We start from the raw sequence: 56,453 nt of genomic DNA, 5'->3' as shown, positions 1-56,453 counted from the left end.
AAGAAGCTGGGTTCGCGCACCGAGATCATGGAGCGCGTCGCGCACATCGGCGACACGCTGCGCCGCATCTTCGACGAGGCGGAGGCGCGCGGCGTGACGCCGCTCGAGGCCGCTGAGGGTCTCGCCGCCGAGCGGCTGGCCGCCGGTGGGCGCCAGCCGGCGCTCGCCCACTGACGGGGCGGTCTCCACTCATCGGCTCTCGCGCGTCCGGTCGTCCCCTCGGCGGCCGGACGCGCGGTATGGGCGCGACATTTTCGCAAGGTCGCACGCCGTGAGACTGCGTTCCACAGATCGCGGAATCGCGTGCCACATTCGCCGGCCCGGATGGCATGATGGTCGCACGGCGCGCCCCGGGGTTCGCCGTTCTGACCGTATGCCGCCCGATCGAAGGAGATCCGGTGTTCACCAGTTCGCATCCCGATGTCGAGATTCCCGAGCTCAGCATCTACGACTACCTCTTCTCGAGCCTGACGGACGAGGATCTGGGGCGCATCGCGCTCATCGATCCCGCCACCGGTGCCGAGACCACCTACGGCGCGCTGCGCACGCAGGTGAATCTCTTCGCCGGTGCGCTGGCGGCCCGCGGCGTGGGCGTCGACACCGTCGTGGGCCTGCTGTGCCCGAACGTGCCCGCGTTCGCGACGGTGTTCCACGGCATCCTCCGCGCCGGCGCCACCGTCACCACCGTCAACTCGCTGTACACGGCCGGCGAGGTCGAGAAGCAGCTGCGGGATGCCGGGGCTACGTGGCTCGTGACCGTGAGCCCGCTCCTCCCCCAGGCGTCCACCGCTGCCGAGGCCGTCGGCATCCCGCACGAGCGCGTGATCGTGCTCGACGGCGCCGCCGGCCACCCGAACCTGCGCGAACTGCTCACCGAAGGATCCGCGGCGCCGGAGGTCTCGTTCGACCCGGCCACGCACGTGGCGGTGCTCCCCTACTCCTCCGGAACGACCGGCGTGCCCAAGGGCGTCATGCTGTCGCACCGCAACCTCGTGGCGAACGTCGCGCAGTGCCGGGTCGCCCTCGACCTCGCCGAGACGGATCGCGTGCTCGCGGTGCTGCCGTTCTTCCACATCTACGGCATGACCGTGCTGCTCAATCTCGCCCTGCGCCAGCGCGCGAGCCTGGTGACGATGCCGAAGTTCGACCTCGTCGAGTTCCTCACGAACATCCAGAAGTTCCAGTGCACCTACCTGTACATCGCACCGCCGATCGCCGTCGCCCTGGCGAAGCACCCCGTCGTCGACCAGTTCGACATCTCGAGCGTGCACACCGTGTTCTCGGGGGCGGCCCCGCTCGACGGTGAGACCGCCGAGACCGCCGGCCGCCGCATCAATGCGCGCATGATGCAGGGCTACGGCATGAGCGAGCTCAGCCCGGTGTCGCACGCGATGCCGAACGACCGCTACGACATTCCGGTCAGCTCCGTCGGCGTGATGCTGCCCAACAGCCAGAACAAGCTCGTCGACACCGAGACGGGCGAAGAGATCACCGAGGTCGGTCCCGACGGCGTCACGAAGCCGGGCGAGCTGTGGGTCAAGGGCCCGAACGTCATGCTGGGCTACCTCAACCAGCCCGAGGCGACGGCCGAGACGCTCGACGCCGACGGCTTCCTGCACACCGGCGACATCGCGGTGTACCACGAAGGCGGCTACTTCTCGATCGTCGACCGCGTCAAGGAGCTCATCAAGTACAAGGGCTACCAGATCGCGCCTGCCGAGCTGGAGGCGCTGCTCCTCAGTCACCCGAACGTGATGGATGCCGCGGTCATCGGCGTGCTCGACGATGACAGGCAGGAGATTCCGAAGGCCTTCATCGTGCCGGCGCCCGAGTCGGGCCTCACCGAGGACGAGGTGATGTCGTTCGTCGCCGACCAGGTCGCACCGCACAAGAAGGTCCGTCGCGTCGAGTTCATCGAGGCGATCCCGAAGTCCAGCGCCGGGAAGATCCTCCGCAAGGACCTGCGCGCACGCGAGGCCGCGACCGTCTGATCCACGCGAAGGGCGGACGAACGGATGCCGCGGCGAACGCGTTTCGCCGCGGCATCCGTCGTCGCGGCCACTAGTTTGGCGCCATGGAAGGACTCTGGCTCGCGGCGCTGAGCGGTCTGATCGGCGGCGGCACCCTGCTGATCGGGGCGGCGGTCGCGTGGTTCGTCGACATCCCGCAGCGCATCGTCGCCGGCATCATGGCCGTCGGCGCGGGCGTCCTGATCTCGACGCTCGCGTTCGAGCTCGTGGAGGAGGCGGCGGAGGACGGCGGGCTGGTCCCCACGACGATCGGATTCCTCGGCGGCGCGATCCTGTACATCGTGGCCGACCAGCTGATCTCGCGTCGCAGCGCGAAGTCCGGTGCGGGCGGCCCCGCCGGGGCGGGCTCGGCTGCGGCGGGCGGCTCGGCCGCGGCGGGCGGCTCGGCCGCGGCGGGCGGTGCGGTCGGCGCTTCCCCGACGGGCGGCGCGTCGACGACGGAGTTCTCCGACGGCGACGACATCCCCGCGAGCATCGTCGCGCGTCGCGCCGGCGCGCGGGCGGTGAGCGGGGCGGGCCTCGTGATCGCGGTCGGAGCCCTCATCGACGGCATCCCGGAGTCCATCGTGATGGGTCTCTCGGTGCTGCAGGGCGGCATCAGCATCCCGATCGTCGCGGCGATCGCGATCAGCAACTTCCCCGAGGGCCTCGGCTCGACCGCGGCCCTCAAGCGCGGCGGATCGAACGCGGCCTACGTCGCGAAGCTGTGGATCGGCATCGCCCTCATCACGGTCGTGGCCTCGGTGCTCGGGTATGTGGCCTTCCAGTCGGCCCCTCCCAACCTGATCGCGCTCATCACCACGATCGCGGCGGGCGGCCTCCTGGCGATGGTCTGCAACACGATGATCCCCGAGGCGTTCGACGAGCAGCACGCGCTCACCGGGCTCTGGGCGACCGTCGGCTTCCTCGGCGCCTTCCTCCTCCACGAACTCGCCTGAGCGGGCCCCGGGTCCGCGGTCTCGCGGTCTCGCGGTACGCCCGTCCCTTCATGCGTCACAACACGCGGCATCGACCACACGATCCCGCGTGTTGCGCCACCCGAAGCCGCACCGACGCGGCCCGGGGCCGGGCGCCGGGCGGGCGGGGGTCAGGCCGTGGCCCAGAGGCCGTCGTCGTCGGCGTCCGATCCGGGCGCCTCGACCGTGAGACCGTGGAGCAGCTCGAGCGCTGCGCGCGCCTCGTCGATGCGGCCCTCGACCGCCAGCTCCTTGATGCGCACCGAGGGTCGGTGCAGCAGCACGCCGGCCAGGTGCCGCAGGGCCGCCTCGACGTCGTCGCCGGCGCCGCGTGAGCGAGCCCGCGCGATCTCGCTCTCGACGATCTTGAGCACGTCGCCGCGCAGTGCCGTGATGGCGGGGCCCGACTCGCGGTCCGCGTGGAACTCGGTCGCCGCATCGCCCACGATCGCGCGCGCATCGGCGTGCGCGTTGAACTCCTGCAGCGGTGCGTGGAGGCGGATCGTCTCGAGGTCGAGCAGCTCCACCGCTTCGACCGTGCCGACGGCAGGGTCGACGTTGCGGGGCAGGCCTAGGTCGATCACGAGCACGCGGTGCCCGGGAACGAACGCGTCCGCGTGCACGACGGCGTCCGCGGTGCAGGTGATCACGACGTCGGCCTCGGCCGCCGCGGCGGCGAAGTCCGCGACCGGAAGCAGGCCGTGCTGGGCGGCGAACGCCCCCGCACGACCGGACGGCGAGAAGACGTGGATGTCGCCCGCGCCCCGGGCGCGCAGCGCGTCGACGGTGCGGGCGGCGTACCGGCCGGTGCCCACGAGCACGACCCTCGCAGCGGACCAGTCGGCCACGCGGCTGGAGGCCAGTTCGAGCGCCAGGCGGACGAGCGACCGGTGCGCGCCGCGCAGCTGAGTGCGGTTGCGGACGCCGCGGCTGGTGTGGGTCGCCTTCTGGAACAGGCGCTCCAGCTCGCTGCTGGTCAGGCCGTCGGCGCGAGCGGCGTCGAGCGCGCGGCGCACCTGACCCGAGATCTCGTCTTCGCCTACGACCATCGACTCCAGGCCGCTGGTGACCGCGAAGAGGTGGGCTGCGGCATCCGCCCCCTGATGCACCGCGACCGACGCGCGCAGCAGATCCACGGCCACGCCGGATGCGTCCGCCATCGCTTCGACCACGGACTCGACGGCGACCGCTTCGCCGCCGGTGAGCGGCTCATCGATGTCGAGGTACGCCTCGAACCGGTTGCAGGTCGCGAGCACGACAGCACCCGAGACGAAGAACTCGTCCTCGACGAGGGCGCGCGTCGCCGCAGGCGCCCCGACAGAGAGGCGCTCCAGGACGTCGAGGCTCGCGTTCCGATGGTTCGCGGTCAGACAGAGGAGCACGACTCTAATCTTAACGTGTGTCTTTGCATGACTCTCACCCTTCCGTTCTCCAGAGAAACGATCCGCCCGCGCTGATACGCGCGTACCGCGGCGAAAGGCCGTCGCGCACGCCCGTGTGGTTCATGCGGCAGGCGGGCCGCTCGCTGCCGGAGTACCGGGAGTTGCGGGTCGGCACCGACATGCTCGACGCGTGCCTGAACCCCGAGCTGGCCAGCGAGATCACCCTGCAGCCGGTGCGCCGTCACGGGGTCGACGCGGGCATCTTCTTCAGCGACATCGTGATCCCGGTGCGCCTCGCCGGCGTCGACGTGCGCATCGTCGCCGGGCGAGGACCGGTGCTCGAGAACCCCGTGCGGACGGCGGCGGATGTCGCGGCCCTGCCCCCGCTCGACCCCGCATCGCTCGCCCCCATCCGCGAGGCGGTCGCGCTCACGGTGGCGGGCCTCGGCACGACGCCGCTCATCGGCTTCGCCGGCGCGCCCTACACGCTGGCGTCGTACCTCGTCGAGGGCGGCCCGTCGAAGGAGCAGCTCAAGACCCGCGCGCTCATGCACTCCGACCCCGAGACCTGGGCCGCGCTGCTCACCTGGTGCGCCGAGATCACCGGCGCGTTCCTGCGGGCTCAGCTCGAGGCCGGCGCGTCGGCCGGGCAGCTGTTCGACTCGTGGGCGGGCTCCCTCAGCCTCGCCGACTACACCCAGCACGTTGCGCCGTTCTCGACCCGGGCGCTCGACGCCGTGCGCGACCTGGACGTGCCGCTCGTGCACTTCGGCGTCGGCACCGGCGAGCTCCTCGCCGCGATGCGCGACGTCGGCGTCGACACCGTCGGCGTGGATTGGCGTCTCCCCCTCGACGAGGCCGTCCGGCGGCTCGGCCCGGACGTCTCGGTGCAGGGCAACATCGACCCCGCCCTGCTGCGCGCGCCCTGGCCCGTGCTCGAGGCCCACCTCGTCGACGTGCTCGAGCGCGGCCGCGCCGCCCGCGCCCACGTGCTGAACCTCGGCCACGGCGTGCCGCCCGACACCGACCCGACGGTCCTGACCCGCATCGTGGAGTTCGTCCACACGCATGGCTGACTTCTGCGTCGTCGGCGGCGGGGTGGCGGGGCTCGTCATCGCCCGCCGCCTCACCGCGTCGGGCGCCGCGGTGACGCTGTTCGAGGCATCCGACCGCCTGGGCGGCACGGTGGCACGGCATCAGGTCGGCGGGATCGGATTGGATGCCGGTGCCGAGAGCTTCGCCGTCCGCGGCGGCGCCGTCGCGGCCCTGCTCGGCGAGCTGGGCATGCAGGACGACATCGTCGCACCGGCCCCGGGACCGGCCTGGCTGCAGCCGGTGACCGGCGACGCCGTGCCGCTCCCGGCGACGGCGCTCCTCGGCATCCCCGCGGACCCGCTCGCCGACGACGTCGTGCGGGTGGTGGGACGGGTCGCGGCCGAGCGCGCGGCACTCCTCGACGCGCGCCCCGGCGACGAGGTGCCGGCCACCCTCGGAGAGCTGGTGCGCCAGCGGATGGGCGACGACCTGCTCGACCTCCTCGTCGCGCCGGTCGTGCACGGCGTGCACTCGCAGCACCCCGACGAGCTCCCCGTCGCCCGCGCGCATCCCGGGCTCGCCGATGCCGTCGCGACCGCGGGATCGTTGAGCGCAGCGGTCGCCCGGCTCCGCGCGGCGGCACCGCCGGGCGCGGCGGTCGCGGGCATCCGCGGCGGGATCAACCGGCTGGTGCCCGCCCTCGCCGAGGACTTAGAACGGCGTGGCGGCGACCTCCGCCTCGGCGCGCGCGTCGACGACCTCGGCGCGCTCGACGGCACGGTGATCGTGGCCGCTCCAGGCGTGGCCTCCCCCGCTGCACCGGGTCGCCGCATCGACCTCGTGACCCTGGTGGTGGAGCAGGAGGAGTTGGATGCCGCGCCGCGCGGCACCGGACTCCTCGTCGCCGCCGGGGCACCGGTGGGCGCCCGCGCGCTCACCCATGCGACCGCGAAGTGGGAGTGGCTCCGCGATGCTGCCGCCGGGCGCCATGTGGTGCGGCTCTCCTACGACCGGACGCCCGCGGACCCGGTGGCCGCGGCGGTCGCCGACGCCGAGACGCTGCTCGGGGCGCCGTTGCCGGTCGTGGTGGACGCGGCGCACGTGTCCTGGGTGCGGCCGGCCGCGGCATCCGTCCCCTCCGGCCTCGTGGTGGTCGGCGAGACCGTCGCGGGCTCGGGTCTCGCCGGGATCATCGCCCACGCCGAGCGCACCGCCGCCGACCTGCTCGCCCGCTGAGCCGGGGTCGCGACCGCGTCCGGGGCGTTTCGTCTCGCTCGTTCCTCGCTCGCTCAACGGCCGGGGGTCGCGACCGCGTCCGGGGCGTTTCGTCTCGCTCGTTCCTCGCTCGCTCAACGGCCGGGACCCGGCGCCCGCTGACGCATTCCGCTCGCCCGCTGACCCGGGGTCGCGACCGCGTCCGGGGCGTTTCGTCTCGCTCGTTCCTCGCTCGCTCAACGACCGGGCCGGGAGCCCGCTGACGCATTCCGCTCTCTCGCTCAACGGCCGGGACCCGGAGCCCGCTGACGCATTCCGCTCTCTCGCTCAACGGCCGGGACCCGGCGCACCGGCCGTTGAGCGGAGCGCGCTCTGGCGCGCGCAGACGAAACGCCCGAGGTTTCCGACGGTCGGGTCACGGGCTCGAAACGGCGCTCACGGAAACGGCCCACCCAGGGGGTGAAAAGATAGACCTATGACCGACGTCGCGGCGAACTCCCCCACTGAAACCCTCGGCTACACCCTGTGGGCGGTCTTCCGCCGCGACGCTGCCCGCCCCGCCCCCGCCGGCGACCTGACGGCCGCGGTCGCCGAGGTGGAGGCATCCGGTGTCGTCGTCCGCGGGTTCTACGACGTATCGGGTCTTCGCGCGGACGCCGACCTGATGATCTGGCTCACCGGGGTGGGCGTCGCCCCCGAGGCGCTGCAGACGGCGCTGCGCACGCTGCGCCGCGCGGAGCCGCTCGCCTCGCTCACGCCGGTCTGGAACGCGATGGGCGTGCACCGCGACGCGGAGTTCACCGCGAGCCACCTGCCGGCGTTCATGCGCGACAAGGATCCCGAGGCCTGGCTCACGGTCTACCCGTTCGTGCGCTCGTACGACTGGTACATCCTTCCCGACGACGAGCGCCGCCAGATGCTCGCGGACCACGGCCGCAAGGGCGCCGCGCACCGCAGCGTGCTGAGCAACACGGTCGCCTCCTTCGCCCTCGGCGACTACGAGTGGATCCTGGCGCTCGAGGCCCCCGAGCTCGTCGAGCTCGTCGACCTCATGCGCGACCTGCGGCAGACCGAGGCCCGTCGCCACGTGCGCGAAGAGGTGCCGTTCTACACCGGCCGCCGCATCGGCCTCGACGAGATCGCCGAGGTGCTCGCGTGACCACCCTCCGCATCGGCACGCGCGGCAGCACGCTCGCGCTGACGCAGACCGGCATGGTCGCCGACGACCTCGCCGACGCGTACGGCGTGACCACCGAGCTCGTCACGATCACCACCGACGGCGACCGCTCGAACGAGCCGCTGTCGCGCGCCGGCGGCACCGGGCTCTTCACGGGCGCGCTGCGCGACGCCCTGCTCGCCGGGCAGTGCGACGTCATCGTCCACTCCCTCAAAGACCTCCCCACCGCGCCGCACGACCAGCTCGTGGTCGCGGCGATCCCGGCGCGCGAAGACGCGCGCGACGCGCTCATCGCGCGCGACGGACTCACGCTGGACCAGCTTCCGGCGGGGGCCCGCGTCGGCACCGGGTCGCCTCGCCGCATGGCGCAGCTGCGTGCGCGTCGGCCCGAGCTCGAGGTCGTCGACATCCGCGGCAACGTCGACACCCGCATCGGCAAGGTGACGAGCGGAGAGCTCGATGCCGTCATCCTCGCCGCCGCCGGGCTCACGCGCATCGGCCGCACCGACGTCGTCACCGAGTTCCTCGACGCCGACCGCTGGCCGACGGCGCCCGGACAGGGCGCGCTCGCGGTCGAGGTGCGTCGCGGCGAGGAGCACCTCGTCGACCGGCTCGACCACGCCGAGACGCGCGTCGCCGTCGAGGCGGAGCGCGAGGTGCTCGCCCTGCTCGAGGCGGGCTGCTCGGCGCCCGTCGGCGCGCGCGCCGTCGTCGACGCCGGACTCCTCCTGCTCTCTGCGAGCGTCTACAGCCTCGACGGCGCCACGAAGCTCACCTCCTCGCACGCGGGTGTCTGGCCGGACGACGGGGATCCGGCGCGCGAGATCGCGGCAGACGTCGCCCGTGAGCTGATCGATGCCGGCGCGGCCGGCCTGACCGGAGAACGCCCGTGACTCACCGCGCACCCGACCGCCCCCGCCGCCTGCGACAGAGCCCGGCGATGCGCCGGCTCGTCGCCGAGACCCGGCTGCACCCGGCGGAGCTCGTCCTCCCGATGTTCGTCCGCGAGGGCGCGACGGAGCCCGTGCCGATCTCGTCCATGCCGGGCGTCGTGCAGCACTCGACAGACAGCCTCAGGAAGGCGGTGACGGATGCCGCGACCGCCGGCATCGGCGGCATCATGCTGTTCGGCGTGCCCGAGCACAAGGACGCGGTGGGCTCCGGCGCAACCGACCCCGACGGCATCCTGAACGTCGCGACGCGCATCGCCGCGGCCGAGGTCGGCGACGCGCTCGTCGTGCAGACCGACCTGTGCCTCGACGAGTTCACCGACCACGGCCACTGCGGTGTGCTCGACGCGAAGGGCTACGTCGACAACGACGCCACGCTCGAGCGCTACCGCGAGATGGGCGTCGCGCAGGCCGAGGCCGGCTCCCAGCTGCTGGGCCTCAGCGGCATGATGGACGGCCAGGTCGCCGCCGTGCGCGACGCACTCGACGTCGCCGGCTTCGGCAACACCCCGATCCTGGCGTACGCGGCGAAGTACGCGTCGGCCTTCTACGGACCGTTCCGCGAGGCCGTGCAGTCGTCCCTGCAAGGCGACCGTCGCACGTACCAGCAAGACCCGGCGAATCGCCGCGAGGGCGCACGCGAGCTCGACCTCGACCTCGCCGAGGGCGCCGACATCGTGATGGTGAAGCCCGCGATGAGCTACCTCGACGTGCTGGCCGACGCCGCGGCCGCGAGCCCCGTGCCGGTCTGGGCGTACCAGGTGTCGGGCGAGTACGCCATGATCGAGGCCGCTGCGGCCCACGGCTGGATCGACCGACGCCGCGCGATCGAGGAGTCGGTGATCGGCATCCGCCGCGCCGGCGCGGACGCCGTGCTGACCTACTGGGCCCTGGAGCTTGCGGAGTGGATCCGATGACGACGAACGAACAGGAATTCGCCCGCGCCCGCGGCGCCATGCCGGGCGGCGTGAACTCGCCGGTGCGCGCCTTCGGGTCGGTGCACGAGACGCCCCGCTTCTTCGTGTCGGCGTCGGGGCCCTACGTCACCGACGTCGAAGGCCGCGAGTACGTCGACCTCGTCGGCTCGTGGGGCCCCGCGATCCTCGGGCACGCGCACCCTGCCGTCGTGAAGGCGGTGCAGGATGCCGCGGCCCACGGCCTCGGCTTCGGTGCGAGCACGCCGGGCGAGACCGAGCTGGCCGAGCTGATCGCCGCGCGCGTGACGCGCCCGTCGACTTCCTCGCCCGTTGAGCGAGCGAGGAACGAGCGAGACGAAACGCCCCGCGCATCCGAGCACTCGTCGGCTGACAGCGTTTCGTATCGCTTCGCTCGCTCAACGACCGGGGGCGATCACCCCGTGGAGCGCGTGCGCCTCGTCTCGACCGGCACGGAGGCGACGATGACGGCCATCCGTCTTGCGCGCGGCGCGACGGGGCGCGACCTCGTCGTGAAGTTCGCCGGCCACTACCACGGGCACTCCGACGGCCTGCTGGCAGAGGCGGGCTCGGGCGTCGCGACGCTCGCGATGCCGGGTTCGGCCGGCGTCCCCGCGCCCATCGCCGCGCAGACGCTCGTCATCCCCTACAACGACCTCGATGCCGTCCGCGAGGTGTTCGCGGCACGCGGCGACGACATCGCCGCGGTCATCGTCGAGGCCGCGCCCGCGAACATGGGCATCGTGCCGCCCGCGCACGGCTTCAACGCTGCGCTCGCCGACATCGCGCACGGCCACGGTGCGCTGCTGATCCTCGACGAGGTGCTGACCGGCTTCCGCGTCGGGCCCGCCGGCTGGTACGGCATCGACCCGGTGCCCTTCTCCCCCGACCTCGTCACGTTCGGCAAGGTCGTCGGCGGCGGGCTGCCGCTCGCAGCCCTGGGCGGCTCCGCCGCGCTGCTCGAGCTCCTGGCCCCGCTCGGCCCGGTGTATCAGGCGGGCACGCTGAGCGGCAATCCGCTGGCCGTCGCGGCCGGACGCACGACGCTCGACCACCTCGACGCCGCCGCGTACGCCCGCATCGACGCCGCCGCGGCGACGATCGCCGAGGCCGCGGCATCCGCCCTCTCCGAAGCCGGCGTGACCCACGTCGTGCAGCGCGCGGGCAACCTGTTCTCGATCCAGTTCGCCGAGACGCCGCCGGTCGACTACGTCACGGTCAAGGCGCAGGAGGCGTTCCGCTATCCGCCGTTCTTCCGCTCGATGCTCGCCCAGGGCGTGTCGCTGCCGCCGTCGGTGTTCGAGGCCTGGTTCGTCTCGGCGGCGCACGACGACGCCGCTGTCGGCCGCATCGTCGAGGCGCTGCCCGCCGCCGCGCGCGCCGCCGCCGAGGCCACGCCCGACTGACCCCGCGGCGCCGGGCGCCGGGCTCCCGCGTGCCAAGGCAGGATGGTGCCATGACCACGCTCGTCGCCGTGCAGGGCGACATCACCGCACAGACGACCGACGTGATCGTCAACGCCGCCAACAACGCCATGCGGGGCGGTGGGGGCGTCGACGGCGCGATCCATCGCGCCGGCGGGCCGGAGATCCTGCGCGACTGCATCGCCCGCTTCCCGAACGGCCTCGCGACCGGCGACGCCGGCTGGACCACCGGCGGCGCCCTGGCAGCGCGCTGGGTCGTGCACACGGTCGGACCCAACCACGGCGCAGGGCAGCGCGATCGCGGGCTGCTGGAGTCCTGCTACCGGCGCTCGCTCGAGGTCGCCGGCGAACTCGGCGCCCGCAGTGTCGCTTTCCCACTGATCAGCGCCGGCGTGTACGCGTGGCCGCGCGAGGAGGCGATCACCGTCGCCATCGACACGATCGCACGCACGTCCACCCCTGTCGAAGAGGTGCGGCTCGTGGCCCGCGACGACTCCACCCACCGAAAGATCGCGTCCGCGCTGCGGATGTCGACATCCGTGCGCATCCTCCAGGGCGTGCGCGAACTGCACCGCCGCGGGTATCACACGCTGCGCGTCCGGCCGGGCGTCGCGCCGTCCGGCCTCTACTGGCGCGCGGTCCTGATCGACGACGCCCACCCCGACGATCACCCCATCCACTACACGTCGGGCGACGAAGCCCGGTTCGCCGGGGGCACGGTCGACGCGATGTCGACGCCGCACGAGGTGGCCGAGCTGATCAGGGGCGCACTGCCGCACCTCGAGGCGACGAACGACGCCCCCGGCTACGCGGCATGGTTCGCGGGCCTCCTCGCGGCGACGGAGACGGAGCACGATCTGCCGGTGGCGTTCGCGGAGTACTTCGACGACACCGACGGCTGGGAGATCGGCTGGGGAAGCGGCCTGCGCTACCCGAAGCCGCCCCGCTGAGCCGGCCGAGAAACCGAGAAGCCCCCGCGATGCGGGGGCTTCTCTTCGGTGGACCTGAGGGGAATCGAACCCCTGACCTCCTCGATGCGAACGAGGCGCGCTACCAACTGCGCTACAGGCCCGTGAACCTCGAAAACACTATCACGGTTCGACAGTCGCTCCGAATCGCCGGGACCCCGTCGCGGGCGCTATTGACCGGCCGCGCGGCGGGTCAGAAGCTGCCGCACGTGCGCCTCGATCTCGGCGTCGTCGACGTACCCCATGCGGGCGTAATCGCTCTCCGACGCGACCGGACGCGCGGTGCGCGCGGCGTCGATCGACGGCGGCGGCTCGGGGGCCGTGCGGGCCAGCATGGCCTCCTCCAGGGCCGCCTGCCGCAGGGCCGCGCGCGCCGCTTCGGCGTCGAGCACGGCGGCCGCGCGGGAGCCCGCCGAGGCGGTGAGCGGCCGCGGGAGGTCGCGGGGGGCCCACGCGCGCTGCTCGGGCTCGAGGGTGACGTCCTGGACTTCGGCGACACGGCGGGGTGCGGCATCCGTCGCCCGCGACTCGGCCCGTGCGGCCACGCGCGACAGGCGACGGAGAACGACGGCGGATGCCGAGACCATCGCCACGCCGACCCACATGAGCGCCTGCATCCCGGTGGTGACCGTCTCGAAGACCCCCCACGCGGTCAGCCCGAGGCCGAGCACGCCGATCACGGTCGACAGGAGCCGGAAGCGGCGCCGGGCGCGCGCGCGACGCGCCTCCGGAAGGGCGCGGGCGGCGGCGAGGTCGCTGCGGGCAGCGGCCTCGGCTGCGGCCCGCGCGGCGCGGGCGCGCTCGAGATCCACGCGAACGGCCGCCTCGGCGGTGACCCGATCCGTGCGGGCACGCTCGCGTTCGACGCGGGCGGTCGCCTCTGCCACCTCGCGCTCGGTGCGAGCGCGCTCGAGATCGAGACGCGCGCCCTCGAGCGCCGCGTGTTCCCGCTCGGCCAGTGCCCGCTTGGCGAGTCGCTGCTGCGCCGCTGCGGTGCGCGCGTTGAGTTCGAGGCGGACCTCCTCGGGGGTCTCGCTCGTCTCGGCGAGAACGCGCAGTGCCTGGTTCAGGCGGACCGCGTTGCGCTCGGCGGCGTCGAACTGGCGGCGGCTGTGCCACGTCGGCAAGAGGTAGACGAGCCACAAGACCACGGCGACGAGAACGATGACTCCCCCGCCCAGCACCTGCCCGCCCATGCAGACCACGGTAAGGGACCGGATGCCGCGACCCCTGGTATCGGGTCGCGTGTCATGAAAGCCGATCCGGCGCCTGCCGGCCCCTCATCGCCGGCACCAGACGGCGCGGGCCTCCGGCGGCTACGCGTGGAGCCGGTCGGCCGGCGGGACGGTGGCGGCGTCCTGCGGCGCGCGACCGGACACCCACCGCTGCAGCACGCCCTCGGGCACGTCTTCGCGAACCAGCGCAAAGGCGTAGTGGTCGCGCCAGTCGCCGTCGATGTGGATGAACCGGCGGCGCAGGCCCTCGTAGCGGAAGCCCAGCTTCTCGACGACGCGCAGGCTCGCGCGGTTCTCGGGCCGGATGCAGATCTCCATGCGGTGCAGCCGCAGCTCGGAGAAGCAGACGTCGGTGGCGAGCGCGACCGAGGTCGGCGTGATGCCGCGCCCGGCGAATCGCTCGCTGACCCAGTAGCCGATCGTCGCGGAGGCGAGCGACCCGCGGGCGATGCCCCACACGTTGAGCTGGCCGGCCACCTCGCCGTCGTACTCCATCACGAACGGCACGCCGGCGCCGTCACGGTACTGCTGCAGCAGCCGGCGCACACCCACTCGCATGTCGAACGAGACCGGCCCGTCGGGGCTCGTCGCCTCCCACGGGCGCAGCCAGCCGCGATTGGACAGCAGCTCGTTCTGCAGCACCCGCGCATCGCGCTGGCGCACCAGGCGGATGGCCACCGGGCCGTGCCTGCGGGGAGCCGACAGATCCACCGAGACCCCCTCGAACGGGCGGCGTCAGAGGTTCGCCGCGAAATCCTTGAACCAGGGACGCAGAGCGGGACCGAGATCGTCTCGATCGGCCGCGAGCTGCACGATGGCCTTGATGTAGTCCACCCTATCGCCGGTGTCATAGCGACGGCCACGGAACACCACACCGTACACGCCCGGACCGTCGGGGTCGGCGGCGAGTTCCTGCAGCGCGTCGGTGAGCTGGATCTCGCCGCCCTTGCCGGGCTCGGTGCGCTCGAGGATCTCGAAGACGTTGGGCGACAGCACGTAGCGGCCGATGACGGCGAGGTTCGACGGGGCGTCCTCGGCCTGGGGCTTCTCGACGAGGCCGCTCACCTTCACCACGCCGTTGCCGTCGTTCGACTCCACCGAGGCGACGCCGTACAGGTTGATGTGCTCGGGGTCGACCTCCATGAGGGCGATGATCGCCGCTCCGGTGCGCTCGTGCTCGGCGATCATCGTCGTCAGCAGCTCGTCGCGCTCGTCGATCAGGTCGTCGCCGAGCATGACGGCGAAGGACGAGTCGCCGACGTGCGCCTTGGCGCGCAGCACCGCGTGCCCGAGGCCCTTCGGCTCGCCCTGCCGCACGAAGTGGATGTCGGCGAGGTCGCTGGACTCGAGCACGCGCCGCAGACGGTCGGTGTCGCCCTTGTCCTTGAGCTTCTCCTCCAGCTCGGGCACGGAGTCGAAGTGGTTCGAGATCGCGTTCTTGTTGCGCCCGATGATGACGAGGATGTCTTCGATGCCCGCCTGAGCGGCCTCCTCGACGACGTACTGGATCGCCGGCTTGTCGACGACGGGGAGCATCTCCTTCGGCATCGCCTTCGTTGCGGGGAGGAAGCGGGTGCCGAGACCGGCGGCCGGGATCACGGCCTTGATCGGGGTGTGAGGCATTCCCCGAGTCTAAAGGGGACCGCGCCGCCACCCCGCGCGCGGACGCGGTGTGATACACGCCCCGTAGAATCGGCTGCATGTCCGACGCGATCGCCGATGCCAAGCGCGCGCTGCGCGCGGAGCTGCGCGAGCGACGCCAGCTGCTGTCCGAGCAGGCGCGTGAACAGGCCGAGGCCGGCATCCACGCCCAGCTCGACGCGCTCGTCGCCGAGCACGACGCGCGCTCGATCTCGTGCTTCCTGTCGACCACCGCCGAGCCGGGCACCCGTTCCTTCGTGGCGGATGCCGTGCGCCGAGGCATCCGTGTCCTCCTTCCCGTGACGCGCGCGGACGGCCTGCTGGACTGGTCGGTCGCCACGACGGACGGCGACATCGCCGAGGGCATGTACGGACTCCCCGAGCCCGTGGGCGAGCTGCTGGGTCCGATCGCCGTGAACGACGTCGACCTGCTCGTGATCCCCGCCGCCTCCGTCGACCGGAACGGCATGCGGCTCGGCTGGGGCCGCGGGTTCTTCGACAAGACCCTCGGCTCGATGGAGCGCTGCCCGCCCGTCTACGCCGTGGTGTTCGACAGCGAGTTCGTCGACGAGGTGCCCAGCGACGTCCATGACCAGCCCGTCACCGGCGTCGTCACGCCGACGCGCACCATCACCCTCGCGCCGACGCGGCGCTGACAGCCAGAACCGAGAGAGCAATGCCCACCTACGCCTACGCCTGCAAGCAGTGCGGTCACCGCTTCGATGCCGTGCAGTCCTTCGCCGACCCCACCCTGACCGAGTGCCCCGAGTGCGGCGGCGCGCTGCGCAAGGAGTACGGCTCGATCGGCGTGACCTTCAACGGCTCGGGCTTCTACCGCACCGATTCGCGTGCGGGTGCGAAGACCGGCGGCTCGGGATCGAGTGGCGGATCGGATGCCTCGAGTGGCGCCTCTTCGTCGACTTCGACATCATCGAAGTCCGAGGCGAAGGCCTCGCCCGCGTCGTCCGGAACCTGATCAGCCGGAGCCCCCGTCGCGGGAGACACCCAGGGGGGTACTGCACGTGATCAAGGGCTTCAAAGAGTTCATCCTGCGTGGGAACGTCATCGACCTGGCGGTCGCGGTCGTCATCGGCGCCGCGTTCACCACGATCGTCAATGCCATCGTCAACGGCCTGATCAATCCCCTCATCGCGCTGGTCTTCAACGCCAGCAGCCTGGATCAGGTCGGATGGACGATCACCAACTACAACGGCGACGAGGTCTTCTTCGGGTTCGGCATGATCCTCGGCGCGATCATCAACTTCCTCGCGGTCGCCGTGGTCGTGTACTTCGTGTTCGTCTACCCGATGAACCGGCTGAAGGAGCGTGCGGCCGCGAAGGCCGGCATCACGCCCGCCGACGAGGAGCCGAAGCTCCCCACCGAGCAGGAGCTGCTGGTGCAGATCCGCGATCTGCTCGACAGGCAGGGCAACCAGCCGCAGGCGCCCGCGCGCTCCTGACCTCGTCAGTAGTGGGGAGGGACGTCGCGCCGCAGGCGCTCGTCGTTCGGGCCTATCGAGACGGATGCCGCGTCACCCTGGTCGTCGCGACCAGCCGGGGGTGCGGCATCCGTCGTCTCATCCGCGGGGATCGGCTCGGCCGTGGTTCCCGGCGCAGGAGTCAGCTTCGCGCGACGTGAGCCGGTGACGCGCTCGATCCGCTGCCGGTCACTCGACGACATCGATGGGCTGCGTCTCGCTGTCGACGCGCGGGGCGTCGGGCGGCACGCCGAGCATGGCTGCGATGCGCTGCGCCACATCGGCGGGATCGCGGTACAGGTCGAACGAGTGCACGCGCACGTAGTGCCAGCCGAGTCGCCGCAGGATCTGGGGCCGCAGGCGCAGCGACTCCCGGAGCGACTCGCCGATCGTCTCGGGGTCGCTCTCGACGACGACCGCCTTGCCGTCATACTGCGCGACGAGCGGCAGCAGGCCGCGGTAATGGACGTCGACCGACAGGCCGGCGCGCCGCAGCTCGCGCGCGAGCGCGCGGGTGAGCGGGTCGGCGAGGTCTTCGAGACGGGCTTCGCGCGAGCGCGCGGCCAGGCCGCCGAGGATCGACATGAGGGTCGCGGCGCCGTACTCGAGGCGCCCGTCGTCGAAGGCGGACGGGCGGATCGACGACACGATGACCATCGAGCGCCGCGCCCGGGTCATGCCCACCGTGAGCAGTCGCTCGCCGTCCGGCGACGAGAGGTCGCCGAAGTCGCTCAGCACCCGGCCGTGCTTGGTGAGCCCGAACCCGAGCGAGAAGATGACGCGGTCGCGGCTCTCGGCCACCGACTCCTCGAGGGTCAGCACGGAGAACGGCTCGGCGGTGTCGCGCGAGACGAAGTCCGCCACGTCGGAGCGACCCGCGAAGGCGGACTCGACCGCGGCGCGGACCCGCTCGGCGTGCCGGGCGCTGGCAGTGACCACCATGAGCGACTCGCTCCCCCGGTTGACCGCGTGCTCGACCACGAGCGTGACGACCCGCGCCACCTCGGAGTCGGGGCTCTCGACGGCGCCGGTGATGGGATCGGGCGTGCCGTGGCCGCCCTCGACGTAGTCGACGGCGAGACTGCCTCGTCCCAGATACGAGCCGGCCCACGGCAGCGACACCAGCTCACCGCCGTAGAACGCGTCGTTGACGAGGGCAGCGAGGTCCTCGCCCCCCGCCCGGTAGCTGCGCGTCAGCGTCTCGACGGGGAGCAGCTCGGCCAGGCGCTCGAAGACGCTGGTCGAGTCGAACGGCACCTCTTCGTCGGTCTCCGCGCCCGGGGCCGCCGCGCCGTGGCCTGCGGTGCCGTTGCCTGCCGCGCCGTGGGGCGGGGCCGGCGGCGCGGCCGCAGAGACCGGCGATCCGGCGGCCACGAGGAACGGCGTGGGCTTCTGCGTCACGGGGTCGCCGAAGGCGACGACCTGCCCGGCCCTGCGGAGAGCCGGCGAGGCCTCCGCGAGACACAGGGCACCGGCATCCGCCAGCATCACGACGTCGAACGAGACGGACTCGGGGATGCGGGGCACCTCGTAGGGCGACGCCAGCCACACGGGCGACAGGGTGCGCGAGAGCTCCGGAGCGACGGTCGCGAGCTCGGCCGGCGTGATCGCGCCGCGCTTGAGCGCTCTCTTCAGACCCTCGGCCTCGGCCGCGTGGTCGACGATCCCGATGCGCCACTGCGTCGCGAGATGAGCGGCGAGGAGCGGGCCGGATGCCGCCGCATGCGCCTCGTCGACCAGCCGGAAGTCGCGCTCCAGCCGGTCGACCACGGCCGTGTTGGCTCCCAGCACGGCGCGGTCGGTGCGCAGCAGCAGCTCGAGGGCGGACTGCCACCAGGCGAACTCGAGCTCGGCGGCCACCTCGTCCTCGGGCACGTGCCGCACCGACAGCTCGAGCAGCAGCGGCTCGAGGCCCATGGCGGCCAGCTCGCTGCGCAGGGTCGCCCGCTCCTTCAGATTGTCGAAGACGTCGGAGTCGGCGGCGAGCCCGGCGAGCGTCCGCACGAGCTGCTTCACGGGGATGGTGCTCAGGCGATCGGCGTCTCTGCGGCCGAGCACGACGTCGAGCTCGCCGAGCTCGGCGTCCACGCGCTGCCACGCGACCTGCACGTCGGCGAGTCCCAGGGGAACCTCGGGCGTCACGCCCATGTCGACGTAGCGCTGCCATTCGGTGCGCTGCTGCTGCACGCGGAGGAGCGCCTCGTACATGTCGGGCACGTGCACGCCGGGTCGCAGGTACTCGCGCGAGAGCCGGCGCAGCCGGCGGCGGTTGGCGCCGTTCATCTCCGGCGCGTCACGGCGCGGGGCGTGCGCCTGGATGAGTTCGCCCAGAGGGCGCTCGAACACCGTGAGACTGAAGCGGTCGAGCGAATCGCGGATGCCGCGCAGCAGGCGCAGGTACACGCCCAGCTCCGCGATGGTCTGGAACGGCCGCATGCGGGTCTGGGCGATCAGCTCGTAGCCCCGCTCCAGCAGCGTCGGCACGTCGCTGCGGTGCAGCTTGCCTGCCAGGGCGTGCGTGGCGCGCGCCTGCTCGACCGTCGCGAAGGTCACGCCGTACCACGGCGAGTCGTCGGGCCCGAATCGGAACTCGCCGAGCCGCGCGGCGGCGGCGAGCTTCGCGGCCGCATCGTCACGCGTGGTCGCGAGCCGGGCAAGCGCGTCCGCCTCGAAGCGCGCCTCGGTCGCGGGCGTCACGCCGTTCTCGGCGAGAGCTGCGAGTTCGCGGAGGATGTCGAGCACCGACACCCCGAAATCGGGATGGCGGGCGGTGACCGCCGACCGGTAGTCGCGGAGCACGCCGCGCAGGCGCACGAGCGCGTCGTCGATGTCGGCGACCTTCGGGGCCTCGGCCTTCTCGTTGCGTCCGATCGCGCGGATGAGATCGCGCTGCAGCCGCTCGGGCGAGACCGCGAGTCCGGGCAGGCCGATGCCGGCGAGGCGGTGGCGCACGCCGTCGAGTGTGGAGCGGCGTGCGCTCACGACGAGCACGCGCTTGCCGTCGCGCACGAGCGCGCCCACCGCGTTGATGACGGTCTGAGTGCCGCCCGTGCCCGGGAGGGTGTGGATCACCAGCGACTGGCCGTCGGCGATCCGCGCCAGCACGCGCTCCTGCTCGGAGTCGGCGTCGAGCAGCAGGTTGTCGGAGGCGGGCGGGCGCTCGTCGGGGTTCGCCGGCTGGGGCCCGTCGCGGCGGATCGTGAGGGACTCGCGATCGGCCACGTGCCCCGCCAGCGCGTTCAGCACGCGGTGGTCGAGGTCGGCTGCGTCGAGCACCATGTCGCCGCCGACGTCGGCGAAGCTCGAGACCAGCAGCCGCGGCTTCACCAGGAACGTCTCGGTCGACGCCGTGAGAGCCCGCAGGTGGTCGATGACGGGCTGCGGCTTGAAGAGCCCGCCCTCGTACGCCAGCGCGGCGAGGCCATCGGCATCGAGGCGGATGCCGAAGTGGGTGCGGAGTGCGCGGACGAGCTCGGGGTTGACCGAGAAGGTGCCGTGCAGCTTCAGCTCGAAGTCGCCGTGGTGACGTCGGATCGCCAGCGGCCGCAGCAGCACCGGCGCACTCCAGCTCACGCCGCCGATGCGCCAGCCCGCGAGGCCCACCGCCAGTCGTACTGCGTCGAGGCCGCGCGTGGTCCGCAGCTCCTGGTCCTTCGCGGTGATGCGCTCGGCGGCCAGCCGCGCGTTGCGCAGCGCAACCTCGTCCCGGAACAGATTGGACAGCAGAGTGGAGCGTCCGGTGATGAACTGCGGGAGGCTGCCGGGGTGCGCCTTGGTGATCTCGATCGCGGCGTCCTGACCGTCCGCGAAGTGCAGCAGCGTGGACCGCCCGCCCAGCGCGGCGGACTGCGTCCGCAGCCGGTCGCGCTCGGACTGGGCGACGTGCACGACGGTGACGTCGGGTTCCGCGAGACCGAGATCGCCGGGGGTCACGTCATACCCGCGCTCGGCGTCTGCTCGGCCCAGCACGGCGCTCCGTTCTGCTCGCCACACACGTGCCACCCTAAAGGCGCGCGCTGTCCGGTACTTGCAATGGACCTGAGTTTCGCGGTATTGGGCGACGCGGCTGCCGTCCCCTCCTCCCCAGGCGCGTGGGGCGCCGGCGTTCCCACAGTTCGACGACAGCGCCCGCCCGACCGTCGGCGCGACGGACCAGGATGGTCGCATGACCCCCGAGGATCCGCCCCGCTACCGCGTCCACCCGTCGCCGATCGGCGACATCCTGATCGTCACGACCGCCGACGGCATCGTGACACTCCATCCCTTCGACGGTCCCCTGCACAGCGAGCTCGAGCGCATCGCGCTGCGGCTGCGCGTGCTGCCGGTGCCGGACGAGACGGATGATCTCGATCCGCTCGCGGAGCGAGAAGTCGATCCGGCGGCCTCGGCCACCGGCGGTGAGCGCGGGCCGGAGCACGCGGCCTCCGATGACGTCTTCGCCGCAGCGGCGGCGCAGCTCGACGAGTACTTCGCCGGCGATCGGAGGGAGTTCGACCTTCCGCTGGACTGGCGACTGGTGCGCGGCTTCACGCGCGACGCGCTCGGTGCGGTGCGCGACATCCCGTACGGCGAGACAGCGGGCTACGGAGAGGTCGCGATCGCAGCCGGCAGCCCGCGCGCCGCGCGCGCCGTGGGCACCGCGTGCGCCACCACGCCCTTCTCCGTGGTCGTGCCGGTGCATCGCGTGGTGCGGTCCGACGGATCGCTGGGCGAGTACGGCGGGCGGCCCGAGGTCAAGCGGTTCCTCCTCGATCTGGAGCAGGGCCCGCACATCCCCGCCGCCCCGCGTGCGGCGACGATGCAGGCCGCCGAAGCGGCGGGCGTGTAGGCCGCCCGCCCGCAGCGAGGCCCGGGCGGTGGATCCGCCCGGGCCCCGCGATCACCCGATCCGGGTCAGTGGTGCGTGGCCTTCTCGGCGCCGTAGCCGGTGAGCGAGCGCACGTCCATCTCCGCGGCCTTGGTGCGGCTCTCGGCCTTGCGCGAGGTCACCGAGCCGAGCCAGCCGAGGAAGAACCCGAGCGGGATCGACACGATGCCCGGGTTGTTGAGCGGCCAGATCGGCGTGCCGACCTTGAACACGCTCGTCTCACCACCCCAGAACACCGGCGAGAGCACGATCAGGATGACAGCGGCGGCCAGACCGCCGTACATGCTCCAGACCGCGCCGCGCGTGGTGAACCCGCGCCAGAACAGCGAGTACAGGATGGTCGGCAGGTTCGCCGATGCGGCCACCGCGAAGGCGAGCGCGACCAGGAACGCGACGTTCTGCCCCTGGACGGCGATGCCGCCGAGGATCGCGAGGATGCCGATCACGATCACGGTGCGACGAGCGACCTTGACCTCGCCGTCGGGAGGGACGTTCCCCTTCTTCACGACGTTCGCGTAGATGTCGTGCGCGAACGACGCAGCCGCGGTGATCGTCAGTCCCGCGACAACCGCGAGGATCGTCGCGAAGGCGACCGCCGAGATGAAGCCGAGCAGCAGCGGGCCCCCGAGCGCGAGCGCGAGGAGCGGCGCGGCCGAGTTGACGCCACCCGGCGCAGCCTTGATCGCGTCCGGTCCGACCAGGGCGCCGGCGCCGTAGCCGAGGACCAGCGTCAGGAGGTAGAACAGGCCGATCAGCCAGATCGCCCACACCACCGAGCGTCGAGCCTCCTTGGCCGTCGGCACCGTGTAGAAGCGCATGAGCACGTGCGGCAGACCCGCCGTGCCGAGCACCAGCGCGATGGCCAGCGAGATGAAGTCCCACGGGTTGGCGCCGTACTGCAGCCCCGGACCCAGGATCGCGTCCTGCGGGTCGGCGGTCGACTGCGCCACCGCGCTCTCGAGCAGCGTGTTGAGGTTGAATCCGTTGAGCGCGAGCACCCAGATCGTCATGACCAGTGCGCCGCCGATGAGGAGGAAGGCCTTGACGATCTGCACCCACGTGGTGCCCTTCATGCCGCCGACGAGCACGTAGACGATCATGAGGACGCCCACCACCGCGACCACGAGCGAGATGCCCAGCGTGTCGTCGATGCCGAGGAGCAGCGCCACGAGGCCACCGGCTCCGGCCATCTGGGCCAGGAGGTAGAAGAAGCACACCGCCAGCGTCGTGATCGCGGCCGCCATGCGCACCGGTCCCTGCTTGAGACGGAACGACAGCACGTCGGCCATCGTGAACTTGCCGGTGTTGCGCATGAGCTCGGCCACGAGCAGCAGCGCGACGAGCCACGCCACCAGGAAGCCGATCGAGTACAGGAATCCGTCGTACCCGTTGATCGCGATCGCACCGCAGATGCCGAGGAACGATGCGGCCGACAGGTAGTCGCCCGAGATCGCGAACCCGTTCTGCGGTCCGGTGAAGGAGCGTCCGGCGGCGTAGTAGTCCGCCGCCGTCTTGTTGTTGCGGCTGGCCCGGATGACGATGAACAGCGTCACCGCCACGAACGCGCCGAAGATGGTCATGTTCAGGAGCGGGTTGTTCTCGACCGTCTGCACAGCGGCGTGAACCGCGCCGAAGACCTCGTTCATGCCTTCGCCTCCTGCTCTTGCGCCTCGAGCTCGCCGCGGATCTCTTCGGCGATCGGGTCGAGCTTGCGGTTCGCGTACCAGACGTACGTCATCGTGATCGCGAACGTCGTGACGAACTGACCGAGCCCGAACAGCAGACCGACGGTGATGTCACCCCATACGCGCTGCGCCATGAAGTCGCGCGCGAAGGACGACAGCAGGACGTAGACGAAGTACCAGACGAGGAACGCGATCGCCAGCGGGAACACGAACCCGCGATGGCGCTTCTTCAGCTCGACGAATCGCGGGGACTCCTCGACCGCGATGTAGTCGATGCCGCCTGGTGGGGCGGTGTCGGTCGTCGATTCGGACATGTGGCCTCCTTGCCTCATGAACGGGCGCTTCATCGCGCCCTTCGGGGGGTAACCCGGACCACGTTGGGGCCGTGCCTCGGGTGGTATGGTCGACGCTACGAAAGGCGGCGAGGACGCCGTCACCCCCGGAAGTAGGTAGTCGTGGGCGCGTCCCTCCCACATCCCGCACCGTCCCCGGATCGCAGCCGCGTGGGGATCCGCATTCCCGCCGGCCGACTCGACGGAGAAGCCGGCGACGTGCTCGCACTCGACCATGCGGTGGCCGAGCTGGTGCGGCGCACCCGGTTCCCGGTGGCCTTCGGCGGACTCGCCCTCGGCGACGCGATCCACGTCACCTCCATCCACGGGGCGCGCACTCGCGCCCTGCAGGGCCTGGTGGTGCAGGCGTCGCGAGGTCTCGGAGGCAGGGCCCTCGTCGAGAAGCGCCCGCGGCTCGCCCTCGACTACGGGTCGTCGCGCAGCATCACGCACGACTACGACCGCGCTGTGCTCGGCGAGGGCATCGCCACGCTGTTCGCCGTGCCCGTCATGGTCGGCGATCGCGCGCGTGGCGTGATCTACTGCGGCTCGTGGGCCGAGTCCCCGGTCGGCGACGTCGTCGCCCGGCCCGCCTTCGCGGTCGCCGAGGAGCTGTCGAGCGAGCTGCGCATCCGCGACGAGGTGCAGCGCCGCCTCGCCATGACGCCGCCGCGGACCGAACCGGTCGCGATGCCCGCGACCACGCGCGAAGAGCTGCGGGAGACGTACGCCGAGCTTCGCAGCATCGCCGCCGTCATCGACGACCCCGCGCTGCGGGCGCGCCTGGACCGCCTCGAGCGCCGGCTGGCCGCGCTCTCGAACGACGAGTCCGAGCCGCCGCTCGAACTCGACGTGCGGCTGTCGCCGCGTGAGATCGACGTGCTCTCGTGTGCGGCGCTGGGCGCCACGAACGCCGAGATCGCGGCGACCCTCGAACTGAAGGAGGGCACCGTGAAGTCCTACCTGCAGTCGGCGATGGCGAAGCTGGATGCCTCTACGCGTCATGCCGCCGTCGTCACCGCCCGGCGAGCCGGCCTTCTTCCCTGATTCGGCTTTCCGAATACCAACCGGGCAGTCCGCGGCGACGCGGGAGGCGCTTGCCATCGGCGCTCATGCGGAAACGGACACACTAATCCCGGATATCCGATTCATGAACGGCGACAATTGCGCGTATTGTGCCATCCATGGCCCGAAGAATCGTACATCAGCTCGTCGATGACATCGACGGCACCCTTTTGGAAGCCGGTGAAGGCGAGACCGTGCTCTTCTCGCTCGACGGCGTCGCATATGAGATCGACCTCACCGACGAGAATGCCGCCGCATTGCGGGGCGCACTCGAGCGTTATACCAACGCCGCTCGCGCTGTCTCGTCGTCGCGCGCGACGACGAACGCCGCATCAGCAGGCCGCAAGCGTCGACGCAGCGGCCAGCAGGATTACAGCGGCGTACGGGAATGGGCGAAGAAGAACGGCTATCAGGTATCGGAGCGAGGCCGGGTTCCGGCATCCGTCCTCGAAGCCTACGAGGCGGCGCACTGACGCACGCCGCCCCGCTCTTCCGGAATTCACACCCGTGAGAGCTGGAAGAGGATCTCGTCGACTTTCTCTTTCGCGTCGCCGAACAGCATCTGCGCGTTTTCGCGATAGAACAGCGGATTCTGCACGCCCGCATATCCGGACGCCATCGAGCGCTTGAAGACGATGACGTTTCCGGCCTCCCACACGCGGAGCACCGGCATTCCGGCGATCGGACTTGTCGGGTCTTCCGCAGCGGCAGGATTCACGGTGTCGTTCGCCCCGATCACCAGCACGACGTCGACGCTCGAGAGGTCGTCGTTGATCTCGTCCATCTCGAGCACGATGTCGTACGGCACCTTCGCCTCGGCCAGCAGCACGTTCATGTGGCCGGGCAGGCGTCCGGCGACGGGATGGATGCCGAACCGCACGTCGACCCCGCGCTCGCGGAGCTTCTGCACGAGGTCGGCAACGCCGTGCTGCGCCTGGGCGACGGCCATGCCGTAGCCGGGGGTGATGACGACGCGGGAGGCGCCGGCGAGCAGGTCGGCGGCGGCCTCCGCGTCGATCTCGCGGTGTTCGCCGTGCTCTTCGTCGCTCGCGCGCGGCGCCTCGATGCCGAAGCCGCCCGCGATGACAGAGAGGAACGAGCGGTTCATCGCCTTGCACATGATGTAGCTGAGGTAGGCACCCGATGAGCCGACGAGCGCGCCGGTGACGATGAGCAGGTCGTTGTTCAGCAGGAAGCCCGCCGCCGCGGCGGCCCACCCCGAGTAGCTGTTGAGCATCGAGACAACGACCGGCATGTCACCGCCGCCGATCGAGGCGACGAGGTGCCAGCCCAGGGCGAGCGCGAGCGCCGTCACCGCGACCAGCAGCCAGAGCTCCGGCGTGATCACGTACCAGACGGTGAGGGCGAGGAACGCGACCAGCGCCCCGACGTTGAGCGCGTTCTTGCCGGGCAGCATCAGCGGCCGGGACGAGATGCGCGCCGAGAGCTTGAGGAACGCCACGATCGAGCCGGTGAAGGTCACGCCGCCGATGAAGACGCCGATGAACACCTCGGCGTGATGGATGTCAGCGAGCGCCCCCTCGAGGCCGGTGTCGTACAGCGCGCCGTTCCAGCCGACCAGCACCGCGGCCAGACCCACGAAGGAGTGCAGCAGCGCGATGAGCTCCGGCATCCCGGTCATCTCGACGATGCGCGCGCGCCACAGGCCGATCGCGCCGCCGACGAGCACCGCGGCGACCAGCAGCACGAGTCCGAACATCGCCGGGCCGTCGCCCCATGCCCCGGCTGCGGTCACCCACACCGTGGCGATGAGCGCGATGGCCATGCCGACGATGCCGTAGGTGACACCACGGCGGCTGGTCTCGTGCTTGCTGAGCCCCGCGAGGCTCAGGATGAACAGCAGGGCGGCGACGATGTAGGCGGCGCCGGCGGCCGCTCCGGCGACCGCGGTCATCGGGTCTCACCCTTCTGGAACATCGCGAGCATGCGCCGCGTCACGGCGAAGCCGCCGAAGATGTTGATGCTCGCCAGCAGCACCGCCACCGCGGCGAGGATCTGCACGGTGAGATCGGGCGCGGTGATCTGCACCATCGCGCCGACCACGATGATGCCCGAGATCGCGTTGGTCACGCTCATGAGCGGCGTGTGCAGCGCGTGCGCGACGTGGCCGATGACGTAGAAGCCGACGACGATCGCGAGCGTCAGCACGAGGAAGTGCTGCGGCAGCGGTGGCGGCGCGAACGCGCAGACGGCGAAGAGCGCCGCGATGCCCGCGACGATGAGGCCGGTCCGGGCCGCTGCCGACATGGACTTCTTGGGCGCGACAGGGGTCGCCGCGGGCGCGGTGGCCCGTTCGGCGGCGGGCGCCGGTGCGGCCGACACCTGCACCGGGGGCGGCGGCCAGGTGACGTCGCCGTCGCGCACGACGGTCACGGTGCGCTGCACGACGTCGTCGAAGTCGAGCGCGAGGACGCCGTTCCTCGCCGGCGTCAGCAGCTTCAGCAGGTTCACGAGATTGGTGGCGAAGAGCTGCGATGCCTGCTGCGGCAGGCGACCCGGCAGGTCGGTGTAGCCGAGGATCACGACGCCGTTCGCGGTCACGACCCGCTCCCCCGCGACCGATCCCTCGACGTTGCCGCCCTGCGCCGCCGCCATGTCGACGATGACGCTGCCCGGCCGCATCGATGCGACGTCCGCCGCCGTGATGAGGCGCGGCGCCTGGCGGCCCGGAATGAGCGCCGTCGTGATGATGATGTCGACATCGGCGGCCTGCTCGGAGTAGATCTCCGCCGCCCGACGGTCGTACGCCTCGCTCGTCGCCTTCGCGTAGCCGTCCGCCGAGACCTGCTGCGCCTCCTCGGGCACGACGACCGGCAGGTACTCGCCGCCGATCGATGCGACCTGGTCAGCGACCTCGGGCCGCGGGTCGGTCGCGCGCACGATCGCGCCCAGGCTCGAGGCTGCGCCGATCGCGGCGAGGCCGGCGACGCCTGCACCGGCCACGAGCACCTTCGCAGGCGGCACCTTGCCGGCCGCCGTCACCTGCCCGGTGAAGAAGCGTCCGAACTCGTGCGCGGCCTCGACGACCGCACGGTAGCCGGCGATGTTCGCCATCGAGCTCAGCACGTCCATCGACTGTGCGCGCGAGATGCGCGGCACCGCGTCGAGGGCGATCGCCGTGATGCCCCTCGTCGCGAGCGACGCGACCAGGTCGGGGCGCAGCGACGGGCTCAGCGTCGCCACGATCGTCGCGCCGTCGGCGAGGCGGCCGATCTCGGCGGGCGCGGGCGCGTTCACCTTGAGCACGACGGGCGACGACCACGCCGTTGCGGCGTCGACGACGGCCGCCCCGGCCTGGACGTACGCGGCGTCGGGAAACGATGACGCCGCGCCGGCGCCCGCTTCGACGACGACGTCGTACCCGAGGGCGACGAGCTTGGGGACGGTGGTCGGGGTCGCTGCCACCCGGGTCTCTCCGGGCGCCTCAGCGACGATGCCAATGCGGGTCATGCGTTCCTCTTGATGGGTGCGACGGTCCGACGCTGTGGTGTCGGCAGACGGATGCGGGTGCCTTCCTCGGCGCCCGCGACGACGCCTCCACCCTGTCAGACGGCGGTGCCGATCGACCGCGCATTGCGCTCGACACGATGACAAGAATCACAGAATTTGTCTCCAGCGCACCCCCGTCGCTGGAATTTCCTGGTGTGACCGGCGCAGGGAGGGCGCGGGATGCCGTGCAGCAAGCGGCGGCGAACCGCCTGCCGGCGAGCAGTGTCGAACATGGGAGCTTCCTCCGAATGGCGACCGTTGGGCTTGTCGGGGTTGCGGCATGGACACGATCTCGGAATCGTGGCCCGTCCGGAACCGCAACGGAAAGGAAAAGCATGCTCACGCTGACCCAGACCGCCGCCGAGGCCGTCGAAGAACTCGTCGCCCGGGTGCCCCTCGCAGAAGACGGAGGTGTGCGCATCCGCGACACGGGAGGCCCGGCCGGATTCGAGCTGAGCGTCGTGCCGACGCCCGACCCGCAGGACAACGTGGTCGTCGAGGGTGGGGCGCGCGTCTACCTCGACCACACCGCGGCCGCCGCGCTGGATGATCGCGTGCTCGACGCCGAACTCTCGAACGACGGCGCGGTGCGCTTCGCCCTGGGAACCCAGGACTGACGCACAAGCCCGAGGCCCCGGCATCCGTTTCCGGATGTCGGGGCCTCTCTTGTGCTGGTGCGGCCGTCAAGCGGTCGCGAGTTGGACGTTCGGGATTTCGCGGCCGTAGTGCTCGCGCATGCCCGTCTTGCGCTCGAGGTCTTCGATGACGGCGGTCGTGAAGTCCAGCCCGTACAGCGCCGCGCACGATCCGAGGCCACCGGGAGAGAAGACGTTGATCTCCATCAGCTTGTCGCCCGCGATGTCGAGGCCGACGAGGAACATGCCGTCCGCAAGCAGCTTGGGTCGCACAGCATCCACGAGCTGCAGCATCTCGTCGGTGACCTTCACCGCCTCCGCCTTTCCGCCCGCCGACATGTTCGAGCGCACGTCGGTCTCCCCCGGGCGCCGGCGGAATGCGGCGTACACGCCATCGACCTCGAGTGCCCGGCCGTTCATCACGAACATCCGCACGTCGCCGTTCTTGGCGGCCGGCAGGTACTCCTGAGCCACGACATAACCGTCACGAGCGATGGCTTCGATGATCTGCGCGATGTTGGGTTCGCGATCCAGGTCGACCAGGAAAACGCCGGAGCCGCCCGAGCCCTGCAAGGGTTTCAGCACGGCACGCCCTCCGAGCTCGTCGATGAACTCGCGGACCCGCTCCTCGTCCCGCGTGATCAGGGTGCGCGGTCGCACCACCTCGGGGAACTGCTGGAAATACGCTTTCGAGGTCGCGTCCGCGAGGGAGCGCGGATCGTTGACGACGAGGACCCCGGTCTCGGCGACCATCCGGCCGAACGCCAGTCCCGCCGTCGTCGCCCACGCGCTCTCGGCGGATTCAGCCGCGGGGTCGGCGCGCAGCATGAGCACATCGAAGTCGTCGAGCTGCGTCCGCTGCCGGGTGGCGGCCTGCACGTCTTCGAGGTAGCGGTCGAGAGACCGATAGCGCTTGCCGGAGGTCGCGGTGGCCGTGATGGCCGAGAGCGAGCCGTCCGGTTCGTAGCCGAAATCCCGCAGACCCATGAGGCACACGTCATGGCCGCGTCCGGCAGCGCTCATCGCGAGGCGCGTCGTTGAGTAGATGGGCTGCTCCGTGGCGATGTCGTTGACGACGAATCCGATTCTCATCTGGGCTCCTCAAGGGTCTGGGGTAAGGGAACGGTGGAGTCCGGGGCTGGTCGGCCGCGGTGCGCGGCGTCGTCGTGCGGAGTCTACGCATTGACCAGCGAGACCAGGTCGGCGGCGTGCGCGGCCTCCCGGATCCTGTCGGCGGACGCGGGCTCCGCCAGGTAGCGCGGCATGATGCGGGGCTGTGCGAGGAGGCCCCGCTCCGCCAGGTCCTGTACGAGGGGCAGATCTTCGAGCGAGAACTTCCCGAGGAACAGCAGGTCGAGAGAACCATCGTGCGCGACGTGCTCCAGCAGCGCCAGCAGCCCGCGCAGGTAGATCGCGTCTTTGGTGAACCCGCCGGCGCGGTGCACCCGCATGGCCACGCTGTAGGCGCTCCCCGCGGGCAGGCCGTGGCCCGTGAGCACACGGTGTGTCTCGGCGAAGCTCGCACCGCCGACCAGCGCGTGCACGGCGACGACGCGCGCCGCCAACTGACGCAGCCGTGCCGCCGTGAGCCCGCCGCACGCGATCTCGGCGAGGACGGCAAGACCCTCCTGTGTCTCGTCGTAGTGGGCGAGCCCGGCGCCGAGCATGCGGATCGGCTGTGCCGAACCGTTCACATGCGTCACCAGATGCGTGCCCACTTCGTGTTGCAGGAGCGCGTTCACGCGGGGGCCGGCCACCGCCGCGTTCCGCGAGACCAGGAGCGTGTTCCCCTCGACCAGGACTCCCGAGACGTCGTCGCGGATCTCGGCGTGGAGTTCGGCATCCGGTTCGATCGATCGATAGTGGGCGATCTCAGCCTTCGCCGCCGCAAGGAACTCCTCCGCCCCGACGGAGTCCCGCTCCAGCTTTCCGTGCGGAAGGCGGCCGAGCAGATCTTCGGCGGTGTCCACGAGCGCCGGCAGCACCGGACCGTACTGCGCGATCGACAGCTGCAGGAACTCGGGGGTGTTCCGGGCGCGCAGCATCTCCACGCGCAGCGTCATCTCTCGCTGGCGGTTCTTCAGCAGAGCGGCGAGGGTGGCGTCGGTGACGGCGTCCAGGGGCAACGCGGCCACCTGCGCGTCGAGCACATCGGGGTCGACGTCCAGGCGGCGATACTCGAACACCGGGTCGAGGGCCGGGTCGGCGAGGAACGTCGCGCGGGCCTCGTCCGCGTTCACCGGCGTCATCTCGAGGAGGAAGCGGACGCTCCCCGCCAGCGCGGCCATCGCATGGTCGGCGGCGAGGTCGGCCGCTGAGAACCCGCCCGCCTCGATGGCGTCGGTCTCCGGCCCGACGGCGTCACCCGACGCAGTGTTCACGCCATCGCCATCCGGCGAAGCGCCTCTTCGAGCGGCGGCACCGTCGCCGCCACCCCGCGTGCGAGTTCGGCGATGCGGGCGTCATCCGCTTCGCCGGTCCACTCGTCCATGAAGGTCTTCTTGAACTCGAGCGCGAGCACCACGGCCCGGTCGGGGTAACGCCCATGGATCCAGGCGGCGAGCTGCCGGCCACGGAACCGGATGTTCTCGCGCACGTCGAGCGGACCCGCTGAGGTGCCGGTCGCGGTCAGTGATTCCACGAAGGCGTCCACCACCGGGCCGAACCGCTCCCGGTCCAGCGAGCCGGTGCCGACGTTCACCTCGGGATTGTCCTCCCCCGGCGCCTCGAGGGCGTCTGCGCCGTCGCGGCGATGGTTGTACGAGTGGATGTCGAACACGACGAACGGGCCGCGCTCCGCCACAGGGTCCAGGCGGCGTCCGAGTTGGGCATAGAAGTCGTCGTACACCGCGAGCGAACGAGCCACGACGGCGTCGGCGAGCGGAGGATTCCGCACGATCTCCAGTCCCCAGGCGTCCTCCGGCGACCGGTACACGGCCGCTTCGCGTTCGCGGTTCAGGTCGACCTCGAAACGCGACCGATGCACGACCACGCGGGCGGGGATCCCGAGGCCGATCTCGTCGGTGTGCGGGTCCTCCTCGCGTCGACGGTCTTCCTCCGGGAGGACGACTTCGGCCTCGACCTCCGGGCGCAGGTCATGGCCATTGTGAATGGCGGTGGCGACGAACTGTCCGCTCCAATCGCCGAGGAATTCGAACGGGGCACTCTCCGTCGTGGACATCGGGCCATTCTCGCCGGGCCCGTCACGGGCCTTCAAGGGGTTGCACGTCCGCTGCTCGACTGGCATGGCGCCGCGCGTGCGCCCGGCGGCCGACGCGGGGCGATGGCCCGCACCGCATAGACTTGGTGGGCCAGCCTCTGTAGCTCAATGGAAGAGCAGTTCCGTCCTAAGGAAACGGTTGGGGGTTCGAGTCCCTCCAGGGGCACTGCGATATTTTCTATCCCCGACCAGGCATTTTCTTCGGCCCGACTTGACCAGCCGCGCCGGCCCGGAGTCTCAGCGCCCGCAGTGGTCGCCCGGGCACACCTCGATCAGCCGGTCACGGCGGCGAGCCGCCGCACCGCCTCCGTGATCGTGGCGGGCGAACAGGCGATATTCATCCGCGCGTAGCCCGCGCCCTGTCGGCCGAACGAGGGTCCGCTCGACAGCGCCACGCGAGCCTTCTGTTCAGCGACGAGTGCAGGATCCTCTCCCCAGCCCAACGCGGACATGTCGATCCACGCGAGGTAGCTCGCGGCGGGGCGGCGGAGCCGCACCGTGGGCAGATGCGCATCGAGTTCGGCCTGCAGATGGTCGACGTTGCTCTGCAGCGTCGCGATCGTGCCGTCGAGCCAGTCTCGTCCGTGGGCGAAGCCCTCCCGCGTCGCAATCAGCCCGAATTGGCCGGCCCGGAAGGCGATCTCCTGCGGCAGTGAGCGGATGAGCTCGGTCATGCGGTCCGATTCGGACACGAACAGCGCGGTCTTGAGCCCCGCCAGATTGAACGCCTTGCTTCCGGACTCGGCGGCGATGCCGTGCTCTCGCGCCTCGTCGGACACGGTGAGGTAGGGAGTGAACTCCACACCGTGATAGGTGAGCGGCGCGTGGATCTCGTCCGCGATGACGAAGCCGTCGTGGCGGGCGACGATTCGCGAGAGCTCTTCGAGTGTCGCCCGGTCGTGGACCAGCCCGACGGGGTTGTGAGGGCTGCACAGCAGCACGCCTTTCGCACCCGCCGCCAGAGCGCGGTCGATGCCTTCGAGATCCAGCGCGTACGCGGCTCCGTCGTCGTGCAGAGGCACCTGGACGGCGACGCCCCCTCCCTCCGGGACGAGCTCGTAGAACGGAGGGTAGATCGGGGGTGTGATGACGACGCCGTCACCGGGCTGTATCAGCCGGCGCAGCGACTCGACGATGACGACACTGACGTCGGTGGTGATCCCCATCCGCTCCACCTCTGGTTCCCACCCCCACTTCGCTGCGGCGTAGTCGCGGAAGGCGTTCCTGGTGCCGGGGTCGAGCGGGTTGACGTACCCGGTGTCACCGAGGTCGATCGCGTCATGGAGCGCCCGCTTGATGGCCGGCGCGAGCGGGAAGTCCATCTCGGCAACGAACATCGGCAGCACGTCGTCGGGATAGACGCCCCACTTCTCGCTCGTCCGCCGTCGCAGCACCTGCATCGGATCGGCCGGCGTGGGAATGATGGGCATCGTCGCTCCTTGTCAGTCGCGATTGCGTGGGATTTCCAGGCCGTAGGTTACGCGGCGCCGCGAACGCGCACGAGCGACGCACCGTGATGCCGGCGCATCGCGCGACGGAGGCGATCAACCGACGCCGCGACACGTCGACTCCGATGTAGACCCGATCGCCTCGGGTCGCAGTCACAGCCGCGCCGGAGCAGCGGCGGTCGACATCAGTCTTCGCCGGCCTCTCGTGCAAACAGCATCAGCTCGGGAAGGCTGGTGGCGAAGTAGTCCGTCTCGCCGGTGTCGTGCCGGGCGACCGGAGGCACGTAACGCGAGCGGGCTTCGCCGAGCGTCGCGGGCGGATCGGTCTGCGTGAGGCCGCGGGCCGCGAGCACCGCGTCCCACGCGGCGATCGCCTTACCCTCGCCGCCTTCCCACGGGTGGAAGGGCCGGGTGATGAGGATCTCGTACGCGCGCTCGGCCTCACCGGCCTCGACGAGCAGCGTGACGTACTCGATCGTGAAGTCATCGCGCGTGAGCACGAGCCCTTCCATCGGCTGCAGCCGCTCGAAACGCTCCGAGGCGGAGTGAGCGAGCCGGGTGGCCAGCTGATCCTGCTCGTACCGCAGTCGCGCGTCGTCGGGTGACACCGCGATGGCTCGCTCGTACAGCTCCCACGCTCGCGCGTCGTCGTGACCGATGTTGTAGGCGGCGAGCGCGGCGTTGCGGAAGAGGACGGCCTCCACCCGACCCAGTTCGATGGCCCGCTCCCAGTGGCCGCGCGCCGAGGCGCGGCGACCGTGCGCGTACAGGAGCATGCCGATCAGGGAGTGAGCCACCGCGTCGTCAGGATCCGCCGCGAGCGCCGCCTCGAGAGCGTCGAGCGCGTCGAGACCGAAGGGGAAAGCCCGCGTGAGGTCGCCGGCTCGCGCCCGCTCCCGCTCCTCCCGCGCGCGGGAGGAGTCACCCACGCTGTCGTGCACGCTTGCGGCGATGTAGTGCGCGATCGGCCGAACGTTCCCCGCTGCCGTGACGGGTGCGGCGAGCACCTGCTCGAGAACCTGGATCGCCTCGGCGAGTGCTCCGGAATGGCGCAGATCCAGTGCCACGTCGAGCAACAGCCCGGCGTCGGCGGCGAGAGGTCGGCCGGCAAGCGCCCTCAGCGTGGCGTCGAGCGGATCGACCTCGAGCGCTCGCCGTACGAGAGCTTCGGCATCCGCGTCCGCTCCGAATCTGCGGAGCAGGATCGCGCGAAGGGCCACCCGGCGCGTGTCGTGCCCCACGACCCCGTCGAGCGTGTCGAGGACGCGGAGTGCTGCACGGTTCTGACCCCGGCAGGCGAGCGACTGGGCGAGCGCGAAGCCCGCAGCCGACGCCCAGGTGCCGTCCCAGCCGGCCTTGCCGAAGGCCCGCTCGGCCTCGGCGGCGCGGCCGAGGCGACGCAGCACGAGACCGTGCAGGTAGAACGCTTCCGCGTCGACCGGGTTGGCGTTGCGGCGCGTGAGCCGTGCAAGCGCGCGTTCGACGTGCGCGAGGGCCCGGGCGTAGCGTCCGGCGCGATAGTGCCGGTCGGCGAGCGCCAGGTTGATCCGCACGTCGCCGGGATCGCGCTCGAGTCCTGCGTTCCAGTACGTCAGCGGGGAGCGGGTCGGATGGCGGTACTGGCTGAGGTGAAGACCGGTGAGGTACAGCTCCTCCACCGAGTCGATCGCCGCCGCGACCGGCGGTTCGTCGGCAACCCAGGGCTCCTCGTCGCCGACGACGGTCGGGCTCCAGCGGACGAGAACCTGGCCGGCCGGCGTCAGAAGTTCGGCCACGATCGGCTCGTCGGCGTCGAATCGAGTCTCCGTCTCCAGGCGGAGCGGCGCGCCGGGGTCGAGGTCGACGGTCTGTGATGCGAGCACTTCATCGCCGCGGACGATGCGCGCCACTGCTCCGCGTTGCGGCCGGGTCACGGCGAAGGATGCGGCGAGCGTCCCATCGCGGTCGACGTGCACCGCCGCATCGGGGGTCGCCTGGTGCGCCGGTCCCATCGCGGGGATCGGGTACCAATACTGCGTGAAGACCTTGGTCTCGCCGGGGAGGAGCCAGCTGAAGTCGGGCTGGTTGTCGGTGTACACGCCAGCCATGAGCTCGATGTACGGCCCGTCGCCATCGGTGAGCTGGGCATCCCAGGCGTGCCCGAAGGGTGCGTCGCCCCACGTCCACTGCTTCTTCCCGGGTGAGACCCGACGCTCGGCCCAGTGCACGAAGCCCGCGCCGGCGGCGTGGTCGTAGCCGCCGAAGAAGTCCTGGCCCGAGTCCACGATCATGTACGACGTGGGCACGGGAATGTTCTTGTACCAGTCGATGCGGCTCGCGCCCGGGTCGGTCTTCGCAAGCTCCGGATAGTCGACGCCGTAGTACGGCCGGTCCGCCTCCGGGAAGGCGGTGAGCGCACGTCGGGCATGGTCCGCGACGTAGCGGACGTCCTCCGGGAAGAACGACTGATAGTCGTCGTGGACGAGGGCGGCGACATTCGCCCACCACAGGAACGTCTGGCGCTCGTCGGTGCGGTTGTGCAGCCGCACCGCCAGCTCGACGACCGAGCTGCCGGCGCGAAGGCGCACGCCGTGCTGCGCCGACATCCGGGCGAACGGGTCGTGGTCGTGGCACCAGACGGTGACCGTGCCGTCATCGCCGTGCTCGATCGACGCCTCGACCGGAAGGTACGTCGCGGGGCGGTGGTGCTGCGGCCAGTTGAACTCGACCCCGCCGCTGATCCACGGACCGGCCAGGCCCACGAGGGCCGGCTTGATGACGTTGTTGCGGTAGAAGAAGTCGTAGCCGGTCGTCTTGTCGTAGCCGATGTGGATGCGGCCGCCCAGCTCGGGCAGCACGACGACCCGCACGTACTCGTTCTCGAGGTGGATCGCGTCCCAGTCGCGAAGCGTCGGCTCGTCGGACACGCTCTCGGTGAACGGCAGCGGATAGATCTTCCCGCTCGATCCCTGGTACACCCGATGGTCGAGGAACATCGGGTATCTGCTCGGCTCGCCCGCCTCGTACGTACGGATGGTCAGCGGCTCACGCCACGCGACGGCCTCCCCGCGTCGGAGCGCGGCCCGGAGATCCGCCGGAGCGTCGGGAAGCTCGATCTTCGCGTGGGGATCATGCGACGCGTCGCGGACGGTGAGTTCGTCGACGGCATCGAGGTTCGTCGGTTCAGCGGTCATCGCTGACCTCCTGGGGAGACGGCGGCGGCGGGCCGGGAATACATGACATGCGCGCAAGACGATGCGGGCACGTCCCACGCTATGAGCAGCGAGCAGCATCGGGTATGGTGAGAACGAGGGATCTCATGGACGAAACGCTGATCTCGGGTCCGCCCTTCTACCGCAAGACGGGCTTCCACAACGAACGTCTCTGCGTCGTTCCCCGCCCGCAGGTGGAGGCGGCGCTCGAGCGTGCCGGAACACGGCGGATGACGGTCACCGACGCCGGCTACTTTCCCGCTGCATCGGGTCACCGCAGAGTGCGTGCGAAAGGCGCACCCGAGACGATCGTGATCCTGTGCGTGGCAGGTGCGGGGGTTGTGCGCATCGCCGACGAATCGTACGCGCTGACCCCGGGCGCCTGCATCACCATCCCCGCTCACCAGCCCCACGACTATCAGGCCTCCTACGACGATCCATGGACGATCTGGTGGATGCACGTACGCGGCACCGACGTCGCCGAGCTCACCGGGCCGATGCTCGGCATCCCCCACCCGCTCACGCGGCTGCGCGCCGTCGAGGGGGTCGCCGCCCTGTTCGACGAGCTCGTCGGCCTGCTCGAACGGCGCCACTCCCCTGCCCAGCTGCTTGCGGCCTCAGGAGTCGCCTGGCAGCTGCTGACGCGCATCGTCGCCGACAGCATCCTTCCGGCCGAGGGCTCCCCGCTGGAACGCGCCATGCACTTCCTCGAAGCGCGCGTCGACAGCAACATCCAGGTCGGCGAACTCGCCGCGATGGTCGGGCTGTCGCCCTCGCACCTCAGCGCACTCTTCCGGCGGGCCACCGGCGGCGGTCCCGGCGCCTTCCACACGTCGGTCAAGATGGCGCGTGCCCGGCAGCTCCTCGACACCACGACCGCGAGCGTCGCAGAAGTCGCCGCTGCGGTGGGCTACGCCGATCCGCTGTACTTCTCCCGCCACTTCCGGCGGGTGCACGGCGTGAATCCCACGCAGTACAGGGCGCAGCACAAGGGGTGACCCCGCCCGCGCCCTGACCGGGTCGTGCCGGGCTAGCGGAACGAAGCGGTGCGCAGTGGCCGCACCGTCGCGGAGCGGATCTCGAGCGTGGGCTCGTCAGCGGGCGGACGCACGCGCGGATCGACATACACACCGGATGCCGGCGACCACGCGAATGCCTTCAGAGTCAAGGGCTGCGATGCCAGGGCCTCGCTGTGCGGCGCCAGGTCGATCTCGAGCGGGCGCCCGTACCAGTACTGGTCCGCGATGAGCAGATCGCCGACGTAGGCGCGGATGACGTCGCCCGTCCAGTCGAGGGTCAGGATCGACTGCTCCCCCTCGCGCGCGCGTTCGGGGATGTCGACCTGGACGACGGCCGCGTCGTCGAAGTCGGCGTCGGTCGGTGCGGAGAGGCGGTCCGACGACCCGCCGCGACGCACCGGAGCGATGGGCGTGCTGCCGAAGGGCGGAACGTCGAGGGTGACGGATGCCGCGGCCTCCGGCACTGCGTAGCGCGTGAACAGCGACCCGGCGCCGGGCACTTCGCTGAGTGCGTCGCCCTGCAGCGCGGGCAGAGCGTCGAGGACGGCATCCGATCTCTCCAGCACCGTCTGGAACGCCCCGTCGAACCACCCCTGCCCGCGCCAGAGCACGATCGTGTCTCGACCGGCGACGTCACCTCGCCACACGGACTCGGCCGTCTCGCGGTCGAGGAACACCAGCGTCGTGCTCCCCACCTTGACCTCGCAACCGAGTCCGGGAGTAACTCGTGGCCTCGCGACGATGTGCCCCGCGCCGGCCTCGACGACTGCGCCCCTGATGTCGGCGGCGGCCACACCTTCGACCTGCAGCTCGACGTCGATGCCGTCGATCGCGGCGAAGAGCACCACGGTCTCACCCGTGTCCAGCGTGAACTCGGTGATCGGCTGCGCGGTCGCCGTCAGCGCCGGCACGCCGCCGTACTGCTGACGAAGCGGCCACACGAAGTACGACCCGCTCTCCAGCGTGGTCGGCGCGGACGGCACGGTCACCGTCTGGTCATCGAAGTCGATCTCGAACTGAACGTCCTCCAGTGTCGGCAGTGAGGCGACAGCGGGCTGGTGGTTGTTCGCGAAGAGGAATCCGCGCTCACCGTCTCCTCTGACAGCCCAGCGAGGACCGTCGGTCGAGGCGGGAATCGTCGATGGCGTGACGACCAGGTCGCCGCCGAACGCGTCGACGAAGAGGTGCTGCAGCCGCAGCTTGTGGAAGTGCGGCCGCTGCGTGCCGACGGCCCCGAGTGGGGCGAAGAAGTCGTAGTCGCGCACCGGAACGTCGTTGGGGTAGCCGGTCGCCTGCGACTCCTGGGTGGTCGAAAGCGTTCCGAGCACCTGCAGCCCGCCGTGGTACATGTAGTAGCCCTGCCACGCAGAGCCGCTTCCCACCTTGGTCAGCGCCAGCGCCGCGACATCGTCGGGATCGACCAGCGGGCGCCGGTGGTAGGCGACGGCCATCCCGCCCCCGAGCTCGCACGTGACGAACGGCCACGGGTCGTCAGTGCCGAGCGTGGCCGTCCCGTCCATGTCGACCGGGGCGTCCCGGAGATCCGCCCCGACGGTGAGATCGTCGCGGACGGTGCTGTACATGAAGTGCATGGCGCCGAAGGCCGGCCAGCCGGTGGTCGATTCCTCCCAGAAGCCGTCGGAGTACCCCGCGTAGACCGGGAGCACGCGCCCGCGCGGCAGCTCGGCCCCGCCCCATCCGGTCGCAGTCCACAGGCTGGCGAGCATGCCGACGGACTCGGCGATCTCGCGCAGCGTCGCGAGATGCGGAGCGTTGTCGTAGAGCTCGTTGTCGACCTGGATCCCGATGATCGGCCCTTGGGGGTTCGTGGCCGTGTGGAACAGACCGCGAACCTGCTCCTCGATCGCCGAGTACCAGCCCCGCACGAGTTCGAGGTACGCCGGGTCGTCGGAACGGTGACGGATGGGCAGCGCCTGCAGCCAGTCTGGAAAGCCGCCGTTGCGTGCTTCACCGTGAGCCCACGGGCCGATCCGCAGCATGACCTTCAGGCCGACCTCAGCGGCGAGTTCGATGAAGCGGCGGATGTCGCGATGGCCATCCCAGCGGACCTGGCCCTGCTCCTCTTCGTGCGCGATCCACAGCATGTACGTGGCGAGCACGTTGATGCCGCCGGCCTTCATCTTGCGGAGCTCGCGCTCCCAGCGCTCCGGCAGGTCGCGACTGAAGTGGTACTCGCCCATGACCGGAATCCACGGCTTGCCGTCGACGGTCACCGAGCGAGTCGTCAGCTGCACGCGCTGGGTGGTCGCGTCCGCGTCGCCCATTTCGAGAGGTGCAGGCGCAACCGGCGCGGGGGTCGTCACCCGAAGTCGGTGGGGCGCGCGAACGGTGGGCTGCGGAAGCTGTCCGGCGTCGAGCGGATTGATCACCCGTCGAACCTATGACTTCCGCGCATGAGACGACATGACGATCCGACGGGATGCCTGGACGAATCACCGGAGCCGACGAGATCCACCTCCATCGACGATCGAGCATCGGCAACGGTTCGACGGCACCTCAGGCGCGCCCCTGTCACCCCACGCGCGACCCGGAAGAAGGACGGACGTCCTGCGGGCAAGCTCACCCATGCAGTGGTCCGGGCTGTGACACCGGCGACCGATGAGGCGGTGATCCTTCGCCGATGTCACAACCGCGCACGCCGCGCGGTCCTCCTCTGCAAGGCCGTCGATTCCGACCGCCGCACCACGGACAGAGGGGCAAGGCACATGACCGAACACATCCTGCAACCGGAAGCGCGCGCGTTCGCGGAAGCCGCCGCCGCTCCGCCCACGCTCGTCGAGCGCGGCGTCGACGGGGCCCGAAAGCTCCTCGACGACGTCCAGGGCGGGCCCATCGACCTCCCCGACGTCGAGGACGAGTGGATCACGGTGCCCGCCGCCGTCGGCGACGTCAAGGTCCGCATCGTGAAGCCCGTCGGCACGACCAGCCCACTCCCGGTCGTGCTCTACGTCCACGGCGGAGGCTGGGTGCTCGGCAACGCGGGCACCCACGACCGCCTCGTGCGCGAGTTCGCCACGGGGATCGAGGCCGCGGTCGTGTTCGTCGAGTACACCCGCTCGCCCGAGGCGCGGCATCCCGTCGCCATCGAGCAGGCTTACGCGACGGCCAGATGGATCACCGAGAACGGTGCCGACAAGGGACTGGATGCGTCACGTTTGGCCGTCGCCGGCGATTCGGTCGGCGGCAACATGGCGGCCGTGCTCGCGATCCTCGCGAAGAAGCGCGGCGACGTTGCGTTCATCCACCAGTCGCTGTACTACCCCGTCACCGATGTGCGTCAGGACACCGCCAGCTACCGCGAGTTCGCTGAGGGCTACCATCTGCGCGCCGACGCGATGGCGTGGTTCTGGGACAACTACCTGCCCGACGTGCACAAGCGCAGCGACGTCACCGCGTCACCACTGCAAGCGCCGATCGATGAGCTCAGGGGGCTCCCTGAGACGCTGCTCATCGTCGACGAGAACGACGTGCTCCGCGACGAGGGCGAGGCCTACGGCCGCAACCTCATCTCCGCCGGCGTGCCGACCACGCTGGTGCGGTACGACGCCACCATCCACGACTTCATGATGCTCAACCCGCTGCGCTCGTCGGCCGCGACCACCGCCGCCATCGAGCAGGCGATCCACACCCTCCGCAAGACCTTCGGTCGCGACTGACCACATCGAAAGGAACAGAACGAAATGAACACGCAGAAGCCCACCATCGTCCTCGTCCACGGGGCGTTCGCCGAGTCCTCATCATGGAACGGCGTCATCTCCCGGCTGAGCGAGCACGGCGTGACCGCCGTCGCGGCGGCCAACCCGCTGCGCAGCCTCTCCGGCGACGCGGCGTACGTGCGCGACGTGATCGCCTCGATCGCCGGACCGGTCGTGCTGGTCGGCCACTCGTACGGCGGCCTCGTCATCACCGAGGCGGCGGCCCAGAACGACGCGGTCGTCGGACTCGTCTACGTCGCCGCCTTCGTCCCCGAGACCGGTCAGAGCGCGTTCGCCCTGTCGGCGAGCGAGCCCGGTTCGACGCTGGGCGAGGCGCTGGCGGCCTACCCGGTGGCATCCGGAGGCAACGAGTTCGTCATCCGTCAAGATGTCTTCCGCCACCAGTTCGCGGCAGACGTGCCGGAGGCGGACGCCGCGCTGATGGCCGCGACCCAGCGTCCGGTGACGGAAGCCGCGCTCACCGAACCGCTGCCGACGTCCAGCCCCGCGTGGAAGGACATCCCGTCCTGGCACGTGTTCGGCGACCAGGACCTGAACATCCCGGTGGCCGTGCACCGCGCGGGAGCGATCCGCGCGGCGTCGCGCGAGACGTGGGAGGTTGCCGGAGGCTCGCACGCCATCTCGGTCTCGCACCCCGAGGTCGTCGTCCAGGCCATCGCGGCCGCCGGAAAGGCCTACCTCGCCGGCGCCGAGGCGGAAGCCGCCGCCTGACCCCCGCTCGGAGTCCCGGTCGTGGCCGCCCGCGGCCGGGGCTCCGACCCGTCTCTTCCGAGGAGTCCTGATGATGTATCCCAGCCTGCAGCTCCGCCACGTCAGCGCCGGCGTCCTCGACGTCGGCTACTACGAACTCGGCCCCGCCGGGGCCGAGCCCGTGGTGCTGCTGCACGGGTTTCCGTACGACGTCCACAGTTACGCCGAAGTCGCTCCGCTCCTCGTCGACGCAGGCTTCCGCGTCATCGTGCCCTACCTTCGCGGGCACGGCCCGACCCGATTCCTCGCCGACGACACGCCCAGGAGCGGTCAGCAGGGCGCGCTCGGAGCCGACCTGCTCGCCTTCCTCGACGCGCTCGACCTCCACGAGCCGATCCTCGCCGGCTACGACTGGGGTGGACGCGCCGCGTGCGTGGTGGCCGCCCTGCACCCGGACCGGATCGGCGGGCTCGTCTCGGTCAACGGCTATCTCATTCAAGACATCGCCTCCGCGGCGACGCCCATCGACCCCGATCGCGAAGCCGGATTCTGGTACTTCTGGTACTTCGCGACCGACCGCGGGCGCGCGGGCCTGGACCATAACCGGCGAGAGATCGCCCGCGTGATCTGGCGGCGGAACTCGCCCGCCTGGGCCTTCAGCGAAGGCCAGTTGGTGCGCGCCGCGCGCGCATTCGACAACCCCGACTTCGTCGACGTCGTCATCCACTCGTACCGGCATCGCCTCGGCCTCGCCGCCGGCGCCGACGCGTATGCCGACGTCGAGGCGCGACTGGCTTCGCTCCCTCCGATCAGCGTGCCGACGATCACGCTCGACGGCGGCGCGGACGGCAACTTCCCCGCGACCGACGGCAGTCACGACGCCCACCTGTTCACCGGATGGCGCGAGCACCGCAAGGTGCCGAACGCCGGCCATCACCTTCCTGCCGAGGCACCCCGGGCCTTCGCCGACGCGATCCTCGACGTCGCGGAAACGCCCGGCGACGGCGCCGGCACCCCCTGAGGCCTCGACGCGCGCAGTCCGCCACGAACGACGGTGCGGGGTCACCGTGCGAATGCGATGAAGATGACGGATGCCGGGGGCCGCGGCATCCGTCATCGCCTCGGTCTTGTCGGCCACAGCTCGGGGCCGCTTGTCAACAGGCGGCAGCGGCCACCGGGCGCTTCGTAGCATGAGCCCATGGTGCTCACCGAAGACGATCCCGCGACGATGCTGAAGCGCACCGAGGGTGCGGTGAGGCTCGCGACGCGGCGCGTCGATATCGGCGGGCTCGCATTCCGGGTGCTGTCGTCGGTGTCGCCGGCCACCGACGCACCGGCGATCGTGCTGGTGCACGGGATCGGGGTCTCGCACCGCTACCTCTCTCGGCTGCACGCCGAGCTCGCCGCCCATCGCACGGTGGTCTCGGTCGACCTGCCGGGATTCGGCGGCCTCCCCAAACCCGGCCACGACATCGACGTGCCGACGATGGGCCGCGCACTGGGACAGGTGCTCGAGCAGCTGGCGCTCGGTCCCGTCGTGCTGCTCGGCCACTCGATGGGCTCGCAGTGGGTCGTCGAGACCGCCCGGCAGCGACCGGAACTGCTGACGTCGGTCGTCGTGATGGGTCCCGTCGCCGACGACCGGAACCGGACCGTCCTCCGGCAGACCCGCGCCCTCACGGTCGACACTCTCCTCGAGCCGCCGACGGTGAACGCGATCGTCCTCACCGACTACCTGCGCTGCGGCGTCCCCTGGTACCTGACCCAGCTGCGCCACATGCTCGCCTACCGGCTGGAGGACAGCGTCGCCTCCCTGGCGGTGCCGCTGCTGATCATCCGGGGCGGCGCCGACCCGATCGCCGGGCGGGAGTGGTGCCGGCGACTCCGCGACGCCGCGCCGCACGCGCAGCTGGTCGAGATCCCGCGGCATCACCACGTGGCCCAGCACTCCGCGCCGAAGGCGGTCGCGTCCGCGATCCTCACCCTCGCCCTCTAGCCGCAGGCTCCCCCGCAGCGTCATCGCAGTGTCTGCGGAGCAGGGCGCGGGCAGGGCGGTCCGTCAGCGGCGGTTCCAATGGCCCAGCTTGGACGGGTTCGCCACCACCCATGCCCTGACGATGCGCGAATTCGCGAACGAGAAGAGGGCGACGGCGACGACGTCATCACCGTCGCGGAGGACGACGCCCGGCGACCCGTTGATGCGGCGCTCCTCCAGCAGCGTTGCGCCGGTCGTCTCGCTCACGTCGGCGAGCGCGGCGGCCACGCGGGCAGCTCCCTGGACTTCGTGCGTCGGCACCGGCAGGTGCCCTCCCCCGTCCACGAGCAGAGTCGCGTCGGTGATGAGGAAGCTCGCCATCCCGACACGGTCATCGGCCCGCCAGCGGTCGAGGAATCCGCTCAGCATCGTCGGGCGACGCGGACCCTCGTCCGATGAGGGGGAATCGTTCGGCTGCATATGGTGTGACCTGAGTGTCGATCTCGCCGACGTGGCGGCCGAGCGGGGACGACGTGCCGGCGCGGGCCGCCGACCACCTCTCGTCCAGGGCAACAGCGTTCGCGCTGCCGCCGCCCCGCAATGTTGACCGCGTACGCCACCGTGTTGTGACAGTCGGAGCGATCGCCGCGCCGAATCGCTGCACCGAGGCCGTCTGCTCGTCGGTCGTGGTCGACGACCACCGGCGAGTCGGGGCGGAATACGCCAAGATCGGTCTTGGTCGTCGAGGAGTGTCACAAACCCGATCGCTGCGTGGTCACACATTCGTAGGACGAGCCGCGCCGTCTCTCCGGGCGCACGTGAGAAGGAGTGCAAGATGCGAGTCACCGTCGTCGGTGGGACCGGTCTCATCGGAACACGAGTCGTCAGGATGCTGCGGGATGCGGGCCACGAGGTGGTCGCAGCCGCTCGCGAGACCGGGGTCAACTCGTACACCGGCGAAGGGCTCGAGGACGCGCTGGCGGATGCAGAGACCGTCGTCGACGTCTCCAATTCGTCCTACACCGACGCAGCCGCGGCGCGGGAATTATTCTACGCCTCGACGCTGAACCTCCTCAGCTACGGCGCCGCCGCCGGAGTGCGCAACCATGTCGCGCTGTCGGTCGTCGGCACGGATCGACTGGCCGCGGCGCAGGGCGGATACTTCATCGCCAAGCAGCAGCAGGAGTCGCTCATCACCGCTTCGGGACAGCCCTACTCGATCGTGCACGCGACGCAGTTCTTCGAGTTCGTCCGGAGCATCGCCGAGCAGGCGCTGCGAGGCCGGGCCTACTATCTGCCCGACGTGCGCATACAGCCGATGGCGGCCGACGATGTGGCACGCGCGGTGGCAGAGGCCGCGCTCGCGGAGCCGACCGGACTCATCACGGAGCACGCCGGGCCGGAGATCTTCGGACTGCGCGACCTGGCCCAGCTGGACCTGAGATACCGGCAGGACGATCGCGAGGTCCTCCCCGACCCCCTGGGCACCTACTTCGGTGCGCGTCTCGACGGCGACGACCTGCTTCCCGCCGCGAGCGCGCACCTCGCATCCACCCGCTATCACGAGTGGCGGGTCGCATCGCAGCCGAGCGATGCAGAGCCGGGAGCCCTCGTCGTCGAATGAGCCTCGCACCGCACGAGCCCGCCTCGCCGGCCTGGGAGATCGAGACGTTCCAGGCCGCTCGACGACGCCTCTTCGGCATCGCGTACCGGATGCTGGGAAGCGTCGCCGACGCGGAGGACGTTCTGCAGGAGGCGTGGATGCGCTGGCACGGCGCCGACAAGAGCGAGATCAGGGAGCCTGAGGCGTTTCTGACCACGGTCACCACGCGCCTCTGCATCAATGTGCTGCAGTCCGCTCGCGTCCGCCGCGAGACCTACATCGGCCCGTGGCTTCCCGAGCCGATCAACACCGAGGCCGATCCCATGGTGGGCGCGGAGCGCCAGGAGGGCATCGAGTTCGCCGTCCTCATCCTGCTCGAGAAGCTCTCGCCGCCTGAGCGCGCGGCGTATGTGCTGCGCGAGGCGCTCGACTACCCCTACGAGGAGATCGCGCGTGTTCTCGGGTCGACCCCCGCGGCGTGCCGGCAGCTGGTCAGTCGGGCTCGCAGGCATCTGACCGCCGAGCGCCGCAGACCAGCCACAACGGAAGACCATCGACGGTTCCTCACCGCGTTCCTCTCCGCCGCGCAACGAGGAGACACCGCCGATCTCGAAGCGCTCTTCGCCTCTGAGATCACGAGCCTGAGCGATGGCAACGGCGTGAAGCTCGCCGCACGGATCCCGGTGATCGGAGTGCAGCGAGTCGCGAAGTTCGTCGCCGCCTTCTCCGGGCATTTCTGGACCGGCAAGTCCCTCGCCTGGGTGGAGCTCAACGGACAGCCGGCGGTGACCCTGTCGGAGAACGGCGTGGTGACGACCGCGCTGGCGCTGACGCTGTCCGACACGGGAATCACCCGGCTGCTGTGGGTCATGAGCCCCGAGAAGCTCAGCCGCGTGGCGGTGTGAGTGCCGGGCCCCCTCGGCTCAGCAAGGCTGATCGGGCGCGCACGGCATCGCGGCCGATGTGACCGCGGCTGTCACGAATGAGGTCGACGCCCGGTCAAACCTTGTGTCGGGCAGCGGAGGCGCCCGCGCAGACGGAAGGGACAGTCATGAACATCGTCGTCATCGGAGGCACGGGCCTCATCGGATCCAGAGTGGTCCAGCTCATGAACGGGCACGGGCACTTCGCCGTCGCCGCATCTCCGAACTCCGGGGTGAACACGATCACCGGCGAAGGACTGGCGGAGGCCTTCGACGGCGCCGATGTCGTCGTGGACGTCTCGAACTCGCCGTCGTTCGCCGATGACGACGTGATGGACTTCTTCACGACGTCCACGCGCAACCAGCTCGACGCGGAGAAGGCGGCCGGGGTGGGGCACCACGTCGCGCTGTCGATCGTCGGCGCGGATCGCCTGCCGCACTCCGGCTATCTCCGGGCGAAAGTGGCCCAGGAGGAACTCATCCGCGCCTCGGGGCAGGCATTCACGATCATCCGGGCCACGCAGTTCTTCGAGTTCGCGCCGCGGATCGGTGACGAGGCCACGGTGAACGGGGTCGCGACGCTGAGCACCGCTCTCATGCAGCCGATGGCGGCGGCCGACGTCTCGCACGCGGTCGCCCGCGCCGCGGGCAGCGCGCCGGCCGGCGGCATCCGCGACATCGGTGGCCCCGAGCAGATCCCGCAGGACGAGTTCGTGCGTCGTGCCTTCGCCGCCGAGGATGACCCGCGCACCGTGGTCGGCGACCCGCAGGCGCTGTACTTCGGCACGCTGCTCACCGGCGGCGAGCTGACGCCGGCAGACGGTGCCGAGCTGTCGTCCACCACGTTCGACCAGTGGCTCGCCGGGCAGCGCTGGATCGCGGCTCGCTCGCGGATCGAGGCGACGACGAGGTAGGTCGTGCGGGTCGTCGCCGGCCGCGGCATCCTGTCCCGGCCGGCGGCGCCGCCGAACTGCGTTCCGCCCAGGGGCGGTCAGGCGTCGCGCGACCGCCAGAGAAGCCAGACGAAGTACGGCGCGCCGATGAGCGCGACCACGAGGCCGGCGGGCAGCTGGGCGGGGGCGATCACGGTGCGGCCGAGCGCATCCGCGGTGCCCACGAGCACCGCCCCGAGCACGACCGCGACGGGAATCACGCGGCTGTGCCGCGCCCCGACGAGAGCGCGGGCAGCATGCGGCGCGACGAGCCCGACGAACCCGATGACGCCCACCGCCACCACGCTGAGGGCGGCCAGCACGGCGGCCGAGACGAGCAGTGCGAGACGCGTGCGCTCGAGCCGGATGCCCACCAGGCGCGGGGTGTCCTCGTCCATCGCGAGGATGTCGAGGTCGCGTCGATGCGCGAACGCGAACGGCAGCACCACCAGGAGCACGATCGCGAGCGGGATCACCTGCTCCCAGATGCGGCCGTACGTCGTCCCCGACAGCCACGTGTAGATCTTCGGCGTGTCCCACGGGTTCGCGCGCAGCAGCACGAACGTCGTGAGCGCGACGGCGCCGTACGAGACGCCGATGCCGATCAGGATGAACCGGTCGGCGCTGAGGCCGCCCCGCCATGCCAGCCCGTACACCAGCGCGAAGGCGAGCAGCCCGCCGAGCACCGCGGCCACCAGCATGCCGAAGGTCGAGGCGGTGGCGCTGGTCACCACGAGCACCGCGCCCAGGCCCGCGCCGCCGGTGATGCCGAGCAGGCTGGGATCGGCGAGCGGATTGCGGCTCACGGCCTGGGTGAGACTGCCCGCGAGTCCGAGAGCGGCGCCGGCCGTGACGGCGGCGATGACCCGCGGGGCGCGTTCGTCCAGGGCGAAGGCGATGCGGGCGGGTGCAGCATCCGTCAGCCACAGCAGGATGTCGCCGGTCAGCAGCTGGGTGCTCCCCACCAGCATCCCGACGAGCACGACGGCACCGAGCGCGACCGACGCGCCGACGAGCACGATCACGAACCGGCGCTCGCTGCGCACGCCGATGCGGATGCCCGGTGGGCGCCGCGTCGGACCCGCGTCCCGCAGGCGGCGGGCCATCACGACGAGCACGATCGCGCCGAACACGGTCGTCGCCACCCCGGTGGGCACCGCGATGGCACCCTCAGGTCCGATGAGCGCGCGCAGCAGCGCGTCGGCGAGGATCACGACGATCGCGCCGAGAAGTCCCGACAGCGGGATCAGCAGGATGTGGCGGCCGAGCGCCGGCACGACCCGCGCGAGCAGCCGCGCCAGCACCGGCGCGCAGAGTCCGACGAAGCCGATGGGGCCGGCGAGCGTCACCGCGGTGGCGGTGAGAAGGACCGAGAGCAGGATGCCGTAGACCCGTGTCGAGCGGATCGGCACACCGAGCGACGACGCGGTGTCGTCGCCGAGCGCGAGCACGTCGAAGCGGCGGGCGAGCACGAGCGCGAGCACCAGGGCGACCACCACCACCGGAGTCGCGCGGAGGAAGCTCTCGAGGCCGAGCTGCGACAGGCTGCCGCTGCCCCAGGCGATGAGGCCCTTCGTCTCTTCGGAGAACAGCACGAGCAGGGCGGAGGTCGCGGCCTGGAACGCGAGCGCGAGCGCCGAACCCGCGAGCACGAGGCGCGTCGTGGACGTCCCCGCTCCCCCGGCGAGGCCGAGGACGAGGGCAGCGGCGATCATGCCGCCCGCGAACGCGACGAAGCCCGATGCCCAGATCGGGACGGCGATCCCGAACGCCGCCACCGCCGTGACCGCGAGATACGAGCCCGCGGTCACGCCGAGGGTGTCGGGGGACGCGAGGGCGTTGCGCGACAGCGACTGCATCAGCAGGCCCGCGCAGCCGAGCGCGATTCCGACGGCGACGCCGGCGGCCAGGCGAGGGACGCGCGAACCCCAGAACACGTCGGCGTCGGCGAAGACCGCGCCGCTCGTGCCCTGGGTCAGGTGCCAGCCCGCGGCCAGCACCAGGAGCACGAGCAGCGCCGCCAGCACGCCGAGCGCAGCGCCGGTCGTCGAGCGAGCGCCGCGGGCTGGTGTGCCGCCCGCCGACGCGAGACCCGCGAGGTCGCCGCCGGCGCCCGCCTCGCTCGGCGAGTCAGGCGCGACCTGCTCGCTCGACGACCGCGAGCTCACTGGGTGATCGCGGCGACGTACGCGTCGACGATCTGCTGCGCCGAACGGGGTCCGCCGAAGGTCCAGATGCCGCCGGGGAACGCCGTGAGCCGACCTTCCTCCACGGCAGGGATCGATGCCCACGCCGGGTTCTCCGCTGCCGCGTCGACGAAGCTCTCCGAGTCGGGGTCGACCGTGCCGGTGTAGAACAGGCTCGCGTCGCCGATGGTCGTCATGCCCTCGATGTCGGTCTGCCCGAGACCGTAGGCCGGGTCGACCTCCCCGCTCCACGCGTTGGTGAGCCCGAGCTCCTCGCCGATCTCGCCGACGAGCGAGCCCTGACCGAACGGGCGCAGCGACACGTTGCCGCCGTCGACCCAGCCGTCGAAGTACACGAAGTCGGTGACCTCGGGCTGGGCGTCGGCGACCTCCGCCTTCGCGTCGGCGAGGTGCTGCGCGAACTCGTCCTTCACGACCTCGGCCCGCTCGGTGCGGCCGGTCGCCTCGGCGATGAGGTCGAAGGTCTCGAGCATCTGCGCGATCGGATCCTCGGCGTTCGCGCCGATGGTCGCGAGCACCGGGATGCCGTACTCCTCGAGCTGCCCGATGATCGCGTCGTCGCGCGTGTACGCCTCGACGATCACCAGGTCGGGCTCCGTCGCGAACAGGGCGTCGAGGTTCGGCTCCTGGCGCGTTCCCACGCTCTCGACACTGTCGGGCAGCACCTCGGCGGTGTCCCACGTGCGGTAGCCGTCGGCATCCGCCACCGCCACCGGCGTGAGGCACAGCGACAGCACGTCTTCGATCTGCTGCCACTCCAGCACGGCGACCTTCTGGGCCGGCTCGTCGAGGGTGACCGTACGGCCGAACGCGTCGGTGAGCTCCACCGCGTCGGTGGAGGTCGTCGTGCTGTCGTCGGCGCAGCCCGCGCTGGCCGAGGTCGTCGTGGCTTCGGCGTCGGTGTCGGTCGACGCCGCCACCTGGGTGGTGCCGCAGCCGGCGAGCGCGAGGGCGAGGGCGCCGAGCACGGCGAGGGCGGGAAGACGCTTGGTCATCGAAGGGCTCCAGAGGATCGGGGGCGGAGGGGCAGGGCGGAGGGGCAGGGCAGGGTGGTCGGGGACGCGGAGCCCGGCGGGCCGCGCGGAGTGGCGCCGTTCGGGGCGGCCGCGGGATCAGGCGGGCACGGCCTCGCGGAGGCGGAGGCGCTCGTGATGACGTCCGCGAGGAATCACCCGCACGCGGCCGGTGTCGGGGTCTACCGCGGTGTCGATGCGGAAGCCGTAGACGTCGGTCAGGTGGTCGGCGGTGAGCACATCGGCCGGCGTGCCTGCCGCGTGGACGCGTCCGCGGTGCATCAGCACCACCTCGTCGGCGACGGATGCCGCGTGGTCGAGGTCGTGCAGCACCACGCCGACGGCGGTGCCGTGGTCGGCGAGGTCGCACACGAGATCGAGCGTCTCGATCTGGTAGCGCAGATCGAGGTGGTTGGTGGGCTCGTCGAGCAGGAGGATGCCGGTGCTCTGGGCGAGCGCCGTGGCCAGCCAGACGCGCTGCAGCTCGCCGCCCGACAGTTCGTCGACGGGCCGATGGCCCATCGCGGCGAGACCCGTGAGTTCGAGCGCCCGGTCGATCGCGGCGCGGTCGTCATCGCGCAGCCCGGCGAAGCGCCCGCGGTGCGGGTGGCGGCCGTACGCGACGACGTCGCGGACCTCGAGCCCGGATGGGTGCGGACGCGACTGCGACAGCATCGCGACGGTGCGGGCGAACTCCTTGGCGGAGAGGGATGCCGCGTCTCGACGGTCTTCCCCGCGGTCGACGTGAACCGAGCCGGCGTCGATCCGGTGGAGACGCGCGAGGGCGCGGAGCGCTGTCGACTTGCCGCTGCCGTTGGGTCCGATGAGCGCCGTGACCACACCGGGCCTCAGATGGAGCGAGACATCGTGGACCACGCGCGTGCGACCGTAGCTGAGCGCCAGCGTCTCGCCGCGCAACTCGTCGGTGGGCCGTGCCGGGTTGCCGTCGGGGATCACGTTAGGGGAGCCTAACCTATCCGCGGGCAGCCCTCAAACCGCCCTCGTAACGAGCGCTGCTCCGGGCGATCGGGTGGAAGGCGGGACTCCCTCAGTCGGATGGCGGCTCGGTCGCCGCCTCCACGCCCGGCATGGCCGGCTCGGGGACGAGGTACAAGCCGGTCGACGAGTTCGCCGTGTACGCCAGCGCATCGATCCAGGCCGGATTGAGCTGTGGTTTGCGACTGCCGTAGAACTTGTAGACGAGCATCGACTGCGGGTGGATCCAGATGGACGTGCGCCCGCCGCCGATGCTGACGTCGTCCCGCCAGGTGAAGTGCAACGGCTCGCCACGCCGCAGCTTCGAGCCGATGACGAGCTGCAGGTGCGCGAGCGTCCGGTCGTCGAAATCGATCTTGATCGCGTTCTCGTAGGTCAGTTTGCCCATGAGCCGCCCCTTCGGGGTCGCAGCCCCGCGGCCATGCGACACGATTCGGCGGAAGGGATCTCTGACACGCTCTGCCCGGACTTCCTGCGTCGTGCGACGCGATCTGCAGGGGCGAGCCTGCGTTCGACGAGCCGATGCGGCTCCCTTCGAACGCTACGGCGGCCGTTGCTCATCGCGCTGTCGAATGTCCCGTTTGCGAAAGCACAGTGCGCTGGTGCGGACAGATCCCGGGTCTCCGCCGGGCGTGACAGGCTTGATTCATGGCAGGTCCGATCGAGCAGCTCAGTCGTCTGGCGCAGGAACGCGGTCTCACGGTCTCGGTAGCCGAGTCGCTCACCTCCGGCCTTCTCGCGAGCGAGGTGGGCAAGGGCGAGGGCGCCGCGGACTGGTTCTCGGGCGGCGTCGTGGCCTATCGGATGCCCGTCAAGACGCAGGTGCTGGGAGTGCCGGAGGGCGTCGACCCCTGCTCCGCCGAGTGCGCCACGACGCTCGCCGCCGGCGTGCGCTCGCTGCTGAAGACGGACATCGCCGTCGCGACCACCGGAGTGGGCGGACCGGATCCCGAGGACGGACACGCCCCCGGCACGGTGTATCTCGGGTGGGCGACGGCCGCGGGCACGGGCTCCGAGCACTTCCGGCTCGAGGGCGAGCCCGCAGAGGTGCTCGATGGGACGGTCGAGCGAGCGCTCCGGCTTCTGGTGACGCTGGCGAGCGACGGCGACGCGGCCCGCTGAGCACGGCCGGGCTCGTCGCGCGCTCGCCTTGGGTCCCAGGGGCGTTGTCTACCCCGTTCGCGGTTGTCCTGCAACCCCAAGGGCGAAAGCGCACCACCCGGGTAGACAAGAGCACGTGAAGAGGGTGACCTACGCGGGAAGCGATTTCGTGACCGGGGACGACATCGCCGCGTCCCTGATGCAGGCGAGCAAGGCGCTCGCGGAAGTGGGCATCGCCGAAACGGTGTCGGTGCCCACTCGGGAGCAGGACGGCTCCATCGGGAACGTGATGGTGCTCATCGGACCGGCGAGCCAGATCGTGGCCCGCGACATCCGCGCCGACGGTGAGGAGCTCGTCGACGCCACCGCCGTGGCCCGGCTGAACGCCATCCAGCGTCGACTTCGCCCGGTCGCCGCCGTCGACGCCGAGGCACCGGATTTGACCGACTGGGACAGCGAGCTCTGACGCCCGGATCGGGCCGGGCAGAGGAGGAGATATGGACGGCAGCACCGAACCCGTGGTGACACGGTCCAATCGCGGGCAGTGGGAGAACCACGTGGAGGGACATCCGGAACTGTCCCTCAGCTTCTCCAGCAAGGAGGAGGCGGCGGATGCCGGACGCGGCGTCGCCGACGAACTCGGGGTGGATCACGTGGTCGAGGACGCGGACCCCACCGGGGCCATCACCGACGAGCAGGAGTGACGCCCGCCGCGGGCCCGCCGCGGCGGGGCGGACATCTGTGACGCCCTCCGCCTGTGCCGCGCGCCACGCCGTTCGCCCGGCGCGGGGCGGCCGGCTCGGTCGGGGCGGTCGGGGCGTGGGGGGCGGTCGGGGCGGCGCGGGGCGGTCGGGGCATCCGTCATCGGAAATCCCTCGCGCGATGCTGCACGCCGACCCGCAGGTCTTCGAACCCGTCGGCGATGAGGTTCGTCACCCCCTCTGCCGAGCGCTCCAGGATGCCGCGGGCGATGAGCGCCGGCGAGTCGCGGACGACCCGCCGGTACCTGTTCCAGACGCCGAGCGAGCACACGACGTTCACGAGGCCGTGCTCGTCCTCGAGGTTGATGAAGGTGATCCCGGATGCCGTGGCCGGCCGTTGCCGGTGGGTGACCAGTCCGGCCACCTCGACGCGGCGGCCGACCTCGTGGCTGCGGAGCCCGCGGGACGTCACCACTCCCCGCGCGTCCAAGCCGGAGCGGTAGTGCGTCAGCGGGTGGTCGTCGGTCGAGATGCCGGTGGCCCACAGGTCGGCCGCCAGCCGCTCGTAGCTGGTCGGGTCGGCGAACAGCGGCGGCTGCACTGCGATGAGCGAGTTCGGCAGGAACTCCGGGCGGTCCTGCGCGGCCGACCCGGCGAGCCAGATCGCCTCGCGGCGGCTGAGTCCGAGGCACTCGAAAGCGCCCGCCGTGGCGAGCGCCTCGACCTGCGCGGCCGTGATGCTCGTGCGCCGCACCACGTCGCGGAGGTCGCGGAACGGGCCGCCTTCCTCGCGCGCGGCGACCAGGCGCTCGGCGACCGTCGCGCCGATCCCCTTGACGCCCGCGAGTCCGAGCCGCACCGCGAATCGTCCGTCGCGACGATGCGCCGCAGACTCGTCCGGGGCGTCGAGGTCGAAGAGCCCCACCGGCGGCTGGTTCCTCTCGAGGCAGGAGTCCAGGCCGGTCGGCCACGATGAGGATTCTGCTCCGGGTTCGGAGCGTTTCGTCTCGCTCGTTCCTCGCTCGCTCAACGACCCGGAGGAAGGTTCGAGCACGGCCTCGACTCCGGACAGGTGCAGGTCGGGGCGGCGCACCTCGACGCCGTGATGGCGTGCGTCGCTCACCAGGGTGGCGGGTGAGTAGAAGCCCATGGGCTGGGCGCGCAGCAGGCCGGCCAGGAACGCCGCCGGGTAGTGCAGCTTGATCCACGAGCTCGCATAGACCAGCAGCCCGAACGACAGCGAGTGCGACTCGGCGAACCCGAAGTTCGCGAACGCCTGGATCTTGGCGTAGATCGCGTCGGCCTCCTCCCCCACCAGGTCGTTCGCGGCCATGCCGGCGTACAGCTTCTCCTTGAGCGAATCGATGCGCTCGATCCCGCGCTTGGAGCCCATCGCCCGCCGGAGCAGATCGGCGTCCTCGCCGGTGAGCCCGCCGACCGCCATGCCCATCTGCATGAGCTGCTCCTGGAACACCGGCACGCCGAGCGTGCGCTCGAGCACCGGCTGGAGCTTGGGATGGGCGTAGGTGATCTCCTCCTGCCCCAGCTTGCGCTTGACGAACGGGTGCACGGCGCCGCCCTGGATCGGCCCCGGACGGATGAGCGCGATCTCGATCACGAGGTCGTAGAACCGCCGCGGCTGCAGGCGCGGGAGAAGGCCCATCTGCGCGCGAGACTCGACCTGGAACACCCCGATCGAGTCCGCCCGGCACAGCATGTCGTAGACCGCCTTCTCCTCCTTCGGGATCGTCGACAGCTCCCACTGCTCCCCCGTCGAGGCGCGGATCATGTCGAAGCAGTACTGCAGGGCGGCGAGCATTCCGAGGCCCAGCAGGTCGAACTTCACCAGCCCCATCCAGGCGGCGTCGTCCTTGTCCCACTGGATCACCGTGCGGTTCTCCATCCGCGCGTGCTCGATCGGCACGACCTCCCCCACCGGCCGGTCGGTGAGCACCATGCCGCCGGAGTGGATGCCGAGATGCCGGGGTGCCTTGAGCAGCTCGCCCGCGAACTCCAGGACCTGATCGGGGATGTCATGGCCCGCGCCGGTCTCGAGGAGCGCCCCCCAGCCCTCGATCTGCTTCGACCAGGCGTCCTGCTGCCCGGGCGAATGTCCCAGCGCCTTGGCCATGTCGCGCACGGCGTTCTTCGGCCGGTACTGGATGACGTTCGCGACCTGCGCCGCGCGATCGCGCCCGTACTCCCGGTAGACCCACTGGATGATCTCTTCGCGGCGGTCGGAGTCGAAGTCGACGTCGATGTCGGGCTCCTCTTCGCGCAGGCTCGACAGGAACCGTTCGAACGGCAGGTCGTAGCCGATCGCGTCGACGGCCGTGATGTCGAGCAGGTAGCAGATCGCACTGTTGGCCGCGGACCCGCGGCCCTGGCACAGGATGCCGCGGCGCCGGGCCTCTTGCACGATGCCGTGGACGATGAGGAAGTATCCCGGGAAGTCCTTCAGCTCGATGACCGCGAGCTCTTTCTCGATGCGCGCCCGGTTCGCCTCCGAGAGGTCGGGGTACTTGCGCGGCACCGCCTCCCACACCAGGTGCCGCAGCCACGACATGGGCGTGTGCCCCTCGGGCACCTTCTGCTTCGGCAGGGCCGGCTTCGCCCTGCGCAGCGGGAAGGCGAGCTCGTCGGCGAGGGTCACGGTGCGGGCGACGGCATCCGGGAACCGCACGAACCGCTCCGCCATCTCGGCGCCCGAGCGCAGGTGCGCGCCGGCATGCGCGGGCAGCCAGCCGTCGAGCTCGTCGAGCCCGCGGTTGGCCCGCACCGCCGCCACCGCCGCGGCGAGCAGCTGCCGCTGCGGGACGGCGTAGTGCACGTTGTTCGTCGCGAGGAGCGGCAGGCCGCGCTCCCGCGCGAGCCCGGCCAGCACGTCGTTGTCGCGGGTGTCGAGCGGGTTGCCGTGATCGATGAGCTCGACGTGCACGGCGTCGCGTCCGAACAGCGTCACGAGACGGTCGAGCTCGCGGGCGGCGGCATCGGCTCCCGCGGTGCCCGGCGCCGAGGCGAGCGCGCGGCGCACGGCGCCCTTGCGGCACCCGGTGAGCACCGCCCACTCCCCTGCGGCCTGCGCTGCGAGCTCGTCGAGGTCGTAGACCGGGCGTCCCTTCTCCGCCCCCTGCAGCTGCGCGTGCGTGATCGCGCCGGCCAACCGGTGATACCCCT

50 protein-coding genes and 2 tRNA genes (2 of these 52 cut by a window edge) are annotated in these 56,453 nt (G+C 71.0%); 29 read left to right on the top strand and 23 right to left on the bottom strand.

All coding sequences use genetic code 11. The features are described from left to right. The 3 genes from IM770_RS10960 to IM770_RS10950 all read left to right on the top strand — a co-directional run. Positions 1–174: the final stretch of a Glu/Leu/Phe/Val dehydrogenase family protein gene (locus tag IM770_RS10960; RefSeq protein ID WP_203581176.1), read on the top strand. Its footprint begins 912 nt before the window's first position; the window shows 174 of its 1,086 coding nt (coding positions 913–1,086); its start codon lies beyond the left edge, outside the window; the stop codon is at positions 172–174. A 224-nt stretch (positions 175–398) separates the two neighbouring features. Further along, positions 399–1,991, top strand: coding sequence for an AMP-binding protein (locus IM770_RS10955; protein ID WP_203581175.1), 1,593 nt, complete (start codon positions 399–401; stop codon positions 1,989–1,991). Between the two features lie 83 nt (positions 1,992–2,074). Then, positions 2,075–2,968 carry a ZIP family metal transporter gene (locus IM770_RS10950; RefSeq protein ID WP_203581174.1) on the top strand — a complete coding sequence of 298 codons (894 nt, stop codon included), beginning with the start codon at positions 2,075–2,077 and terminating at the stop codon, positions 2,966–2,968. Between the two features lie 149 nt (positions 2,969–3,117). On the opposite strand, the gene IM770_RS10945 is transcribed toward IM770_RS10950, so the two are convergent. Further along, complete coding sequence (locus IM770_RS10945; protein WP_203581173.1) at positions 3,118–4,368, bottom strand: glutamyl-tRNA reductase; 1,251 nt, start codon at positions 4,366–4,368, stop codon at positions 3,118–3,120. 17 nt (positions 4,369–4,385) lie between these two features. On the opposite strand from IM770_RS10945, the gene hemE reads away from it, so the two are divergent. From hemE to IM770_RS10910, 7 genes are all read left to right on the top strand, one after another. Continuing rightward, positions 4,386–5,444: a uroporphyrinogen decarboxylase gene (hemE, locus tag IM770_RS10940; RefSeq protein WP_203581172.1), complete on the top strand. Its 1,059-nt coding sequence runs from the start codon at positions 4,386–4,388 to the stop codon at positions 5,442–5,444. After that, on the top strand, positions 5,437–6,639 hold the full coding sequence (locus IM770_RS10935; RefSeq protein ID WP_203581171.1) for a protoporphyrinogen/coproporphyrinogen oxidase: 1,203 nt from the start codon (positions 5,437–5,439) through the stop codon (positions 6,637–6,639). The genes hemE and IM770_RS10935 overlap by 8 nt, the downstream gene beginning before the upstream one ends. 454 nt (positions 6,640–7,093) lie before the next feature. After that, entirely contained in the window at positions 7,094–7,777 is a 684-nt protein-coding gene (hemQ, locus tag IM770_RS10930; protein ID WP_203581170.1) for a hydrogen peroxide-dependent heme synthase, read from the top strand. Continuing rightward, positions 7,774–8,688 (top strand): hydroxymethylbilane synthase, encoded by a 915-nt coding sequence (hemC, locus tag IM770_RS10925; protein ID WP_203581169.1) that lies wholly within the window; start codon positions 7,774–7,776, stop codon positions 8,686–8,688. Before hemQ ends, hemC begins: the two co-directional genes overlap by 4 nt. Beyond that, positions 8,685–9,662 (top strand): porphobilinogen synthase, encoded by a 978-nt coding sequence (gene hemB / locus IM770_RS10920; protein WP_203581168.1) that lies wholly within the window; start codon positions 8,685–8,687, stop codon positions 9,660–9,662. The genes hemC and hemB overlap by 4 nt, the downstream gene beginning before the upstream one ends. After that, on the top strand, positions 9,659–11,086 hold the full coding sequence (locus tag IM770_RS10915) for a glutamate-1-semialdehyde 2,1-aminomutase (protein ID WP_203581167.1): 1,428 nt from the start codon (positions 9,659–9,661) through the stop codon (positions 11,084–11,086). Before hemB ends, IM770_RS10915 begins: the two co-directional genes overlap by 4 nt. Positions 11,087–11,136: 50 nt before the next feature. Next, positions 11,137–12,054 (top strand): macro domain-containing protein, encoded by a 918-nt coding sequence (locus IM770_RS10910; RefSeq protein WP_203581166.1) that lies wholly within the window; start codon positions 11,137–11,139, stop codon positions 12,052–12,054. A gap of 49 nt (positions 12,055–12,103) precedes the next feature. On the opposite strand, the gene IM770_RS10905 is transcribed toward IM770_RS10910, so the two are convergent. The 4 genes from IM770_RS10905 to galU all read right to left on the bottom strand — a co-directional run bounded on the left by IM770_RS10905 (position 12,104) and on the right by galU (position 14,930). Continuing rightward, positions 12,104–12,176: transfer RNA gene (locus IM770_RS10905), tRNA-Ala, on the bottom strand. A gap of 66 nt (positions 12,177–12,242) precedes the next feature. Beyond that, complete coding sequence (locus tag IM770_RS10900; RefSeq protein ID WP_203581165.1) at positions 12,243–13,268, bottom strand: large exoprotein; 1,026 nt, start codon at positions 13,266–13,268, stop codon at positions 12,243–12,245. A 120-nt stretch (positions 13,269–13,388) separates the two neighbouring features. Beyond that, positions 13,389–14,018 (bottom strand): GNAT family N-acetyltransferase, encoded by a 630-nt coding sequence (locus tag IM770_RS10895; protein ID WP_203581164.1) that lies wholly within the window; start codon positions 14,016–14,018, stop codon positions 13,389–13,391. Positions 14,019–14,042: 24 nt separating this feature from the next. Then, positions 14,043–14,930 (bottom strand): UTP--glucose-1-phosphate uridylyltransferase GalU, encoded by an 888-nt coding sequence (galU, locus tag IM770_RS10890; protein ID WP_203581163.1) that lies wholly within the window; start codon positions 14,928–14,930, stop codon positions 14,043–14,045. Positions 14,931–15,007: 77 nt separating this feature from the next. Here galU and IM770_RS10885 point away from each other — a divergent pair, with 77 nt between their 5' ends. From IM770_RS10885 to mscL, 3 genes are read left to right on the top strand one after another with little or no spacing between them, the layout of a single operon-like run. Next, on the top strand, positions 15,008–15,604 hold the full coding sequence (locus tag IM770_RS10885; protein ID WP_203581162.1) for a 5-formyltetrahydrofolate cyclo-ligase: 597 nt from the start codon (positions 15,008–15,010) through the stop codon (positions 15,602–15,604). A 20-nt stretch (positions 15,605–15,624) separates the two neighbouring features. Then, positions 15,625–15,924, top strand: coding sequence for an FmdB family zinc ribbon protein (locus IM770_RS10880; RefSeq protein WP_203581161.1), 300 nt, complete (start codon positions 15,625–15,627; stop codon positions 15,922–15,924). A gap of 46 nt (positions 15,925–15,970) precedes the next feature. Then, complete coding sequence (mscL, locus tag IM770_RS10875; protein ID WP_203581160.1) at positions 15,971–16,408, top strand: large conductance mechanosensitive channel protein MscL; 438 nt, start codon at positions 15,971–15,973, stop codon at positions 16,406–16,408. A 5-nt stretch (positions 16,409–16,413) separates the two neighbouring features. On the opposite strand, the gene IM770_RS10870 is transcribed toward mscL, so the two are convergent. Both IM770_RS10870 and IM770_RS10865 read right to left on the bottom strand, forming a co-directional pair. Continuing rightward, on the bottom strand, positions 16,414–16,629 hold the full coding sequence (locus tag IM770_RS10870) for a hypothetical protein (RefSeq protein ID WP_203581159.1): 216 nt from the start codon (positions 16,627–16,629) through the stop codon (positions 16,414–16,416). After that, the gene (locus IM770_RS10865; protein ID WP_239066104.1) at positions 16,616–20,392 is read right to left on the bottom strand and encodes an AAA family ATPase; all 3,777 of its coding nucleotides are present in this window, start codon (positions 20,390–20,392) and stop codon (positions 16,616–16,618) included. Before IM770_RS10865 ends, IM770_RS10870 begins: the two co-directional genes overlap by 14 nt. A gap of 199 nt (positions 20,393–20,591) precedes the next feature. On the opposite strand from IM770_RS10865, the gene IM770_RS10860 reads away from it, so the two are divergent. Beyond that, positions 20,592–21,254: a methylated-DNA--[protein]-cysteine S-methyltransferase gene (locus IM770_RS10860; protein WP_203581157.1), complete on the top strand. Its 663-nt coding sequence runs from the start codon at positions 20,592–20,594 to the stop codon at positions 21,252–21,254. A gap of 65 nt (positions 21,255–21,319) precedes the next feature. On the opposite strand, the gene IM770_RS10855 is transcribed toward IM770_RS10860, so the two are convergent. Together IM770_RS10855 and IM770_RS10850 are read right to left on the bottom strand one after the other, a co-directional pair. After that, on the bottom strand, positions 21,320–22,939 hold the full coding sequence (locus IM770_RS10855) for a monocarboxylic acid transporter (RefSeq protein WP_203581156.1): 1,620 nt from the start codon (positions 22,937–22,939) through the stop codon (positions 21,320–21,322). Beyond that, entirely contained in the window at positions 22,936–23,292 is a 357-nt protein-coding gene (locus IM770_RS10850; protein ID WP_203581155.1) for a DUF485 domain-containing protein, read from the bottom strand. Before IM770_RS10850 ends, IM770_RS10855 begins: the two co-directional genes overlap by 4 nt. Before the next feature lie 237 nt (positions 23,293–23,529). On the opposite strand from IM770_RS10850, the gene IM770_RS10845 reads away from it, so the two are divergent. Both IM770_RS10845 and IM770_RS10840 read left to right on the top strand, forming a co-directional pair. Beyond that, positions 23,530–24,357 carry a LuxR C-terminal-related transcriptional regulator gene (locus IM770_RS10845; protein ID WP_307785438.1) on the top strand — a complete coding sequence of 276 codons (828 nt, stop codon included), beginning with the start codon at positions 23,530–23,532 and terminating at the stop codon, positions 24,355–24,357. A gap of 137 nt (positions 24,358–24,494) precedes the next feature. Further along, positions 24,495–24,848, top strand: a complete 354-nt coding sequence (locus tag IM770_RS10840) for a histone-like nucleoid-structuring protein Lsr2 (RefSeq protein ID WP_203581380.1) — start codon at positions 24,495–24,497, stop codon at positions 24,846–24,848. 26 nt (positions 24,849–24,874) lie between these two features. On the opposite strand, the gene pntB is transcribed toward IM770_RS10840, so the two are convergent. Next, positions 24,875–26,290, bottom strand: coding sequence for a Re/Si-specific NAD(P)(+) transhydrogenase subunit beta (gene pntB / locus IM770_RS10835; protein WP_203581153.1), 1,416 nt, complete (start codon positions 26,288–26,290; stop codon positions 24,875–24,877). Beyond that, on the bottom strand, positions 26,287–27,846 hold the full coding sequence (locus IM770_RS10830) for a Re/Si-specific NAD(P)(+) transhydrogenase subunit alpha (RefSeq protein ID WP_203581152.1): 1,560 nt from the start codon (positions 27,844–27,846) through the stop codon (positions 26,287–26,289). Before IM770_RS10830 ends, pntB begins: the two co-directional genes overlap by 4 nt. Positions 27,847–28,220: 374 nt before the next feature. Between IM770_RS10830 and IM770_RS10825 the strand changes: the two genes are divergently transcribed. Beyond that, positions 28,221–28,502, top strand: coding sequence for a Fe-S cluster assembly protein HesB (locus IM770_RS10825; RefSeq protein ID WP_203581151.1), 282 nt, complete (start codon positions 28,221–28,223; stop codon positions 28,500–28,502). 66 nt (positions 28,503–28,568) lie between these two features. On the opposite strand, the gene IM770_RS10820 is transcribed toward IM770_RS10825, so the two are convergent. The 3 genes from IM770_RS10820 to IM770_RS10810 all read right to left on the bottom strand — a co-directional run bounded on the left by IM770_RS10820 (position 28,569) and on the right by IM770_RS10810 (position 31,701). After that, the gene (locus IM770_RS10820; protein WP_203581150.1) at positions 28,569–29,612 is read right to left on the bottom strand and encodes a glutathione synthetase; all 1,044 of its coding nucleotides are present in this window, start codon (positions 29,610–29,612) and stop codon (positions 28,569–28,571) included. 83 nt (positions 29,613–29,695) lie between these two features. Beyond that, entirely contained in the window at positions 29,696–30,901 is a 1,206-nt protein-coding gene (locus IM770_RS10815) for a tyrosine/phenylalanine carboxypeptidase domain-containing protein (protein WP_307785437.1), read from the bottom strand. Continuing rightward, a complete protein-coding gene (locus tag IM770_RS10810; protein ID WP_203581149.1) occupies positions 30,898–31,701 on the bottom strand; it encodes an N-formylglutamate amidohydrolase in 804 nt (267 codons plus the stop codon). The genes IM770_RS10815 and IM770_RS10810 overlap by 4 nt, the downstream gene beginning before the upstream one ends. Positions 31,702–31,834: 133 nt before the next feature. On the opposite strand from IM770_RS10810, the gene IM770_RS10805 reads away from it, so the two are divergent. Next, a tRNA-Arg gene (locus tag IM770_RS10805) sits at positions 31,835–31,906 on the top strand. A 106-nt stretch (positions 31,907–32,012) separates the two neighbouring features. Here the strand turns inward: IM770_RS10805 and IM770_RS10800 are convergent. Both IM770_RS10800 and IM770_RS10795 read right to left on the bottom strand, forming a co-directional pair. Next, positions 32,013–33,170, bottom strand: a complete 1,158-nt coding sequence (locus tag IM770_RS10800; RefSeq protein WP_203581148.1) for a MalY/PatB family protein — start codon at positions 33,168–33,170, stop codon at positions 32,013–32,015. Positions 33,171–33,373: 203 nt separating this feature from the next. Further along, the gene (locus IM770_RS10795) at positions 33,374–36,361 is read right to left on the bottom strand and encodes a DUF5107 domain-containing protein (RefSeq protein WP_203581147.1); all 2,988 of its coding nucleotides are present in this window, start codon (positions 36,359–36,361) and stop codon (positions 33,374–33,376) included. Between the two features lie 125 nt (positions 36,362–36,486). On the opposite strand from IM770_RS10795, the gene IM770_RS10790 reads away from it, so the two are divergent. Further along, positions 36,487–37,377, top strand: coding sequence for an AraC family transcriptional regulator (locus tag IM770_RS10790; RefSeq protein ID WP_203581146.1), 891 nt, complete (start codon positions 36,487–36,489; stop codon positions 37,375–37,377). A 32-nt stretch (positions 37,378–37,409) separates the two neighbouring features. Here the strand turns inward: IM770_RS10790 and IM770_RS10785 are convergent, their stop codons facing one another. Next, entirely contained in the window at positions 37,410–39,683 is a 2,274-nt protein-coding gene (locus tag IM770_RS10785; RefSeq protein ID WP_203581145.1) for a beta-galactosidase, read from the bottom strand. A 441-nt stretch (positions 39,684–40,124) separates the two neighbouring features. Here IM770_RS10785 and IM770_RS10780 point away from each other — a divergent pair, with 441 nt between their 5' ends. The 4 genes from IM770_RS10780 (at position 40,125) to IM770_RS10765 (ending at position 43,821) form a co-directional block, all read left to right on the top strand. After that, positions 40,125–41,075: an alpha/beta hydrolase gene (locus tag IM770_RS10780; protein ID WP_203581144.1), complete on the top strand. Its 951-nt coding sequence runs from the start codon at positions 40,125–40,127 to the stop codon at positions 41,073–41,075. Between the two features lie 24 nt (positions 41,076–41,099). Continuing rightward, on the top strand, positions 41,100–41,846 hold the full coding sequence (locus IM770_RS10775; protein ID WP_203581143.1) for an alpha/beta fold hydrolase: 747 nt from the start codon (positions 41,100–41,102) through the stop codon (positions 41,844–41,846). A 70-nt stretch (positions 41,847–41,916) separates the two neighbouring features. Beyond that, positions 41,917–42,846, top strand: coding sequence for an alpha/beta fold hydrolase (locus tag IM770_RS10770; RefSeq protein WP_203581142.1), 930 nt, complete (start codon positions 41,917–41,919; stop codon positions 42,844–42,846). Between the two features lie 177 nt (positions 42,847–43,023). Beyond that, the gene (locus IM770_RS10765; RefSeq protein WP_239066078.1) at positions 43,024–43,821 is read left to right on the top strand and encodes an alpha/beta fold hydrolase; all 798 of its coding nucleotides are present in this window, start codon (positions 43,024–43,026) and stop codon (positions 43,819–43,821) included. 63 nt (positions 43,822–43,884) lie between these two features. Here IM770_RS10765 and IM770_RS10760 read toward each other — a convergent pair whose 3' ends face one another. Next, positions 43,885–44,280 (bottom strand): sigma-70 family RNA polymerase sigma factor family protein, encoded by a 396-nt coding sequence (locus tag IM770_RS10760; protein WP_203581141.1) that lies wholly within the window; start codon positions 44,278–44,280, stop codon positions 43,885–43,887. 355 nt (positions 44,281–44,635) lie between these two features. Here IM770_RS10760 and IM770_RS10755 point away from each other — a divergent pair, with 355 nt between their 5' ends. The 3 genes from IM770_RS10755 (at position 44,636) to IM770_RS10745 (ending at position 47,240) form a co-directional block, all read left to right on the top strand. Then, a complete protein-coding gene (locus tag IM770_RS10755; protein ID WP_203581140.1) occupies positions 44,636–45,424 on the top strand; it encodes an SDR family oxidoreductase in 789 nt (262 codons plus the stop codon). Continuing rightward, positions 45,421–46,308: an RNA polymerase sigma-70 factor gene (locus IM770_RS10750; protein WP_203581139.1), complete on the top strand. Its 888-nt coding sequence runs from the start codon at positions 45,421–45,423 to the stop codon at positions 46,306–46,308. The genes IM770_RS10755 and IM770_RS10750 overlap by 4 nt, the downstream gene beginning before the upstream one ends. A 146-nt stretch (positions 46,309–46,454) precedes the next feature. After that, the gene (locus IM770_RS10745; RefSeq protein WP_203581138.1) at positions 46,455–47,240 is read left to right on the top strand and encodes an SDR family oxidoreductase; all 786 of its coding nucleotides are present in this window, start codon (positions 46,455–46,457) and stop codon (positions 47,238–47,240) included. 77 nt (positions 47,241–47,317) lie between these two features. Here the strand turns inward: IM770_RS10745 and IM770_RS10740 are convergent, their stop codons facing one another. The 4 genes from IM770_RS10740 to IM770_RS10725 form a co-directional block, all read right to left on the bottom strand. Further along, positions 47,318–49,426, bottom strand: coding sequence for an iron ABC transporter permease (locus IM770_RS10740; RefSeq protein ID WP_203581137.1), 2,109 nt, complete (start codon positions 49,424–49,426; stop codon positions 47,318–47,320). Then, entirely contained in the window at positions 49,423–50,460 is a 1,038-nt protein-coding gene (locus tag IM770_RS10735; protein WP_203581136.1) for an ABC transporter substrate-binding protein, read from the bottom strand. Before IM770_RS10735 ends, IM770_RS10740 begins: the two co-directional genes overlap by 4 nt. A 117-nt stretch (positions 50,461–50,577) precedes the next feature. Next, entirely contained in the window at positions 50,578–51,435 is an 858-nt protein-coding gene (locus IM770_RS10730) for an ABC transporter ATP-binding protein (protein WP_307785436.1), read from the bottom strand. A gap of 91 nt (positions 51,436–51,526) precedes the next feature. Next, a complete protein-coding gene (locus tag IM770_RS10725) occupies positions 51,527–51,862 on the bottom strand; it encodes a DUF7882 family protein (protein ID WP_203581135.1) in 336 nt (111 codons plus the stop codon). Between the two features lie 260 nt (positions 51,863–52,122). On the opposite strand from IM770_RS10725, the gene IM770_RS10720 reads away from it, so the two are divergent. From IM770_RS10720 to IM770_RS10710, 3 genes are all read left to right on the top strand, one after another. Then, positions 52,123–52,596, top strand: coding sequence for a CinA family protein (locus tag IM770_RS10720; protein ID WP_203581134.1), 474 nt, complete (start codon positions 52,123–52,125; stop codon positions 52,594–52,596). A 115-nt stretch (positions 52,597–52,711) separates the two neighbouring features. Continuing rightward, a complete protein-coding gene (locus IM770_RS10715) occupies positions 52,712–53,041 on the top strand; it encodes a hypothetical protein (protein ID WP_203581133.1) in 330 nt (109 codons plus the stop codon). Between the two features lie 31 nt (positions 53,042–53,072). Further along, positions 53,073–53,279, top strand: a complete 207-nt coding sequence (locus IM770_RS10710; protein WP_203581132.1) for a DUF2188 domain-containing protein — start codon at positions 53,073–53,075, stop codon at positions 53,277–53,279. Positions 53,280–53,436: 157 nt separating this feature from the next. Here the strand turns inward: IM770_RS10710 and IM770_RS10705 are convergent, their stop codons facing one another. Beyond that, positions 53,437–56,453: the 3' portion of an error-prone DNA polymerase gene (locus IM770_RS10705; protein ID WP_203581131.1), read on the bottom strand. 448 nt of this gene lie beyond the right edge of the window; the window shows 3,017 of its 3,465 coding nt (coding positions 449–3,465); its start codon lies off the right edge, out of view; the stop codon is at positions 53,437–53,439.

The organism is Microbacterium hibisci, assembly GCF_015278255.1.
Classification (GTDB): Bacteria; Actinomycetota; Actinomycetes; order Actinomycetales; family Microbacteriaceae; genus Microbacterium; species Microbacterium hibisci.
The sequence above is the reverse complement of the archived record's forward strand: the minus strand, read 5'-3'. Positions and strand labels throughout refer to the sequence as shown.

Coding starts and splice junctions, on each gene's coding strand:
- IM770_RS10855 (WP_203581156.1), bottom strand. CDS start 22,939: ATGAACGAGGTCTTCGGCGCGGTTCACGCCGCTGTGCAGACGGTCGAG.
- galU (WP_203581163.1), bottom strand. CDS start 14,930: ATGCCTCACACCCCGATCAAGGCCGTGATCCCGGCCGCCGGTCTCGGC.
- IM770_RS10810 (WP_203581149.1), bottom strand. CDS start 31,701: ATGTCCACGACGGAGAGTGCCCCGTTCGAATTCCTCGGCGATTGGAGC.
- hemQ (WP_203581170.1), top strand. CDS start 7,094: ATGACCGACGTCGCGGCGAACTCCCCCACTGAAACCCTCGGCTACACC.
- IM770_RS10780 (WP_203581144.1), top strand. CDS start 40,125: ATGACCGAACACATCCTGCAACCGGAAGCGCGCGCGTTCGCGGAAGCC.
- IM770_RS10830 (WP_203581152.1), bottom strand. CDS start 27,846: ATGACCCGCATTGGCATCGTCGCTGAGGCGCCCGGAGAGACCCGGGTG.
- IM770_RS10880 (WP_203581161.1), top strand. CDS start 15,625: ATGCCCACCTACGCCTACGCCTGCAAGCAGTGCGGTCACCGCTTCGAT.
- IM770_RS10755 (WP_203581140.1), top strand. CDS start 44,636: ATGCGAGTCACCGTCGTCGGTGGGACCGGTCTCATCGGAACACGAGTC.
- IM770_RS10915 (WP_203581167.1), top strand. CDS start 9,659: ATGACGACGAACGAACAGGAATTCGCCCGCGCCCGCGGCGCCATGCCG.
- IM770_RS10950 (WP_203581174.1), top strand. CDS start 2,075: ATGGAAGGACTCTGGCTCGCGGCGCTGAGCGGTCTGATCGGCGGCGGC.
- IM770_RS10820 (WP_203581150.1), bottom strand. CDS start 29,612: ATGAGAATCGGATTCGTCGTCAACGACATCGCCACGGAGCAGCCCATC.
- IM770_RS10735 (WP_203581136.1), bottom strand. CDS start 50,460: ATGACCAAGCGTCTTCCCGCCCTCGCCGTGCTCGGCGCCCTCGCCCTC.
- IM770_RS10765 (WP_239066078.1), top strand. CDS start 43,024: ATGGTGCTCACCGAAGACGATCCCGCGACGATGCTGAAGCGCACCGAG.
- IM770_RS10850 (WP_203581155.1), bottom strand. CDS start 23,292: ATGTCCGAATCGACGACCGACACCGCCCCACCAGGCGGCATCGACTAC.
- IM770_RS10760 (WP_203581141.1), bottom strand. CDS start 44,280: ATGCAGCCGAACGATTCCCCCTCATCGGACGAGGGTCCGCGTCGCCCG.
- IM770_RS10800 (WP_203581148.1), bottom strand. CDS start 33,170: ATGCCCATCATTCCCACGCCGGCCGATCCGATGCAGGTGCTGCGACGG.
- IM770_RS10885 (WP_203581162.1), top strand. CDS start 15,008: ATGTCCGACGCGATCGCCGATGCCAAGCGCGCGCTGCGCGCGGAGCTG.
- IM770_RS10825 (WP_203581151.1), top strand. CDS start 28,221: ATGCTCACGCTGACCCAGACCGCCGCCGAGGCCGTCGAAGAACTCGTC.
- IM770_RS10790 (WP_203581146.1), top strand. CDS start 36,487: ATGGACGAAACGCTGATCTCGGGTCCGCCCTTCTACCGCAAGACGGGC.
- pntB (WP_203581153.1), bottom strand. CDS start 26,290: ATGACCGCGGTCGCCGGAGCGGCCGCCGGCGCCGCCTACATCGTCGCC.
- IM770_RS10910 (WP_203581166.1), top strand. CDS start 11,137: ATGACCACGCTCGTCGCCGTGCAGGGCGACATCACCGCACAGACGACC.
- IM770_RS10745 (WP_203581138.1), top strand. CDS start 46,455: ATGAACATCGTCGTCATCGGAGGCACGGGCCTCATCGGATCCAGAGTG.
- IM770_RS10770 (WP_203581142.1), top strand. CDS start 41,917: ATGATGTATCCCAGCCTGCAGCTCCGCCACGTCAGCGCCGGCGTCCTC.
- IM770_RS10710 (WP_203581132.1), top strand. CDS start 53,073: ATGGACGGCAGCACCGAACCCGTGGTGACACGGTCCAATCGCGGGCAG.
- IM770_RS10725 (WP_203581135.1), bottom strand. CDS start 51,862: ATGGGCAAACTGACCTACGAGAACGCGATCAAGATCGATTTCGACGAC.
- IM770_RS10935 (WP_203581171.1), top strand. CDS start 5,437: ATGGCTGACTTCTGCGTCGTCGGCGGCGGGGTGGCGGGGCTCGTCATC.
- IM770_RS10860 (WP_203581157.1), top strand. CDS start 20,592: ATGACCCCCGAGGATCCGCCCCGCTACCGCGTCCACCCGTCGCCGATC.
- IM770_RS10775 (WP_203581143.1), top strand. CDS start 41,100: ATGAACACGCAGAAGCCCACCATCGTCCTCGTCCACGGGGCGTTCGCC.
- IM770_RS10750 (WP_203581139.1), top strand. CDS start 45,421: ATGAGCCTCGCACCGCACGAGCCCGCCTCGCCGGCCTGGGAGATCGAG.
- IM770_RS10870 (WP_203581159.1), bottom strand. CDS start 16,629: ATGTCGTCGAGTGACCGGCAGCGGATCGAGCGCGTCACCGGCTCACGT.
- IM770_RS10840 (WP_203581380.1), top strand. CDS start 24,495: ATGGCCCGAAGAATCGTACATCAGCTCGTCGATGACATCGACGGCACC.
- IM770_RS10900 (WP_203581165.1), bottom strand. CDS start 13,268: ATGGGCGGGCAGGTGCTGGGCGGGGGAGTCATCGTTCTCGTCGCCGTG.
- IM770_RS10720 (WP_203581134.1), top strand. CDS start 52,123: ATGGCAGGTCCGATCGAGCAGCTCAGTCGTCTGGCGCAGGAACGCGGT.
- IM770_RS10785 (WP_203581145.1), bottom strand. CDS start 39,683: ATGGGCGACGCGGACGCGACCACCCAGCGCGTGCAGCTGACGACTCGC.
- IM770_RS10795 (WP_203581147.1), bottom strand. CDS start 36,361: ATGACCGCTGAACCGACGAACCTCGATGCCGTCGACGAACTCACCGTC.